This is a genomic window from Hydrogenobacter sp. T-8, assembly GCF_011006175.1.
GTDB lineage: Bacteria > Aquificota > Aquificia > Aquificales > Aquificaceae > Pampinifervens > Pampinifervens florentissimum.
In genome coordinates, this window is sequence record NZ_CP048795.1 from 218,293 (window position 1) to 272,904 (window position 54,612).

Below are 54,612 nucleotides of genomic sequence, written 5' to 3' on the forward strand. Positions count from 1 at the left end.
GTTCAACTTCTTAGAATAGAGCCTTTCCCTTTCCACGATACAACCTCCTCCCTTTTATTATAAGTTAAAAACCCTTCCTCATCTAACTCAAAACCCTCCAAGAACAACAAGGGGGGGCAAAGCCCCCAGTTTTTTATAGAAGCTCTTTTACTTTGGCTACCACTTCGTCGTAGTTTGGCTCTTGGGTTATCTCTGGCACAAGCTGTATGTAGGCTATTTTACCCTGCTTGTCCACCACGAATATAGCCCTTGCGAGAATACCCTTGAGAGCACCCTCGGATATTAGCACGCCATACTTCTCCATGTCTCTGTATCTGAAGTCAGAGGCTACCACCACATTGCCAATATTGAAGCTCTCACAGAACCTCTTTTGAGCAAAGGGAAGGTCCATAGAAATAACGCATACCGCCACGCCTTCCATACCTGCCATAAGCTCGTTGAATTTTTTGGTCTCTGTCTCACATACGGGAGTGTCCAAGGATGGGACAGTTATTATAACCTGCACCTTGTCGCTTGCCCCGCCTACCGTTACTTCTTGAAGGTCCTTTGTGACCACATAAGCCACCGGTGCAGGGTCTCCAACCTTTAGAGCGGGTCCGCAAAGGGCAACAGGATTGCCTTTAAGGTTTACAGTCTGTGCCATGGTTTTACCTCCTTATGGGTTTTGCTATATTTTAAGGGTTGTGGAAGGGCTTTCAGAATGATTTATATCAAGAAGCTCAGATGCTTAGGCTTATAAGCTTATAATTTACTATCATGCAGGCACAAAACCTTGAAGAGCTAAAGAGGCTTGTTCTTAAGGTATTGCCAGAAATTATAAAGGAAGACCCCGTCATAAAGGCTTATATCAAAGACCTACTAAAAGACAGCTTCGCAGAGAAGGATAAGACCGAAGATAGGATAGAAAAGCTCTATGAGGAGCTGGTAAGACTAAGAGAGGATTCCGAGAAGAGGTGGCAGGAGTATTTGGAGGATAGGGAGAGGGTGTGGGCGGAGTTAGAAAGGCAAAGGGAAGAGTCTAACAGAAGATGGGAGCAATACATACAAGAAAGAGATAAAATGTGGGCGGAGCTGGAAAGGAGAAGAGAGGAAGAAAGACAAGAAAGGGAAAGAATGTGGGCAGAGATGGAAAGGAGAAGAGAAGAGGACAAAAAGGAAAAGGAATCAATCTGGGCAGAGTTGGAAAGACAAAGGGAAGAATCTGAAAGAAAGTGGGAGGAGTATAAGAAAGCTCTTGAGGAGCAAAGAGAAATACTTATGCAACATTCCAAGATACTTGAGGAACACAGCAAAGCTATACAGTTTCTTATGGAAGAGGTAAAAAGGCTAAGCAGGAAACATGACTCTACTATTGGTGCTCTCGGAGCTTGCTGGGGGCTACATTCTGAGGAGTCTTTTAGGAATGCTCTCAAGGGTATACTTGAGGAGAGTTTTCCTGTAAAGGTGGAGAGATATATCAACTACGACAAGGAAGGTATAGTTTTTGGAAGACCAGACCAGATAGAGCTTGACCTTATCATTAAAAATGGTGAGATAATTGTGGCGGAGATAAAGTCCTCTATGAGTAAGGCTGATGTGTACGCCTTTTTAAGAAAGTTAGACTTTTACCAATCTAAGGAAGGCGTAAAGGTTAGCAGAGCCATAATAATATCGCCTATGGTAGACCCAAAGGCAAAAGATGTTGCACTAAAAAATGGTATAGAGGTTTATTCTTATGCGGAGGATGTGGAGGGGCTTTAGAGGGTCTATTTTTCACATATAGTTCACGCAAAGAACCTAAGATTGTAAGAATCTATTATACTAAGGAGGGTTAAAATGCTTAGAGTTTTTGCTATTAGTTTGATTTTGTTTGGCTTTTTACATGCTTTGGAATTGGACGGAGTAAAAGTAGAAGTTAGAGGGAATACGCTAAGTGTGGATGGCAGAAGCTATATACTTGGAAAAAACTTGGTAATAGAAAGCCCAACAGGAAACCAGTTAAACATAGATGCATTGAACTATGCAAGGGCTATAAAGATGGAGTTTAACAGAGCAGGTGAAGTTATTTACATAAAAATCTTAGGATGGTGGGATTAGCCATGAGAAAGGTAGCTGTTTTGACAAAGGCTTTGGTTTTCCTAATTATATTGCTGATAGGGCCCTCAAGGTCAGCAAATATGTCTGATTACTGCTATGTACCTCCTTTTGTAGGCACAAGCGTAAAACCCAATGTCCTTATTGTAATGGACTTCTCTGGCTCTATGCAGTTTCCTGCCTATGTGCCTTGCAATTTTGGAGGCTATAATAATTATGTAGCTCAATGTGGTAGTAGCACATACTCCTATAACCCAAATCAAACATATTCGGGATATTTTGACCCTGATAAGTGCTATCAATATTCTTCAAGCTTTTTTCAAGAGGCTAGCTGTAATTGCTCAAACAGAATCGGCTCAAGCAGTTGTATCTCAGGAAACCTTTTAAACTGGATAACTACAACACGAATTGATATCGCTCGTATGGTCTTAACTGGAGGAAGAACTTCTCAGTCCGGAGGAAATACCTTCCTTGAGAGCGAGGGGGCACAATATACTATAAATGAAAACAACCTAAAATGCAGGTTTAAGATAAATGTTAATACCACTACCGATAGGCGGATAACCGTATCAAACTATAACGGCACTTGCCCATTAGGAAATAATACTATATCTAACGCTCGGATCAGGATTAGACCTTCTGATCCGAACTCTATAAGAGGAATTATTCATTCTTTCTGTGATACTTCTGACTTGAATGGTCAGGTCAATGAGAAGTGCCAGCTCATTATGGAATTTATGGTATTTGCAAGTGATGGTAGATATGGAGAGATCAGAACTGGTAAAAATGCAACCCTTGCAAGCCTGATTAGTGCTATAAACAATGAGCAACCCTACTACGGTACACCTACAGGTGAAGCTTTGTGGGAAGCCTATGACTTTTATAAACAAAGCAACGACTATAACTATGAAGCAAATTCAGCTTATATTAATCGCGGAAATGGAAATGTAGATCCTTACTATGACGGTTCTGGAGGAAACAGCTATCCTGTGCCTTGTAGAAAGGGTTTTGTTTTACTGCTTTCAGATGGTGCTTGGAATGGTATTGTGGACCCAGTTGTGCCAGCCCGTATTATGGCAACACAAGACCTCAGAAGCGACCTATCTGGAAAGCAAAATGTTTATACATACGCAGTTTACGCCTTTGGAGATTTAGACCCTGGTACAAGTCTTCAAGGAAGGCAGGCAATGATAACTACCGCTATTTTTGGCGGCTTTGAAGACATTGACTCTAACACTTGGCCTTTCCCATTTACTGGAATTCAATACCCAAATGGAAGTGGAACTTGCTCTTCCCTTGAGTACACTGTAAGAACTAATATTCAAACGACTTCAACTACCTATTGCAACAGTAGAGGTGTGACTTATTCCCTTCCCCAGTGCAATCCTCCAAATAATTGGGACCCCAAGTGTGCGGAGTGGGATACAGTTGGGAATACTCCTAAGGACGGACTACCCTACAACTTCTTTGAAGCTAATGATGCGGAATCTTTGAGAAATGCCTTGCTTTCTGCCTTCTCCGAAATTCTCAAACGTGCCTCCTCTGGTGCCACTGTGGCAACCTTGGCTTCAAGAACTAGTATTTCTTCTGTGGTTCTACAACCTTACTTCTATCCCAGATACATCAGGCAAGATGGGACAGAGATATCATGGATAGGTTTCTTACGCAGTTTCTGGGTGGATACAAAACAAAACCTTAGAGAGGATACTAACACCAACAAAATACTTGAAATGGCTGGTAATGTTTTTGACAAGATATTCCAGTTTGTATTCGACCCAAACGCCAACGAGACAAAGGTAGCCATTCTCAGTGGTAGCGACCCAGACAATGCTTGCAGTATGGAAGCTCTGAGAGGTGTCAATGAGCTAAGACCTCTCTTTGATGCAGGATGCAGGCTTGCTGTCGAAAATCCCAACGATAGAAAGATATACTACAATAAAGACGGTAACTTGGTAGAGTTTACTACAGGAGAGGCAAGTTATGTAAGGAGCATATGGCAGTCTATAGAAAACTCCGTAAATAATGATACAGGAGCAAGTTGTGTTATAAGATATCTCCGCGGGGAGAAGGTATCCTCAGACACAAATTGCAATGCGGTTCTTGGTCTTGTGAATAGGATTAGGGAGTTCGACACTGCATCTTTGGGTGCTTTGTGTCCCACCTACTCAGTCAGCGGGGAAAGGACCTGGAAGCTGGGAGATATAATATATTCCACGCCCTCTCTAGTCTCCGCAGAACCTCTAAACATATACCATCTTAGATACAGCGACAGCACCTATCTTGAATACATAAGGAGAAGCCAATATAGGAACAGAGCATCCTTTAGCTTTATAAGTGCTAATGATGGTATGTTGCATGTCTTTAGGATTGGCTCTATCAAAGAGAGGAAAGTCTGTTCCAACAACCAAAATATGGAGTGCAGCGAAGATTCGGACTGCCCTGGCGGATACTGTATACCCAATCAGAACGCACCAGTTAAACTGATCAACGCACCAAACAACAACAATACAGACCTTATAGCACGCGAGGAGTGGGCTTTTATTCCACGGAACGCACTGCCTTATCTAGTCTGGTATGGAAGAAGTGACTACTGCCACGTGCCAACGGTGGACTATAGAACCATAGTGGTGGATGCCTCCATAGGTGGTGGCTCAAATGAAAGCAAGACTGTAAACAGCTGGAGGACCATATTGGTGGGAACTATGGGATTTGGGGGCAAGGCTATTACAGCAGGAGATTATACATACTCCTCTGCAATCTTTGCCCTTGACCTGACGGGTTGGCTCGATGGCACCAGCGATAGACCAACTCTTCTTTGGGAAAGGCCTATACCAGACAACACACTAACGCTTTCCTTCCCTGCAATAGTCAGGCTTGGTGACCCAGATAAGAACGGCGAGTGGTATGTGGTTGTAGGAACAGGTCCGATGGAAGCTGGCGATAAACAGGCAACATCCGGCTCTGAAAGTTATGCAAGCTCAACAAAACTCTACTTTATAAACCTTAGAAACGGCGATGTGGTGAGGGATATAACCTTATCTCTCCCCTCTGGTGTAATGGCTGCAGTGGGTGATATAATGCCCTTTGATGTGGACAACGACTACAGGGATGACGTGCTTTACTTTGGGCTTTATGGAAGGGGGAACAATGGAAATTCTTGGGGCAACTTTTACAGGCTAACCCTAAGAAGTGGAAGCAGTTACAAGTCTGTGAACTCCCTTAGTGCGTCAGATATATCTACAGCAGTAGACCTGTCTTCCTTTAATACGGGCAGTCATAGACCACCAGTCTTTGGAGCACCTAACGCTACAAAGGATGAGATGGGTGCCTTATGGGTCTTTTTTGGAACAGGAAAGTTCCTGAGCTCCTTAGACAAAACTATACCTTATAACAACTTCCTAATTGGCTTTAAGGATGACTGCTGGAATGGCACATGCTCCAACTCGTATACAAGAGGCAACATGGACAACACAACTGGAAGCACTACATCTGCGGTCGTCTCGGAACTCAAAAACATGTGTATCTGCACAAGTGCGGGATGCAACACAGAGCAGGTGGTTTCAAGCACCAGCTATACTGCACTGCCCCTACCCGTGTCAAGAGGCTGGTATTACCAACTAAGTGGTGAGGCTATATACTCAAGACCAGTTGTCTTTGGAGGAATAGTAGACGCTCTTACCTTTGTCCCACCAGGTGATGTATGCCAAATGGAAGGTAGGTCTAACCTTCTTACCCTCTACTACAAGTCGGGCACTCCCTATCCCAGACCTGCGGTTCTGTCACCTAATGCGGTCTCTGGAAGTAGGACTATAGGCTCCACTGTTCAGGTTCTTGGACACATCCAAGCGGGACAAGGTGTTCCGCCTATAGGTACTCCTTTCCAGATAAGCATGGCACCAGGTCAAAGCGCACAGTATGAAAAATTCGTCCAGCTCTCAAGTGGTCTTATACTTAGGTTCCCTCAGCAGGTAGGAACGGAAGCCCAGGGGAGGTTTATACTGTGGATAGAAAAGTAAGTGGTTACACTATTATGGAACTGTTGGTTATAATTGCCATATTATCCATACTTGCTGGCTTCTTTTTATATCCCATGTTGGTGCAGGTGGCGAGGGAAAGGCTGAGGGCTGGTATGACCCAATTTGCCAGTGACCTTAACCAGGTAAAGCTTAGGTCTATATCTACGGGTAGCATGTGGGGCATAAGGGTATGCGGTGGTAACGGACAGTATAAGGTCTTTATAGACCATGATATGAACTGCAGAGATGTGAACCCAAACTGTACCTCAATCGATACTACAAGGGTTTGTTCCGCCGCGCCCAATGCAACATGTTCCGATGGTGCTGACTGTTTAGCTAGCTGTGATAATAATAGCGGTAGATGTGTTAATGCCCCTGATGTTATCTGTAACACTGCTAATGACTGTCCTCCTAGCACGGGTCCCTGCCTTCAAAGAGAGAGACTGATAAGTTTTCCTACCGGCGTAGCACCGGGAAATGATTTTTACGTGGTCTTTGACCGCAGAGGCTACGTGCTGAACTACTCCTGCGGTTTTGGTGCTGGAACTTTGACGCTAAGAAACTTCCTTGGGGAAGAGAGAAGGGTCATACTAGACAGACTCGGGAGGGTAAGGTATGAATAAGAAGGGTTTTACTCTTATTGAACTTTTGGTTGCCACTATACTCTTGCTGATAATAATGATAGGCTTTTTGAGAGGGCTTCTTTTTTATATTCAGTATTCTATCCAAGAACAGACAAAGGACAGGGCGCTGGAAATCATGGGGGAGATAGCTTCGAAGGTAGAGTCTATGCCTTACTGTCAGGACAATACTCCCACCTGCACGAACCATTTCTTACAAGCCAATGGAGGTTATGTAGCAGATTGGCAGAATGCAACTTGTGATATAGCTGGTCAATGTTCCTTTGACAACAGAGACAGTGACGGCGATGGATTAAGAGACTTTAGAGACCCCTACAACGGCAACAATAATAACTCAAGAGGTAATCCTCTCGGCACAGCGGATTGGCTTAACATAAAGCCAGGAACTTCATCCGTTTGCAAGCGCGACATAAATAGGCCCTGTACCAGAGAAGAAGACTGCCCTGGAGTGGGTCCCTGCGTTAAGCTATGCGCAGATAGAGCTGGCAACCAAATACAAGACTTGATATGCGGGGAGCTTTTTAAAGGTAGATGGATATATGCGGGAGCAACACTCGCTCGAATCGTCAGGTATAATGTGGAGGTGGGAAAAGGGGTGGGGGTAATAGTGTGGTATTTTGAGCCTTCTTCTGGCAATTATAGGGGCTACGCAACTACTGTGATGAGGGAAAGAAAATGAAGAGAGGTTTCACTCTCATTGAACTGCTCGTAGTGATGGCAATAGCTCTCATAGTTGGTGTGGGTGTTTATGTTGCCTATGTGAACCTTATAAGAGAAGCGGTAACTAAGTCTATCATCGCAAAGAACGAACAAGACATAACCGCATTGCTTTACCAGATAAGGAAGGACTTCTCCAGTATAGGCTTTGGTGTGGACAGGAACAGACTTAGAATCGTAGATACCCATGGAACACCTAACGATGGAGTAATTGACTGCAACAGCTTAACAGCCTTTGGAAACTTTAACACTGTATTGGCAAGGTGTAGGGCTAACGACAGGCAAGAGGAACTTTACTTTCTGAGCCTTGCTAGCAGACAGCAGAGGTTTTCTGGATGCTGGTGGAGCACAAACACATTAGGACAACTCATAAACAGAAGCACCACTTACATGCTTGCGGAATGCCCCCAAAACCTTGATGGAATAGGTAACTGCCTTGCCCTTGACCCAAATAAGAATTGTGTAGAAACTGGGTGTTCAGTTCGGCCATGCAACACCTACACTTCTCAGGAGAACAGACTTATCTTTTTTGCAGGGGATGGTAGTTATCCAGGGAATTTTGCAGTTAGATACTACACCTCAGATATCAACCTCCCCAGAGAATGTGCTCCCCAAACCTTTAACCTTCTCAAGGATGTGCAGGGAGATGCCTTGGCTCAACCTGTGGCTTCCTGTGTGGGTGCCTTCAGGGTGAGGTATTTCGACGGCAACAATTACTCGGAAAGTATAAATCTCATCCAGAATCTAAGAGCCATAAGAGTTTGCCTGCTCGTGCAGGTAGGAGGGCGGACTTCTCTGAATATGGAAGTGCCACAGTTTTCTGCGAGCTGTGGTGGAACAATGACAATACCAACGCAAGATTGGAGGTGGTATAGATGGCGAGTAGTAGAGGAAAACATTATTTTGGAAAACATAAGATGAAAAGAGGCGTTGCCCTTATATCTGTTCTAACAACTGCTATAATAGTGGCATTAATAATAGGTGGTCTGTATATACTGCTTACGAGGGTTTTTGAGACCTCCAGGATGTCTGGAGTTTATGCTACCACGAGGGATGCGGCAAGGGGTGGAATAAGCTATACAGTATCTCAGATAACAGGCGGTTCCTTTGATAGTCTCTTGACAGGCGACTGCCCAGATGGAACTGCCTCAAGACCTGGAAACTGCTGTGACCTTAGACTTACTTACAGACTGGTCGGTGTAACTGGAGAATACACCAATACCGTAACCGTATGCCTCACAGGTTATGCACCACAGCCCGGCTTTGAGATAGAGGGCGTTGCCTACACAAGACCTTCCCCGGGTGGGAAAGGATATGTCTATACCATAGTTTCAGAGGCCCTGGGTCCGCAGGGTTCAAGGTCAAGGGTTGAGGCGGTCTATGTAAGATAGTAGAAACTACCTTATTACGCACTTTATACCTGCACCTTCACTATGTGTGTTGTTTGTAATCCTGCAGACTACCATGAAATCTCCAATCCCGTCGAGCTTTCCAGCCACATAATAGTCTTGTGCAACCTGACCACCACTACAAACAAACTGTGAGCCTCTTGGATTGCCATTTTCAATATGCGCGGAATTGTCTGGAGCTGTGCTTAGAACTTTAAAAGATACAGCCCCTCCAGGTGTAGACATCTTGGCATTAGAGGGCTGCAGGTTGTTTGATGTGTCAAAAACAAGACAGTTCTTAAGAGGAGCTGGCTCACTTCCCACTGTATCAATAACAAAACTTACTGGACTTGTCTGCTCCTTTGTTTGTAAACACCAGACAAAAATATCCATAGCACAAGCTCTCACAACCGGTTCAGCATAAGAACTCAACTTTGCCCTTCTCTGATTCTTTGCATAGGAAAACAAACCTATAGATACAAGCACTGATATTATGACAAGAACCATTAAAAGCTCTATAAGGGTAAAAGCTCTTATTTTCATAAATAAATAAAAATGGGGGCAATACACCCCCCATAAGGCTTATTTCACTTGACAACGAACTCCAGTACCAGTAGAATGGGCAGAGTTTGTGATTGTGCAAACTACTATGTAATCACCAATACCATCCATCTTCCCAGCAACGTGTATGGTATTGCCTACCTCTCCCTGCGTGTTACATGTAAATGTGTCTCCCCTTGGGTTTCCATCAGTTATGTCAGTTGGACTACTTGGTTCTGAAGTTAGAACCTTAAAGGAAACTGGACCGCCTGGAGTAGTGAGCTTCACGGTATTAGCCTGTAGTGCACCGTTTGCGTCGTATACAAGGCAGTTTTTGAGGGGAGCATTACCTGTTCCTGTATCTATTGTGTATGAATCTGTCCCGCTTGCTGCTGGCCTTTCTGTACACCAAGCAACTATGTCCATAGCACATGCTCTAACCGCAGGTTCCGCGTAGGAGCTTATCCTCGACTTTCTCTGATACTTCATGTAAGACGGCAGGGCTATTGATGCCAATATGGCTATGATGGCTATAACCACAAGTAGCTCAATGAGGGTGAAACCCTTTGCCTTGTTGAGCTCTACCGCTTGCCTTGTGGCTCTAAGTAGCTTTTTCATGACTACCCTCCTTAAAAGTATTTCCTCTCCCGCCCGGGCTGAGAGGATGGTAATAGTTTACATCTTTAGAATGCAATGTCAAGGGGTTTCACGAAAATTTCACGAACTCCTAAGCCTTATGTTCGCTCTGATATATCAGGATCGCAACTGACAGGGAGAGGAGAAAAAGACCCAAAAGTTTAATAAAAGTAAATCCCGTGTTCATCATATACAAAGCCACCAAAGGTAGAGAGTAAGAAAACATAACCCAATTTTTGTCTTTGGTGTATTTCAAACCCAAGAGGTGAGAAATAGGTGGTGCTCCTTTGGAGTGGAAAAAAGCATGCTGATACAAGTATATGAGAATAAGGCTCATGATTAGCTTAGACCAAACTACAGCCTTTGTGCTGTAAAAGAGCCTGCTTAGTAGGTTAGCAAAATCCTCAGACCATACAGAAAACTTAAGCATATAAAATACAAGGAGATTGTCTAAGAAGAGGGAAAGTAAAACCAAAGATACAGGTCTGGCCCTGCCCGCATCTACAACTATCATCTGACAAACGCTTCCAAGTTCAGCCTTTAGTTTTGAATATTTTTCCTCATCACATTCCACCACAGCCTCGTTTTTGCCTTCGTGAACACTTCTGTAAAGAGGAGTAGGGTTTATATCCAACTCAGACAACTTAAGAGCGATTTCCTCTAAGTTGTTTTCGTTTATGCCTCTTATTAGGAGCTTCATCACTGGCTGATTACGGTTGGAGTTATGAATATAAGAAGTTCCGTATCAAACTTTCTTACCCTCTCCTGTCCGAAGAGATACTTAAGCAAGGGAACTCTTACTACCCCAGGCACGCCCTCGTTAGTTACGCCATCTTGATTGTCTATTATGCCACCTAGCACCACGGTCTGACCATTTTCCACGACTATCTTGGTCTTTACCTCTTTTGTGTTTATGGCAGGTCCTTGTGGAGTTTGAATTCCCACGGTATCGCGTTTTATTTCTATATCCATTAGTATTCTACCATCTGGTGATATTACCGGTGTGACATCAAGCTGGAGAACCACATCCTTGAACTGTATGTTCGGCACTGCGGTGCCACCGGCACCGACTGCAGCAGTTTGATAGGGAACTTGAACGCCCTGTTTTATTGTAGCTTTCTGACCGTTAATAGTAACCACGGTAGGCTTCGCTATACTTTTAGCTTTATCTATCCTTTCAAGGGCTGAAATCCTTAGGTTAAGAGCGTTGAGAACACCCCTCTGATAGGTAAAGGTCAATATACCGCCAGGTGTGGCAGAAAGTCCAGGGATTGGGTTCAATGGTGTGTTTGTGCCTATATTTGAACCAATACCTCCACTCCAAAATTGTGGAACATTAGCTTGTGATAACAAGGCATTCCAGTTTATGCCAAGCTCTCTGAGGGATTCTTCTCTAACCTCTACTATGCGTGCCTCTATGGACACTCTTACGGGGCTTTCGCTTATGTAGTCTTTGAACCTTTCTTGTATAATTTGTAAAACATCTGGATAGTCAGTTATCATAACCGCGTTAAACTCCCTTATAATAGGAGTTGGGGCCTTTTGAGTTTGTTGTTGTGCTTGTGTCTGTTGTTGAGGCTGTAAGTCCTGCCTTTCTACGAGAGCACCTCCACTCAGCACAATACCTGCTTCAGACCTTAGAGGCTCTATCATCTTTATAAACTCATCGGGGCTTATGTATTTTAGGTAGAATATCTTGGTAACTGGTCTTCTTTCAGAAGGTGTGGTGATTAGGAAAGGCTTAAGAGCCTCTGTGTACAGCTCCATCTGCTTGGGACTATCTGTTATGACAAGAGCGGAAAAATCATAAGATTTAGTTATTGATGTGTCTGGTCTAGTGTAAGACTTTATTCGTCTTTCTGCTTCATCTAGCCCTATGCCCCTTAGGTAGAACACCCTAGTAGTCCTCTCTTCTGCTGGGACCAGTGCATCTGCAAGTTTCCTATAATCCTTAAGTATTGGCTCAAGCCTTTTTATGTTTTTTTCCTCGTCCCTGATATATATAGTTTTGAGCGTTTTGTCTATGACTATTTCTGCAGACGGAGTTACTCGTGCCTTTAGGAAGTTTATTATCTCGTTTATCTGTTTATCATCAAGTCCAGCTACGTTTATATTTATCTCTGCGCCTTTCGTAATACGGAAAACCTTTGTATCCGCAGGGACTGCTATGAGACTATACTCTTTTAGAATAATGTTCATAGCTTCTCCTACGGGCACAGGTCTGTATATGGCAACGCTTACTGTCTTTTGAAGGTCTTGAGAAACCGCTGGGTCAAAGATAACATTCATACCAGAAACTTCCGCAAGTGCCTTTAGGACTGCTTCCAATTTAACATTCTCAAACCTCATCTCTCTTACTGTCTGAGAGTAAGAAAAGCCCACAAACAAAAGTATCACAATAAATCCTAATACCTTCCTCATTTTTTACCTCCTTCCCTTTGTTCTTCGGTCTTTTTCATAAACTGTGATGGGTTTCTGTCTACTCTTATGTTTCTTACCGAGCCATCTTTTTCTTCAACCACAATGTAATTTTCTACCTTTCCCTGCCTTTCAATCACTATATAGCCTACCGCACCCTCAAGGTTTTGAAAGGGTTGCTGTGCAAAGACAAAACCAAAACAAGTCAAAAGAAATATCAATCTCTTCATAGCTCCTGTCCCTCCTTCATTAGGATATTTATTACCATTTCCGCCCTCAACTTATTACCTTCACTGCTGAGACTTAGCGACACTGGATAGGATATTATACCCTCTCTTCTCATGCCATCAAGGAATGCTCTCACGGAAGCGTAGTCTCCAAGGAGCGTCATTTTAACCTCGCTTCTTAGAAGAGTTACCCCTTCTTGAGGTTGTTGCCCCGTTTGCTGTTGACCTTTTTGCCCCTGTTGTTGGGTTTGTTGCTGTTGCTGTAATTCCTTTACGACCTTCTTTTCACCTTCTTGGGTTATTGCATAGCTTACCTTTTGAGCCCCAGAAACCTGCAGGTTGAGTATTTTAACTTTTGACCTTTTAGCTATACGCCCTATGTTGGCAATTATTTTACCCACATCTTTTTCTGTTGGTATTTCTCCAACCAAACTAACAAGTTCCGCTTGTTTTGTAAGGTATTCTTCTTCAAGAGCCTTTTCTTCCTTCCTTAGGTTCTCAAGTATTGCTGGATTAAGGCTTGCCCTTATGCGTTGAATATCCGCTTTAGCATTGTTCACTTCTACTTTTAGTTTGCTTACTTCGTCCATAGCTGGAGATAGTAGCATGAGCCAAATATATACGATTAAAACAAGGGGAAGGACAAGAATTAGGACATACCTCTGCCAAGGGGGAAGTGCCTTAAACTGTTCTATGAGTTTTTGCATGGTCTACCTCCCCTCCTGTAGGTTTCTTTCAGAGGAAAGTTTAGCGGAGTAATATTCAAATCCATGAGGGTTTAACTTTCTCTCAAGCTGAGCGAGAGAAGCTCTCTCAGAAGCATTACTTAGTGCCTTCCCATAAGAACTGAGGCTCTCGTAGTCAAAGGAGTTTATTTCAAGCTCTGAAGTTAGCTTCTGTTGATTTATATCTAAAGATTGTCTGTAGGAACTAATCCAAGCAGCTTTGGGCACGTAGGACATGTAAAAGGAAAAGCCTGAGTTAAAAGGCTCGTAGTAAGCCTTTAGCCCGACGATTATGTCCTTACTCTTTTCAACATCCTGAACTTCTTTCTTTATTCTGGCTATTCTCTCTTCTATAGCCCTTTTCTCATCAAGGAATTTTTTTGCCTCTGCTTGAAGCCTTGTCTTCTCTGCGTTTAAATTGCTTATCTCTGCCTTAAGATGCTCTACATCTTGACGAACCTTCCAATAATACCCCAATACCGCCACCACACCAAGCCATAGCAAAAGCCCTGCGTAATATTCTCCCCCAGCTTTGAGTAAGTCCTGCACCTTTAAAGTTTTCAAGGATGATAAATCAAAGGCTATGCCCCTTTTTGCCTCCTCCTTCCTTACCTTTGCAAGGTTTATCTTTATCATCCTTCCATCCCCCTTATACTTAATATGTACGGAATAAAGAAGTTTGGTTTAAGCTCCTCAAGGTCAAGAATCCCAAGTATAGGAAGGTTTTCCATGATTCGCGTAAGCATTTCCTCATCTGCGATTATGGGTCCTGCTACATACATACTGGAAAGGTCGTTCAGAACCACAATGTTTCTAATCTCCGCAAAAAAACTCTCAAGGGACTCCTCATCCCTGCTTTTCAAGAACTCCGAGAAGCTCCAATAGGTCACGTAGTAGCTTATATTGGTGGGTGAATAGGTGGTTAGTATGGAGTAGTTATAGTCAATGTAAAGAATGGAAAAGGGAACAGGGAGCTTGTGATAGAGCCCGTAATTTATTATGGCGACAACCTCGTAGTCAAGAGTATGAAGTTTAAGCCCCACACTTTCCACCATTTTTCTTATGCCTTCAACTGTTTCTTTCCGAGAGAGCACTAGAACCACACCCACCTGTTTCCCCTCAGCTCCTGGCTCCAGTATAAAATAGTCGTAATAGGTTTCTTCTCTCATGGCGGAGAGTTCCCTCTTTATAGACCACTCTATGGCACTCTGGAGGTCCTTCTTGCTCATGGATGCAGGATATTTGTAGAACTTGAGAAGCCCATCGTTGACCGGTATGCAGGCTACGACCCTTTTGCCAGAGAGCCCGTATTTTTGAACTACCTCTCTCAGGACTTTTTCCTTATCCTTCCCCTCAAGGTTTACTTCAATGGGTTCTGAAAGAGGCTTTTTGTCTTTCCCCAGCTCCAGAAGTCTTATAACCTTGTCTGTAAACTGCAGACCCACTATGGTCTTGACACCCTTTAGCAAGGGTGGAAAGGCAAGGCTTATGTTCATGGCACCATCTCCCTCATCCTATTTTCCGCATCCGCAACCACGAGCATGGTCTTAAGCACAGAATCTGGGTTTAGAGATATGCTGTCTATACCCTGCTCCACAAGAAAGACCGCAAACTCTGGAAAGTCAGATGGACCCTGACCGCATATGCCCACCTTTTTACCCTTTTCCTTTGCGGTTTGTATAAGGTGTGCTATGAACCTCTTTACCGCCTCGTTTCTTTCGTCATAAAGGTGTGCTACAAGTCCAGAGTCTCTGTCAAGACCAAGGGTTAGCTGTGTGAGGTCATTGGAACCTATAGAAAAGCCGTCAAATATCTCCGCAAACCTGTCCGCAAGTATTACGTTGCTGGGAAGCTCAGCCATCACATAGACTTCAAGCCCGTTTTCCCCCTTCCTGAGTCCATATTGCTCCATTACCTGTAGCACCCTTTCTCCCTCCTCGGGTGTTCTACAAAATGGTATCATAACCTTTGTATTTGTCAAGCCCATCTTGTTCCGCACCCTTAGTATTGCCTGACACTCAAGCCCAAAGGCGGGTTTATAGACCTCTGAATAATACCTTGATGCGCCCCTCCAGCCCAGCATGGGGTTTTCTTCCTCTGGTTCAAAAAGCTCACCGCCTATTAGCCCTCTGTATTCGTTGGACTTAAAGTCAGAAAACCTAACAATGACCGGGTTCGGATAAAAGGCGGAGGATATTTTAGCAACCCCGTAAGAGAGCTTTTTCACAAAATACTGAGCCTTGTCCTCATAGCCAAAGGTGAGGCTCTCTATGTCCTCTATGAGCTTTTGAAGGTTTATCTGTTTTTTGTCCTTGCCCTTTGCCAGCTTGTCTGAGAGCGGTGGCTTTGCATACCTGTATATGACAGACATGCTCACATTACCCCTGTCATCCAAAAGACCCTGAGCCCTTAGCTCTTGGTATAGTTCCTTTATCTCTGCGTAGTGTAGGAGGGCAAGGGGGTGTATCTTTATGTAGTTGGCTATTATGAACTCTTCTCTGGCAAGTCCCACGCCGTCGTTGGGGATGGAGGAATACTTAAAGGCGGACTCTGGATTGCCCACGTTCATCATTATCTTTGTGTTTGTCCTTGGGAGGTTTTCAAGGTTTATCTCCTCAACCTCAAAAGGGACAAAGCCTTCGTAAACATAACCCACCTCACCCTCCGCACAGGAAAGGGTCACCTCCATGCCTGTTTTGAGTATCTCTGTGGCTTTGTGAGTGCCCACCACCGCAGGTATTCCAAGCTCTCTTGCTACTATGGCTGCGTGTGCGGTTCTGCCTCCCCTGTTGGTTATTATGCCCTTCGCCTTCTTCATTACAGGCTCCCAGTCGGGGTCTGTTATGTCGGTGACCAGTATCTCACCTTCTTGAAACTGCCCCGCATCTTTTAGGTCGTGTATGACCCTTACCTTTCCGTGGGCAATTTTGTCACCCACCGCTATGCCATAAACTATTCTTTTCTTTGCCCTTTCTTCAATAGGCTGGGTGAACTTGTAGACCTTGAGGATGTTTTCTTCTCTTCTTGAGTGCACAGTTTCTGGTCTTGCCTGCACCACAAAGAGCTGATTAAGCACTCCATCCTTCGCCCATTCTATGTCCATGGGCATCCACTTGCCATTTTTTCTGGAGTAGTAATCCTCTATGAGTATGCCCCATCTTGCAAGCTGGAGAATCTCATCGTCAGATAGTGCAAACTGCTTTTGCTCTTGGAGGGATACGTTTACCACCTTGACCCTCTCCTGCCCAGTGCCATATACCATCTTTCTGTCTTTTCTTCCCAGCTTTTTCTCAATTATGGCAGAGTATCCAGCCTGAAGGGTGGGCTTGAAGACCATGTATTCGTCGGGAGTTACCATACCCTGAACCAAAAGCTCACCAAGTCCATAAGAGGCGTTTATCACCACCACATCCTTAAAGCCAGATTCTGTGTCAAGGGTGAACATGACACCAGAGGCACCCATATCGGAGCGAACCATCTTCTGCACGCCAATGGCTATGCCTACCTTGAAGTGGTCAAAGCCAAAGGACTCCCTGTAGGATATAGCTCTGTCGGTAAAGAGGGAGGCAAAGCCGTTTTTAACTGCGGTCAGCACGTTCTCCGCACCCACCACATTGAGGTAAGTCTCTTGCTGTCCTGCAAAGGATGCATGGGGCAGGTCTTCTGCTGTGGCGGAGGATCGCACCGCTACATCCACCGCAAAAGAGCCATACCTCTCTGAGAGTTTTTCATAGTAGTTTTTTATTCCCTCTTCAATCTCCCTTGGGAACTCACCACCCTTTATAAGTTCTCTTATCTGGTGACCCTTCTTTGCAAGGTCTATCACATCCTTTGGGTCAAGCCCACGAAGTATCCTCCTTATCTCCTCCTCAAGTCCGTTATGCTCAATGAATTTGTAGTAAGCCTCAGAGGTTACCACAAAACCGTAGGGGACATTGACGCCAAGGGAAGACAGGTTTCTTATCATCTCACCAAGAGAGGCATTCTTGCCCCCCACGAGGGGTATATCCTCGATGCCCACCTCATCAAGCCACACAAGATACTTCATGCCTTACCTCCTTCTGTTACTATCTTGCTAAAATCCGCAAACCTGTTAAAAAGTTTTTTTATTCTGTAAAGAAGGGAAAGCCTGTTTTTCCTTACCTCTTCTCTGGGGTCCATCACTAAGACCTTATCGAAGAACCTATCTATGGGTTCCTTTAGGACGGATAAATTGAGTAAATCCTGCGTGTCTTCGAGGCTCCTATAGGCTTGCCAAAGGCTTTTTTCCTCTTCCTCTTGGAATAGCCCTTCTTCTACCATATCTTCCCTCCATTCTGAGGGCAGTATCCTTACCACCCTCCTGTAGGCTTCTACTATATGTTTAAATTCTTCCTCCTCTCTGAGGCTGGCAAGGGTTTTTACTATGCTTATAGCCTCATAGGGTCTGAATGGGCTTTTCACTTCAAGAACCGCCCTAACAAGGTCGTAGCCATAGGGGTCAAGGTAGGCTTCAAGCCTTGCTTCAAGAAACTTCTCCATGTCTTTTGTATAGCTTTCAAGCAATGCGGAAAGGTCTATATTCCACCCAAAGTGCTCTAATATGGCAAAAAGCCCTTGAGCAAGCCTTTTCATACCGTAGGGGTCTGAGCTTCCCTTTGGGGCTTCGCCCACTGTGATGAGAGTGTTTAGACTGTCAAGTCTATCCGCTATAGATAGCACCGCAGAGATATCGCTTGAGGGCAATGGGTCAGAGGCTCTTACTGGAAGATAATGTTCATACAAAGCAAGAGCAACTTCCGGGTCTTCACCCTGCTTGAGGGCGTATATGTATCCCATATAACCTTGAAGTTCGTCAAGCTCCCTTACCATCTGCGTAAGAAGGTCTACCTTACAGAGCTGGCTTGCCCTCTCTATCTTTCTCTTCTTATCTTCAGAAAATCCCAGAAGGTCCGCCAGCTTCATGGCAAGTGCTCCAACCCTTCTAACCTTCTCTAACATACTGCCGGCCTTTGGATGGAATAGAACTTCCGACAGCTGAGGGAGAAGCTCCTCCAAAGGTTTTTTGAGGTCTTCTCTGTAGAAAAACAGCGCATCCTCAAGCCTCGCCCTTATCACCTTTTCGTAGCCTCTAACGATTACACTATCTCTTGGATAGTTGTTGCTTATGGCTATAAAGTAGGGCAGGAGCCGGCCCTCTTTTTCTACGCAGAAGAACCTCTGATGATGGGCAAGGACGGTCATTATTACCCTGTCAGGAAGCTCAAGGTATTTTTCCTCAAACTTTCCAACCACCGCAAAGGGAAACTCTACGAGGTTTGCCACCTCCTCTTCCAAACCCTCGGGGTAAAAGGGCTTTCCGCCAAGAGCATAAGCCTCATCCCGAAGAAATGCAAGCACCATGCCGAGCCTTTCTTTATAGTCCGCAATAACATAACTACCCTTAAGAGCCTCAACATAGTCCCCTGCGCTCCTGAGCTCCACTTGACCAGGGGAGAGTATCCTGTGTCCATAGGTTATCCTGTCAGCCCTTAGCTTTCCGAAGGAGAGGGGAAGAACTTGGTCACCGTAAAGGGCACATATCCATCTTATGGGTCTTGAAAACCTGAGGTTTGAAGAGTCCCACCTCATGGTTTTTGGGAAGGGGACAGATTGGAGAAGCTCCTCAAAGGTTTCTGAAAGTTTCTCAAGGGGTGAGACTTCTTTTACCCTCCTTCTTATAGCCACATACAGACCCTCACCCTTTTGAACTTCAATGGCTTCTTCCATGCTTGCCTTGTTTCTTTCAAGAAAGGCAAGAAGTGCCTTAGTGGGCTTTCCTTCCTCATAGGCTACCTTAACTGGTGGACCATAGATGGTTTCTTCCCTCTCAGGGGCAATGTTTTGGAAGTTTTTAACAAAAAAGGCAAGCCTTCTCGGTGTTGCAAAGGTTTGGATGTCTTCTCTCTGCAGTATGTGGTGGAGTTTTTCTTTCAGATGGTCTACCGCGCGCAGTATAGCACCTGCGGGCAGTTCTTCCGTTCCTATTTCTATGAGAAGGTCTTTCATGCTAATCCCCCATGAGAGAAAGAGCTTGTGCCATATTGGCAAAGTAGGTGTTGGGACTTTTTTCTTCTATCTTTTTCAAGACCGCCCTTGCCTCTTCTGTTTTTCCTTCCGCTTTGAGAATCTGAGCCTTTAGCAGGAGAGAACTTGCGTAATTAAAGTCCTCTTCCCTTATGCCCTCCAGTTCTCTAAGAGCATCCTTTTTTTTACCCTCTCTAAAGAGCTCATAAGCGTACCTTTCTCTGTAGAGGGCTAATAGCTTCTTGTCCTTGAGGTTTTTTACTATTTCACCGAGCACCTCATGGGTATTAACCTTGCTTTCCTTTGAATGCTTCGAAATGTAGAGCTTATAGGAGAGAAGAAGAGGTTTCATGGGACTGTTAGGGGCAGAGTTTATAAGCTCCTCCGCCTTTTTGTAGTTGCCTGCTTGCAGAAGTTTTCTTATTTCGTATTCTTTATAAGAAGCCTCCTGAAGTTTACGATTTCTGTAGTTATCCCAAAGGAGAAAGCCTCCAACAAGAATAAGAACGACCGCTATAAGACCACCTACCCTTAACAGAATATCCCTCATCAATAAGATTATACACCCACGGGCTGAGCCCTAAACCTGCTCTTAATATCAAAGACCAGAGCACTTGCCACAAATATGGAGGACAAAGTTCCCACCACAACACCCACTACAAAGGAGAACATTATGTTAGAGAGGGCAGGACCTCCAAACATAAAGAGCATGAGAGAAACCACAAAGGTGGTAAGAGAGGTCATTATGGTTCTTGCGAGGGTCTGGTTTATGGAGATGTCTATCAAGTCTCTAAAGGGTGTTCCCTTCCTTATCCTGAGGTTTTCCCTTATTCGGTCAAAGACCACCACCGTATCAGAGACCGAATAGCCAGCCACGATAAGAAGAGCCGCTACCACATCAAGGTTCACCTCCCTCTGGGTTATAGAATATGCACCCACCACTATAAGCACATCGTGAGCCAGAGCAATTATAGCCCCAAAAGCCCAAAGGGGTTCAAACCTATATCCAAGGTAAAGAAGTATGCCAAAAATGGCAATTAGCATCGCCCATATTGCCTTTTGACGAAGCTCAGAGGTTATTATTCCTCCTATGCTTTCAGACCTTATTAGTTCGTAGTTGGAAAGGGTCTTCAGCTTTTCAAGAGCTGGCTGTGTGGGGTCTCCAAGTCTTAGCTTTACAATAACCGTTCCCTGTGCGGTGTCCTGAACTTGAAAGTGAGAGTATCTTGCTTCTTCAAGAAGTCTTCTTACCTCTCCAACCTTTACAGGCTTTTCAAACTTTACCTCAAGAACACTACCACCAGTAAAGTCAAGCCCAAGATTGAGACCCTTATAAAAAAGAGATAGAAGGCTTAGGATGAGAAGCAAGAGGGATATAACATAGGCATAATACCTGAGGCTCATAAAGGGTATACTTTTCATGTTTATAATTGTAGCATGCTTTACCTTATAGCTCTTTTGGTGCCTCTGCTTTACTTTTTTAACTTGGGAAGTTTTCAGGTCTGGTCTCCCAACGAAGCCTTTTATGCGGACTCTGCGCGCAGAATGCTACAGAGTGGTGATTTCATAACACCATACTATAATGGAGAGTTAAGGCTCAATAAACCACCCATGACCTATTGGCTTGTGGCTATCGGCTATTCCCTCTTTGGTGTCAACGAATTTGGTCTTAGGTTTATGCATTCCCTTCTTGGGCTTGGGACGGGCCTCATAACCCTGCTAATGGCAAGAGAGCTTACTGGAAGCTGGAGGGTCGGGCTTCTGAGCTTTGTGGTGCTTACCCTATCTTTGCAGTTCTTTGCCAATGCCCAATATGCCTCTCCAGAATTGCCCTTTACCTTCTTTATAACCCTTAGCCTTTATCTGTGGCTTTTATACTACAGGAGGGAAAACATAGTTTTCCTGCCTCTCGCTCTTCTTTCTTCCTCTCTTGCCATGCTTGTAAAGGGTCCTGCGGGCTTTGTCCTGCCGGCGGGCGTAGTCTTTTTATACCTTCTTCTAACAGACCCAAAGGAGCTTCTAAAACTTAGGTATTACCTTCTCAGCCTTTTTGCCCTTGCTCTGGGTCTTTGGTGGCACTTCTATCAGCTCCTTACCAAGGGAAGCCTCTTCTGGGAGGTTTTCTACCGAGAAAATCTCAAAAGGGTCTATCATGGCAATGAGCCCTTCTACTTTTACTTAGCAGACCTAAATGTGAGCTTCTTACCCTATTCGCTTATCTTCTTCCCAGCACTTCTTTGGGTAGTCCTAAGGGTCAGAAGAGAATACGCCTTTCCCCTCCTGTGGTTTTCTTTTGTTTATGGGCTCTTTAGTCTTATCGCTCAAAAGATACCCGTTTATGTGCTTCCTGCCTTTCCCGCCCTTGCCATTATTACCTCTGGCTTTTTGGAGTCTCAGGATTGGGAGAAGCTCAAGAAGACTATGTCCTTTACGCTCTCCGCACTGATAGTGCTTGTGCTTCTTATCGGTGTGTTTGTCTTTTCACTAAACACCTTGCTTTTACTTCTGTTGCCTCTCCCCTTTGTGCTTTTCCTCAGGGACTACAGGCTTTCGCCTGCGGTGACTGGTCTCTTAATTGTGGTGTTTCTCAAACTTGGGCTACTGCCAGAGCTGGAGAACAAAAGGCACGTGAGAGAGTTGGGTCATTTTATAAGAGAACTTGACCCTACTGGGGCAAAGCCCACATATGAGGTGGGACACTTCCACCATAGCCTGCCCTTCTATTCGGAGAGAAGGATAATAAGAGATAGCCAGCCCGAAAGGGGGTCTGTGGTAGTTTTCAGGCTCAATTCCTTTGATGGTTGTGAGCCAGTTAGGACCTTCAGGCTTTATACTGGTTCAGAAAGTAGGCTCTTTAAGTTTATCATGGATGCACGCAGGGATAAAAACTTTGCAGATTTTGGCGTATGCCTCTATTGACTAGGTACTTGAATCACGATAAACTCCGCTCTTCTGTTCGTAAACCTTCCTATGGGAGTGGTATTGTCCGCTATGTATCTTTCTTTTCCAAAGCCAGCGATCTCTATCCTGTCCGCAGGTATGCCAGCCTTTATAAGATAATCTCTTACCGCCTGAGCTCTTCTTAGAGCGAGCCTGTCGTTATACGCTTTTGGTCCTATGTTGTCTGTAAAGCCTTCTATCCTTACCCTTACATTGGGGTTCTCCTTAAGGGTCTTTACCACTTCGTTGAGAAGTGGGATGTATTCCCTTTTTATGCTGTGTTTATCAAAGTCAAAGTGCACCCTTGCGGTCACCATGAGGGGCTCTTCCTGAGGTTGAGCTGGCATAGGAGCAGGTGCGGGAGGAGGTGTCACTTGTTCAGCCTTTGCAAGCTCCGGAACAAAGGGCTTTCCCGTATAGCATTCAAGGTTTCCTTCTCTGGCAATATCCACCTTCTGTATAGCATTCTTAAGCTCCATCTGGGCTTTTTCGTAAAAATTCACAACTCTTGTGACGCTGGGTTGGGGTTTTGAAAGCTCATAAGCCATGGCATCGTAGTAAACCTCCCCCCTTGCAAGTTCTACAGGGGCACAGCTCAAGGCTTTGTTTTCCCTTGCATACCTTAGCGCGGAGTTCAGGGAGTTTATGTCAATCCCAAGGGCTTTTTCGTATTCTACCCTTACTTTTGAACCTTCTTCTTCATCGTAGTAGAAAGGCTCCCCATACTCACCATATTCAACCTTTTTAACCTTCTTTATCTCCGCCTGAGTTATGAATTCTATGCTATCAAGAGCCACCTTTTCTGAAGCAGTTTTAGAAAGAGCGTTAAAGCTCTTTACCATAAAGAGCCTTGAGCCTACTTCATCCATTTCGGAAGCCAACAAGTTAGCCACATCCCTGCTCGCCCTTGCCTTCTCAAAGTGGTAGGGGTTCTTCTTGTCCACCTCCCCCCTCTTTGCAAGCTCAATGCTTCTCTGAACTTGATTTATACCTTCAAGAAGTCTCATGTTAGAGAGGTCTTGTGCAAAGAGGAATGTGGAGCTTATTAGTAATAGTAAAATGCTAAGCCTTTTCATGCTTCCCTCCTTTCTCCTTATTCTACAATAAAATTTTACATCATGCGGGCTGTTCTACAAAGGGTCAGGGAGTCAAAGGTTATTGTGGAGGGCGTAGAAGTGGCAAGCATAGGGGAGGGGCTTAATATACTCTTAGGTGTAGGTGTGGGAGATACAGAGGAAGATGTGAAAAAGCTCGTAGAAAAGACAGTGAGCCTTCGTATATTTGAAGATAGCTCTGGAAAGTTTAACCTTTCTATTCTTGATATAAAGGGCTCTGCACTTGTGGTTTCCCAATTTACTCTTTACGCTAACGTAAAAAAAGGTAGGAGACCCAGCTTTGAGCTTACGGAGAAACCAGACAGGGCAAAAGAGCTTTACGAACTTTTTGTAAAAAGGCTCTCGGAGTATGTGCCTACCCAGTGTGGTGTGTTTGGTGCCATGATGGAAGTTCATATAGTCAACTGGGGACCCGTCACCATAATTCTTGATAGTAAAGAACTTTAGAGCTCTATCTCCACAAGCATGCTAAAGGGAACCGCTATGCCACTAAGGAACAGATGTCCGGGTTTTAAGGTGGGGAGAAGCCTCAGCTGGTCTTCGGAGGGATACTCAAAAAACTGAGACACTGCGCTTATATCGTTCTGGGTTATGAGCCTGAAGATTGCCTGAGTGTTTAGTTGTGATAGCACATATTTGCTCAGATTTGCAGGTCTTTGGGATACCGCCACGAGACCTATGCCAAACTTTCTCCCCTCAAGGGCTATCCTCTTGGTCATGTTTATGGCGAAGTTTTCCCTGCCAGCGGGGACATCTGTAGCACCCCTCTCTGGAGCAAAGTTATGAGCTTCTTCGAGCACCACAAGTCTTCTCAGAGTGTTAGACCTTGCCAAAGACAAGATTTCCCTGAGTATCAAACCGGTCAAGTTCAATCGTGTTGTAAGGTTCACCACATCTCTAAGGTCTACTATAACCACATCTTTCGTAGAGCTTAAAGCATCCTCCAGCAGTCTAAAGACCTCTGGTTGATTTTGGAGTGCCTCTTGCCCCATATCTTTTGAGATCATATGAAGCACTTCAACCACATCCCTTCTTAGTCCACCCTTTGAGACATTAAGGAGCATATCCCCAAGCCCCCTTTCATTGTAGGCGGAGGTCTTAAGGTCTGGTTTTAGGAAAGCCCTCAATTGAGTAAGGAAACCCCTCTCTTCCTCACTCCTTTCGTGAAGGGAAAGACCATATTCCCTAAATAGGTCCTTTATATCCTCTATCCAAACAGGAATTAGAGTGTAGGGTATTTTCACATAGTGCACCCTTTCTTCTTTAATCCTCAGCTTTTGCTTGTATTCTCCAAAAAGGTCAAAAATAAGGGTTTTGCATGTTCCAGGTGGTGTGTTTTCCACGAGCCTAACCACAAAGGTGGTTTTCCCAGACCCTGTTGTCCCAAGAACAGCCATGTGCATACCGCTTATCTTCGCAAGGTCTAAGTGGACATACACTCCCTTTCCCACGAGGTTTCCAACCTTTATGGGTAGGTCCATTGTATAGCCAGAAAGGTTTGTTCTCATTACCTTCCGCAGACCCTCGTCCTCCTCTCTGACGCTGAGAAGTTGGTCTCCCGGTAAAAGACCAGAGATTGGCGTGCTAAAGTATCCTTCCTCTTCTTCTATGAGCTCAAGGAGCACTTTGACCTTTCCCATAAGGATAGACTTTCTAAGGAGTGTCTTATAGTAGGCAACGAGCCAGCTCCTGCTTTCAGAAGGCATCTCCACAAAATCCAGCTGACCTGTCTGAGTGTATACCCTTGTGAGCTTACATAGAAGTCTTCCCCTCTCACCCTGAGCCCAGAGGAAAGACTGCTCTGGAAGGTTCTCAAAAAGAAGAACCACCGCCTCTACAGAAGATTCTGCAGACACAACAACCGCTACCGCATCCTTAGATAGCCTTACAGACTCTTTTTTATAATCCTCAAATAGCTCAAGGGTCTTCTTAACCTCCTCCCCCCGTAGGGAAACCATCACTTCCAAATTGCCCTCTTCCTCAAGCCCAGACCTTGTAAGGTTTGCGGAGCCCACGAAGGCTACTTTATCGTCTATGAGTATTAATTTTGCGTGAAGCCTATGGTTTATATATATTTTTGCCCCATACTTTTCCAAAACTCTGAATGTTCCTTCACCTGTTATGCCGAGGTCCTTTAGATCTCCTGCCCTAAGTATAACTTCAAGTTTTACCCCCTTAGGAAGTCCTTCAAGGATCTTTTCCACCATACACTGATCAATCCAAGGCGAGGCTATCTTGAGGCTTTTTTCAGCTTTTGCTATTTCCTCCTTTATGGGCTCAAGAAAATTCTTCATTTTGAAACTCCACCCAATTCCTGAAGACCCTCACAAGTTCAAAGGTTCTGCTTCTGAGTTTGTTAAGGGTTTCCGTGTTCTCCAGTATGAAGTGAGCGTATCTCATCTTCTCTTCAGGTGGCAGTTGGTTTCTCCATCTCCTCTCAAAGTCCTCCAAACTGTAGCCTGCCCTCAAGGCTCTCTCCTTGCAAAGTTCATAAGGTGCATACACAAGCACCGTCGCGTGGTAATTTCTGTACGTGCCTTTCTCTATTAACAGGCTTGCTTCCACAACCACAATGCTATTTGAAGGAAGCCTTCTAAACTCTTCATCAAGCCTTCTGTATAGTTCAGTATGAGTTATACTTTCCAACAGTCTTAGGCTCTGTGGGTCTGAAAAGACTATCTGTGCAAGTGTTTTTCTGTCAATGTTTCCCTCCTTGTCAAGCACCCTATCGCCAAAAGCCTCTAATACCTTTTTGTAAACTTCACCCTTTTCTTCGTAGAAGGACCTTATTATTCTGTCCGCATCAAAGACGTGAAAGCCGGCCTCTTGAAAAAAACTTCCTACGGTGGATTTACCAGAGCCAAGATTTCCTGTTAAGGCTATCTTTAACATTAAGAGATATTTTAAACGGAGGTGCGGTCATGAAAAAGTTTTATATATCCCTTTTGCTTGTAAGCCTTGGCTTTGCCTTAGAGGGAGAGCTTATCTTTAAAAATTCTTGTATGAGATGCCATACAGAAAAGGATAGAAAGCCCCTGAGCTACCTAAAGGAGAAGTACAAGGGTAAGCCTGAGGCAGTTATGGAGCTTACGAAAAGGTGTCCATGGGGTCAGGGGCTGTCGGAAATGGAAGCGGAACTTGTCAGCAAGTGGCTGGCGGGTATAAAATAGAGCCATGGGCTTGGCTGAAAGGTATCCAGTAAGATACACGGTGGAGGACTGGAAGCACTGGCAAGGAGACTGGGAGCTGGTGGAGGGCGTTCCCTACGCTATGGCGTCGCCTAGACCAGTGAACCAAATGCTGCTCAGCCAGCTCTCTTGGCTTTTGATAACAAAGCTGGTAGGGTGTCCTCAGTGTGTAGTCTATTCAGAGCTTGATTGGTATGTTAGCTATGATACAGTTATAAGACCTGATTTAATGGTGCTTTGTGGGGATATTCCTGAGAGAGTAGAAAGACCTCCAGAGCTTGTGGTGGAAATAGTTTCGCCCTCCAGCAGGCATATGGACGAAGGGCTAAAGTTTGAACTGTGTGAAAGGGAAGGTGTGAAATACTTTGTGTTAGTTTACCCCGAAGAGAGAAGTGTTAGGGTCTTTGAGCTTTTGGAGGATAAATACGAAGAAAAGCCTGACAGGAATTTCAAGCTATCAGCCTGTGAAGTTGAAATTGATTTTGCAAAAATATTTGTTTAGGGGGTATGGCATGCTTACGCCTTACGAGACAGCCCTTGACTTGCTCCTTGAAAGAGTGGAAAGACTACCAACGGAAAGGGTGTTGCTGTGGGATGCGGTAAATAGGGTGCTGGCGGAGGATGTGTTTGCAGACAGGGACAGCCCAGCCTTTGATAACTCCGCCATGGACGGCTATGCGGTCGTATCTCAAGACCTTGAGGAAGTTCCAGTAAAGCTAAGGATGGTGGGTGAGGTCTCCGCAGGTGGTGAGTTCTCTGGACGCTTAGAGAGGGGACAAGCCATAAGGATATTCACGGGTGCACCTATTCCAGAGGGTGCAAATGCGGTTGTGCCTGTAGAATATACGAAACTTGAAGGTGAGTATGTGCTCATAGAAAGGTCTTTCAAAGAGGGTGCTAACATAAGGAGAAGGGGAGAAGAAATAAAGGGAGGAGAACTTATTCTCAAGAGAGGCACGAGGATAAGGGGCTATGAGGTAGGTCTGCTTGCCTTTGCCAACAAGGTCTTTGTGGAAGTGTGTCAAAAGCCAAGAGTAGCGGTGCTTTCCACTGGCGACGAGATAAAAGAGCCTGGAGAACCCATAGAAAAGCCATCACAGATAAGGAGCACAAATAATCACCTTCTGTATGCAAGGGCAAGGGAGCTTGGTTGTGAAGTGCACCAGCTGGGGATAATAAGGGATGAGCCAGAGAGTATAAAGAAAGTCCTCCAGAGGGTGGAAGATTACGACGTGTTTATCACCACAGGTGGGGTATCTGCAGGAGAGAAGGATTTTGTCCATAAGTTGGTAAAGGATATGGGTTTTGAGGTGGTCTTCCACAAGCTAAGGATAAAGCCTGCAAAACCTGTGCTTTTTGCCAAAAGGGGAAGGACCCTCTTCTTTGGTCTACCGGGCAATCCCGTATCCTGTGTCATGGCTTTTGATATACTTGTTAAACCAGCCCTTTTGAAAATGCAGGGAGTAGAAGAGCATAGACCCAAGTTTCTAAAGGCAGAGCTTCTTAGGGATTTTTCAAGGAAGGATGCGGAAAGAAGAGAGTTCGTAAGAGCGAAGTATATGGAGAAGGACGGCAGGCTATTTTGTGACTATTCTCCTAAAACTCAGTCTCACATGCTTACCTCATACATGGATGCCAACTGCTACATGGTAGTATACGAAGGGGTGCATGAGCTAAAGGCAGGTCAACAGGTAGATATTGTGCCTTTTGATTGGTGATGGAAAGTGGAGAGCTGTGGAAACTAAGGAAACAAGTGCTTGAAGTTCTTGGGTCTAAGCTAAACATAGATAAGTGTCTTCTTCTCCTGTATGGCTCAACCGCCTTAGGAGAGGACACAGAGCTTTCAGATATAGACCTTGCTTTGGACTGCCTTGAACCCATAGAGGATGGGCTTTTTCTACAGCTTGAGGAAGAGCTAAACCTGTATGTGGACACACCAAAGAGGATTGAGCTTGTAGAGTTAAGGAGATTGTCTGAGGAATTCTTAGAGAGCATACTCACAGGAGCGGTGTTATGGCATGTGGGGAAAGATTACTTAAAAAGTTGGCTCAAACAGAAAGGGCTTTAGGCAAGTTGGAGCAGGTAAAGGACCTCAAAGAAAGGCTTGAGGAAGAGATTCTTTATGAAGTTTGTGTAAAAAGGTTTGAATACACCTTTAAAACCTCGTGGAAAACGGTCAGGCTTTTTCTTTTAGAGCAAAAAGGGCTTGAATGTAATTCTCCTATGGATTGTTTTAAGAGTTTTTACTCCGTTGGAATGTTAGAGAAGGGTTTTGGAAACAATATTCCTCGCGTGGTTAGACTAAGAAATGAAGTGGTTCATATATACGATTTTTCTTTGGCAGAAAAGGCTTATACAAGCATAATGGAGACCGCCCTGCCTCTTCTCAGGGCGGTGGTTAGGAAAATAAGGGAGGAGTGCCAAAAGGAAGATTAGAGCCTTATGACCGTTTTCTTTCTTTCCATATAGCCCTTTCTCAGTCTATAGCCTTCTTCTGGGTATAGTCCATAAAAGAGATTTTGCACGTGGTTGCCTTCCACGAAGAAACACCACCTTTCTAAAAAGCTACCCAATACGAGGCTTGCAAAGGCTATCTTAAAAAAGTTGTAGTTATAGTTTCCAGTAATCCAAGCGTAGACTATAAGGAAAAGTGGCACAATGAAGGTGAGTATGTAGGCAACAGGAAGAACAGAGCCAAGTAGGTCTTTACCTTTTTTGTAATAGAATTCCTCTGTGCAGTAATTGTTTGTGGTTGTGCCTGTGTCAAGGACTCTTATGGGTCTGTTGTGTGGTAGGTTTAGGGCTTCATTTATGGTTGGTCTTGGAATGATAAACTGCCTTATGTTAAAGGCTATCCTAAAGGCAAGCCCAAGGGAAACAAATAGGAATGTGAGGAAAAGATAAGTTGGGATAAACTCGGGTCTGTAAAAATAGGTCAAAGACAAAAAGGCAGAGGAGCCAAGCATAAGATACATGTTGAGATAATAAAGCACCGTGAGAGAGGTATTCCACTCAAGCACAAACTTGTTGCTGGCGTATATCATGGCAGTGGAAAAGGCAGAAAGCCATCCAAGAACAAAGGTAAGGATACCCAAAGAGTGCTGTATAAAGGGGTTTGCATTAAAGTAATAGGCAAGCCCATAAAGAAAAAGGACAAAACCATAGACTCCACTAAAGACCGCCTCACGGGAAAGCCAAGAGGTGTGGAAACGCTTTATAGCCTTCCAGGCTCTCATTTTGTGTCCAAGGTGAAAGCTCGCACCAATTGCACCAAGTCCTATGAGGATGAGGGAGATAACCAGTGAAATAATAACTGCCTGTCTTGGCATTGCGGTGTTTTTACCAAAGAGTATGAGAAACTCCATAAAGTAGGTAAAGGTGAAAAGCCCTATGGAAACACCTGCGGTTAAGAAAAACCATATCAAAGAGATGGGTGGATGCATGCCTTAACCTCCTACATGATGTCTTCTTAAAACCTCTAAGAAGAGAGGATTATCGTGCTTTAGAAGGTGCTCGTCCACATGGACTTTTGTCTCCGTTCTTGGCAAGTAGTGATTACCTGGGTTTGTGCCTGCGTCAGAGAATAGCACAAAGCCATTACGCTCCTTTATGACCCTGTACACTTCGCTGTTTGGGTCTTCTATATCTCCAAAGAACCTTGCCTTTGCAGGGCATGTAAGGACACAGGCAGGTTTTCTGTGCTCTGGTGGAAGGGACTCGTCGTATATTCTGTCTATACAAAGGGTGCATTTTTTCATCACCTTGTCCGCTTCGTCAAATTCTCTACAACCATAGGGACAAGACCAAGAGCAGAGCTTACAACCAATGCAGTCATCATAATTTACAAGCACTATGCCATCCTGCTCTCTCTTGTAGCTTGCACCTGTGGGACAAACTGGGACGCAGGGTGCGTCTTGACAGTGCAGGCAAGACTTAGGAAGGTGAAAGACCTGCGTATTTGGAAACTCGCCCATTTCGTAGGTCATTATTCTGTTATACCAAACACCCTGAGGCTCCTTACCATAAGGGTCAAAGTCAGAAAGAGGTCCAAAGGCTGCCTGTGTGTTCCACTCTTTGCAGTTTGTAGCACAGGCATGACAGCCAACACAGGTGTTAAGGTCTATCACAAGTGCAAACTGTGCCATCTTTATACCTCCTTAAAAACTTCTTCAAGGTCTAAGTCTACATCTAAAACTTTAGAAAATACCTTACCCTTTTCCACAGCCCTTGAAGTTAGCTTAAAACCTTCTTCTGAGTTTGTGTATATTTCAAGGCTTCTTTCCATAGGGTCAACTATCCAATACTCTCTCACTCCTGCCCTTTCGTAAACCTTTTTCTTGACCCTTAGGTCGTAGTATGCAGTGGAAGGCGAGAGTATCTCTACCACCACATCAGGCGGTCCATACACACCCTTGCTAGTTATCCTTGCCTTTGAGCCTTTTAAAACCACCATTATATCTGGCTGGTAGGCGTTTTCTTCGTCAAGATATAAGTCCACTGGAGCGTAGATGACCTCACCTTTGCCTGCATCTTCGATGAGCCTATATAATCTCACAAAGACCCTCTTTGAGCTTCTAAAGTGCTCAAACCCTGGTGCTGGGCTCATAATAAGCTCTCCTTCAACAAGCTGGTATGGACTACCTTCTGGCAATGCCTCGTAGTCTGCTACAGTCTTCTTTTCAAGGGTCTTCATGGCTCTATACCCTCAAAAACCTCTTCAAGCTCAAGCTCCAAAGAAAGCACCTCAGACCTCACCACACCCTTACCCTTTGCCTTGCTTATAAGTTTAAAACCCTCTTCTGTATTGAGATATACCTCAAAAGTTCTCCTAAGAGGGTCCACTATCCAATACTCTCTCACTCCAGACCTCTCATAAACATCCTTTTTTTGCGTCAAGTCATAGTATGCAGTGGAAGGTGAAAGTATCTCCACCACCACATCAGGCGGTCCATAAACGCCTTTTCTGGTTATCTTTGCCTTTGAGCCTTTGAGAATTACCACTATGTCAGGTTGGTAGACGTTCTCTTCATCAATATACACGTCAAGGGGTGCGTATAGCACTCTTCCAATAGCCTTTTGCTTGAGGAAACTATAAAGCCTGTGGCTTATGTTTATAGAAGTCTGCTGGTGCTCAAACCCCGGTGCTGGGCTCATAACAAGCTCTCCTTCAATGAGTTGGTATGGGCTACCTTCTGGCAATACCTCATAATCTGTTACGGTCTTCTTCTCAAGGATCTTCATGGCTCTATACCCTCAAAAACCTCTTCAAGCTCAAGCTCCAAAGAAAGCACCTCAGACCTCACCACACCCTTACCCTTTGCCTTGCTTATGAGTTTAAAACCCTCCTCTGTATTGAGATATACCTCAAAGGTTCTCCTAAGAGGGTCTACAAGCCAATACTCTCTCACTCCAGACCTCTCATAAACATCCTTCTTCTGCGTCAAGTCATAATAAGCGGTAGAGGGTGAGAGTATTTCCACCACCACATCAGGCGGTCCATAAACGCCTTTTCTGGTTATCTTTGCCTTTGAACCCCTGAGAATCACCATTATATCTGGCTGGTAGACGTTCTCTTCGTCAAGATATAGGTCTACTGGGGCGTAAATGACCCTTCCTCTGCCAGCACGATAAACAGCATCCGCAAGCCTTAGTACAAGGTTAAAGGAGCTCCCAAAATGTTCAAACCCTGGTGCTGGGCTCATAATAAGCTCTCCCTCAACAAGCTGGTAGGGACTACCTTCTGGCAATGCTTCATAGTCCGCTAAAGTCTTCTTCTCAAGGGTCTTCATGGCTTATACCTCAGCACTGGCACCCATCTTTCTTTAATGTAGTCAAGTGGCTCTACTTCAAACTGCGGGTAGGTTTCTGGTGTTTGGTCTTCCGCTTTGTAGACCTTTACCTTTGTATCAAACCAAGCAAGGTGTCCTGTTATTGGGTCTCCATAGTAGACTTCCCTTCCTCCTATGCGTATGCTGTGGGGTATAACATGGTTGAGGAGAAAGCCTTCACGCCCTTCGTCAGCTTCTGGCTTTAGACCCCATGCTCCTTTCATTTTGCCTATGGCGTTCCAAGTCCAAACAGAGTTGGGTTCTGTAGTATTGGTGAGAAACACTTGGCATTTTACCTTTCCTATTCTGGACTCAACCCATACCCAGTCAAGGTGCTTTATACCAAGCTTCTCTGCGGTCTTGGGGTTCATATACAGGTAGTTCCTTGTGGATATCTGTCTTAGCCATGCATTTTGAGAGTCCCAAGAGTGATACATCCACTGGGGTCTCTGTGTAAAGGCATAGAGAGGATAGTCTTTATTGGAGACCTCTTCCTCAAAGGGCGGATACCAGAAGGGTAGAGGGTCAAAGTATTTAACAAGTCTTTCTCTGAGTATGGGGTCGTTGGGTGGCTGGTTTTTGCCTTCCCACAATCCTTGACCTGCAAGCCTAAAGGTTTGTAGCGTTTCAAGGTAGAAGTTAAAGACTATCGGAGCTACCTTCTTTATAAAGCCTACGCTTACCGCCCACTCTTGGTAGTCCTTGTTTACATGCCTGTAGAACCTCATATTTTCTGGCAGTTTGTAGTAGAAAAAGCCCTTGTTCTTTATATACATTTCAAGCTGGTTAGGGTTTGGTTCCCCCACAAAGTGTTTGTCTCCGTTTTTGCCTCTCCATCCTGCAAGAGCACCCACACCAGGTCTTATCTGCCAGTTTATAAGAAAGTCCTTAAAGTCCTTATATTTCCTTGAGCCATCTGGATTTACAAAGCCAGGGAGCTTTAACCTTGAGCCAAGCTCCACCATCACATCACCCCAACCTCTCACATCATAGCCGTTTGCCAGAGGGTCTACTATGGGATGTCTTAGAGCATCCACAGGACCATCTACCGCAGAAGGTGGTCTATCAAGCAAAGACAGAGCAAACCATTGCTCAAGGTAAGTGGCATCTGGAAGAACTAAGTCCGAGTATGCAACCTGCTCGCTATAGAAGGCATCTATGGTTATAACCTTAGGGATTATGTAATTACCCGCAGGGTCTGTAGCAGTTAGGGCTTGGATTATGTAGGGTATATTCTGAGAGGAGTTCCATGCCATGTTTGCCATGTAAATCATAAGCACCTCAATGTGGTAAGGATTGCCCTCGTATGCTGCAGGTATAACGTTTTGTATAAGACCGTGAGCGGTTAGAGGAAACCACCAACTGTAGGCATGGTCTATCCTTACAGGGTTGCCCTTTTCGTCCACAAGAAGGTCATCGGGGTTTTGAGGATAACCAAGATGTGGTCCGGGATACACCTCTCCATACTTTATCTCATCAGGTCTGGTAATCTTGTAAGGCTTTGGAAGGTCTTCTATGTGTTTGGGATAGGGTGGCTTATTAAGAAAACCTCCGGGCACATCCACCACACCCAGCATCATCATAAGCAAGAACACAGCCCTTGCACTTTGAAAACCGTTGCTATGAGATGCCACACCTCTCATCATATGGAAGGAAACAGGTCTACCTATAACCTTCTTGTGCTTTCTTCCCCATACATCCGTCCATTCTATGGGTAGTTCTATTGGATGATACAGGGCTATAGTTCCCATTTCCTTGGCTATTCTTTCTATATCCTTTGCAGGTATGCCCGTTATCTTTTCCACCTTTTCTGGGCTATAGTCCTTTACGAGCCTCTCTGCGAATATATCAAAAGCAGGTCTCACCTTATAGCCTTCTGGCGTGGTGAACTCTCCTATAAAGGCAGGGTCAAGGTTATCTGGCACTATCCTGTCCGCAGGCTTAAAGGACTGAGACTTTTTATCATAAACCATAGGCTTGCCTTCTGCATTTCTGTAGAAGAGACCGTCCTTTGAGGTGCCCGGTGCTTGAATTACAAGCCAGCTTGCATTGGTGTATTCTTTTAGAAACTCCCAGTTGACAAGGTTGTATTTAAAAAGCACATGCATTATACCCATAAAGAAAGCACCGTCAGTGCCTGGCTTTATAGGCACCCACTCGTCCGCTATTGCACCATAGCCCCATCTCACTGGGTTTACCACCACAAACTTTCCACCTTTGCGTTTCATTTCTTGAATACCCAGCTTGAAGGGATTAGAAGAGTGGTCTTCTGCCACGCCTATAAGCATAAAGTATTTTGTATTTTCAAAGTCCGCCTCTCCAAACTCCCAGAAAGAGCCACCAATGGAATACAGACCAGAGGCAGCAATATTTACAGAACAAAAACCTCCGTGCGCTGCCCAGTTGACCGTCCCAAGCTGGCTGGCAAACCAGCTGTTTATCTGCTGCATCTGGTCTCTTCCTGTAAAGAAGGCAATCTTATAGGGTCCCTTCTTTCTTGCCTCTTCCAGCCACTGGGTAGCTATCTCAAGTGCTTCTTCCCACTCTATTTCCTTGAACTGCCCAGAGCCTCTTGGACCCACTCTCAGCAGAGGTTTCCTGAGCCTTGCAGGGCTGTATTCTTTCATTATCCCAGATGAACCCTTGGCACAGAGAACACCCTTATTGGTTGGATGAGCGTCATTGCCCTTTATGTATGTCACCTTGTTATTTCTCACATAGACCTCTATGCCACACCTGCAGGCACACATATAGCAAGTGCTGTAGGCTTTCCTGTCGTAAAAGCTACCGCCTATCTCCATGATAGACCTCCTTTAGTAAAAAGATATACGCACGGCAGCTTTAATACCTTTCAGAGTTTTTATATCATTATAAGCCTCACTTATTAACTCTATAAAGCTGGCTTATAGTGAATAGCCTTTTATATCTTCACTTCCTTTACCCACTCCCAGTTCTCTAAAGTCCACTCCACGGTTCTTCTTATTCCCTCCTCAAGGTCTACCTGTGGCTTCCAGCCAAGAAGGCTTTGAGCCTTTTGTATGTCCGCCCATGTGGCTTTCATGTCCGCCTTGTGAAAGTCTTTCAGCTCAAGCACAGCCCTTTTGCCAGTGTATTTCTCTATTAGAGATATTACCTCTGTAAGCGTGTGGGGTTTGTTATTCCCAAGGTTTATAACCTCATAGCCAAGAGGCTTTGTAGCCAAAATAGTCCCCTCTGCGATATCGTCTATGTAGGTAAAGTCCCTGCTTTGAGAACCATCACCAAAGACTTCAAGAGGCTTGCCCTCAAGCACCCATTTTATAAACCTAAAAATACTCATATCTGGTCTGCCTGCAGGACCGTAAACGGTAAAGTAGCGAACAACTGACACATCTATGCCATAAAGGTAGTGGTAAGTGTAACAAAGAACCTCTGCGGACTTTTTTGAAGCAGCGTAGGGAGATATAGGTGTGTTAACAGGCAGGTCTTCTCTAAAGGGCATCTTTTGTCCTGCATAGAGAGAGGATGTAGAAGCCAATACGAACTTATTAATACCAAAGTCTTTGCATAGCTCAAGCAGGTTCAAAGTGCCTATGGTGTTCGTGGTAAAGTAAACATAAGGGTTTTCTATGGAATAACGCACTCCAGCCCTCGCTGCCTCGTTTATTACGCAGTCAAAGGAGTGTTTTTTGAAAACCTCTTTTAGAGACTCCTTGTCTTCTATATCCACGGGGTAGAAGGTGAAATTCTCATACCTTTTGAGAAGTGATAGCCTATACTCCTTTAGCCTTGTGTCATAGTAGTCGTTCATGTTGTCCAGACCTACCACGATGTAGCCTTTTTGTAATAGTTTTTCCGCAGTTTTCCAACCTATAAAGCCTGCACACCCAGTTATTAAAAAGTTCGTCATAGCTTAGAATTTTAGCATGGCTCTTGAAGTGTATGAATTTCTTCTTAAGAAGGGTCTTGAGAGAAGAAGGGCTCAAGAGAAGTTTTTCAATATAGTCCTGTCCGCCATAGAAGAAGGGAATAACTGTGTAAAGATAATACAAGCACCTACAGGGACCGGAAAAACTTATGGCTACCTTATACCTCTCATGGAAAAAGGACAGAAGGCAATAGTTTCCACCGGGACAAAGCTACTTCAGGAACAACTAAGGAGAGATATTGAAAATCTTAGGTCTTATTACTCGTATATATATGGAGAGGATATTAGCTACGTTATTTTGAAGGGCAAAAGCAACTATCTGTGCTTGGATAGGTTCTATGACCTATCATTGGAAAGAAGACCTGCGGAGATTGAATCTCTGTTGGAGAGCGGTTGGGATGGTGATTTTGAGTTTGTAAGTCTTGAGCCAGAGCTTAGGGATACGCTCTGCGTGGATGATGACTATTGCACCTTTCATTACAGACAAACCTGCAAGTATAGGCATGATTGCTTCTACTGGGGAAGGCTAAAAAGGCTTGAAAGGCAGGCGGACATAATTGTGGTAAACCACGCCCTTCTGACCTTAAAGGATTTTGAAAACCCAGAGGAAAGGGTGCTTGTCCTTGATGAAGCCCATGAGCTTGACAAGTGTATAACCAGCAGTCTCACATGGGGGGTGTCTCTTTATACCCTTAGAGTTGATATAATGGGAAAGATTCTTGACTTTCTCAAAGACGCAAGGCTTGAATTAGAGGACTCTTTCATAAAACACTTTGAAGGACTTTTCAAAGAGCAAAAGGAAGAGCTTGCCCTTGAAAGTCTAAAGCCCTATGCGGAAGATTTTGAAACCCATATCCTTAGACCACTTCTCTATTTTCACAAAACCATAAGAGAAAACCTCATATCACAGCTAACAGATTTCATTACAAGGAAAATGTTTGTAAGCATGACCTTAAAAGAGTATATGCTTAAAAGCAATATTCTTGATTGGGAAAGCTATTTGGAATTAAAGGCAAACTATGAGGCACCCAGTGAGGAAGAGGAAAAATGGATAAAGAAAATAAGAAACTACGAGCTTTTAACAAGGAGACTAAACAGGGTCAGAGATTTCTACAAAATTATGAAGGAAGACCCACCTGGAATGGGGTATCTCGTGGGTAGACGCTTCAGCAGAAGGCTTCAGACTTTTAACTATTGGCTTGAGGCTTTCCCCGTTTTTCCTGCAGGTCATGTGGACTGGGCAGGTTACAAGGCTATCATAATTACCTCAGCGACCGTTGACCCAGAAGACCTAAGGCAAACTTTAGGAATAAAGGGTGAATACTACGACCTTGAGCATTCCTTTCCTTACGAGAAGGTTAACTTCCTTGTATACTCCGCAGACCCAAGAAAAAGAGAAGAGTGGGAGCGGTGCCTAAAGAATGCCTATAAATATCTGAGAAGCCTATACGATAAACTTCTGGTGCTTTTAACTAACAAGGAACATGTAAGGCTTTTTGAAAAGGAAAGGGATATAGCCTTTCAGGGAGATGAGCCTTTGTCTGGACTTCTTGAAAAGCTAAGGTCTGGAAGGATAAAGGCTCTTGTGGGGCTCGATAGCCTCTGGTTTGGCGTTGATGTAAAAGGAGAGAAGGGTATACTTATGGCAAAGCTACCCTTTGAAAGCCCAGACGAGCCTATTACCTTTCACAGAATAAGGTTTCTAAAGTCTATGGGACTTGACCCTTTTGAGTATCAAAAAAGAAAGGCTCTCATAAAGTTTAGACAGGGAATAGGTAGGCTAATGAGAAGTAAAGAGGATGGTGGAACTATAGTTTTATGCGATAAGAGAATATACAAGTTTAGAGAATTTTTGGAGGCTGTGGAGGAGCTTGGTATAAGGGTTAAAAATATAAGAACATAAAAATACCTTATGGTTCCGACAAAAAAGTTTTATAGCTTTCTTTGTTATATAGATTATATCTCCTTGCATAAGGAGGTGTTTATATGGACAGAAGAGGTTTTTTTAAGTGGATTTCTTTGTTTACTTCTGTGCCTTTGATAAACAAATTTGCACAAGCATCGCCACAGAAACTTGATATGTCACAGGTCAAAAAAGATGCGGAGATAGGTGTTGTTTATCACTGTGATTTTCCTCAGGAGGATAGGTTTAGAACCATGCTTAGAAATATAGGGAATCATCTTTCTGTTTACGACTTCAATCCTATGAAAATAAAGATTGTGGTAGTAGCCCACGGACCCGGAGTAAAGTTTTTCATGAAGGACCTCTCAGGCACTCCTTGGGAAAAGGAATCTATAAAACTTCAAGAACTTTACGAGGAGGAGAAATCCCTTTCCACATATGGAGTTGAATATCTTATTTGTAATATAACCCTCCAAAGGTTGAGGCTTGATGCTAATAAACTGCACGAATTCACAAAGATAGTTCCCTCTGGCGTTGGGATGATAGGGCATCTTCAGGCAGTTGAGCGGTTTGCCTACATAAAGGTTCAGTAGTTCAGAATCCAAAGGTCATAGGAATATCCATGTTCACATCCTTGACCTCTTTTATTTCTGGGAACTTGTTTTTGAGGGCTCTCTCTATGCCTGCCTTTAGTGTAAGCACAGACATACCACAGCCTGAGCAAGCTCCCACCATTCTCACAAGCACAGTGCCATCTTCTTTTATGTCTACAAGTTCAACATCTCCACCATCAAACCTAAGAGCTGGTCTTATTTCATCAAGAACAGCCTCTACCTCTTCCCAAGTTGGCATTGCCATCTTCTTCCTCCTTTAAAAAGTATGTAGACTATAAAGTATGCAGAGAGAAGAACCCATCAATGAGAAAAATCAATATGTAGTAATAGGTAAGGTGCTTGACACATACGGGCTTAGAGGCGAGCTAAAGGTGCAGACATATTTAGACAAGAAGCATTGGTCAAAGATAAAAAGGGTTTTTCTAAAGCGTAAGGGTGGGGAGTATGTGCCTTTTGTTGTGGAATACTCAAAACCACATGGAAAGGACTATTTAATATTGAGGTTTGAGGGTTTTAAAAGGCTTGAAGAAGTAGAGCCCTTTAGTGGAGCGAAGATTTTTCTGCCTAAGGGTGAGCTTCCAAAGAGGAAAAGGGGAGAATACTACTACTTTGAGCTTGAGGGCTTGGAGGTTTTTACGGAAAGTGGAAGGCATATGGGAAGGGTTTCAGGGGTTGTGGAACAAAAGCCCTATGACCTTTTGGAGATAGACGAAGGGAGGCTCTACATACCCTTTGTGTCCGCACTGGTCAAGGATATAAAGTTGGAGGAAGGAAAGCTAATAGTGAGCGATATCTTGGCAGAACTCTAATGCCTTTTTGCCCAGGTTATGGGTCCAAAGTGCACTTCCATGCCTGCTTGAACTATGGACTCTGAGAGAGAGGGATGAGAATACATGGCTTTTGAAAGAAAGTCCACTCCAAGGTCTGCCTTCATGAGGTGCAATACTTGGTGGAGAAGCTCTCCCGCATGTGGACCAAGTATATGACAACCCAATATCTTTCCATCTTCGCTTGCCACAAGCCTTACAAAGCCTTCGTTTTCTCCGTCATCCATAGCCTTCGGATTGGGAACAAAGGATACCACGCCTACCCTTACCTCATAGCCTTCTTCTTCCGCTTGGTCTTCTGTAAGACCCACACTGGCGATTTCATAGGCGGAGTAAATTATCTTAGGAACTAGCCCTTCGTTTCTAACCATGTCTCTGTCTCCGAGCATGTGGCTTATGGCAACCTTCGCCTCATACATGGACTTGTGAGCGAGCATCAAAGGAGAAGTTATATCTCCACAGGCGTATATGTTGGGGATGTTTGTTTGACAAAACTGGTTTACCTTTACAAAGCCTCTGGAGTCTTTTTCAATACCTAACTGTTCAAGACCTATGCCTTCCGTGTTGGGCTTTCTTCCTACACCAAGCAGGATAAGGTCTGCTTGAACTTCAGAGTCATCGGAAAGAAAAGCCTTCACCTGCGAGCCTGATACCCCCCAGCCTTTGAGCGTGGTTTTGAGCCTTATATCTACACCTATCTTCCTTAGCTTTCTGGCAAGATAGCGAGAGGACTCTTCTGGTATGTCTGGAGTAGGTAAAAGTCTGTCTTTTAGCTCCACCAAGACCACCTCAGAGCCATACATCCTAAATATGTAGGCAAACTCCACGCCCACCGCACCACCACCTAATATAAGGATTCTCCTTGGGAAGTCCTCCAAAGACCATATTTGGTCTGTGTCAAAGATATATCTTCCGTCGGGCACTAGGTTGCCAACAGAGGTTGTAGATGACCCAGTAGCCAAAAGTATATACTTTGCCTTAAGCTCAACCCCTTCGGGCTCAACCACTACAATATTAGCGTCTTTGAGGATGCCTTTGCCATAGAATATGGGAATCTTTAGATGCTCCGCAAACTTTTTAAAGTTTTCTCTTATAGTGAGCACCACCCTGTCCCTTCCCTTTTTGAGTGCTTGCATGTTTAGGTCATAGCCCTTGAGAGATATTCCATACTCTGGAAGCCTTTGAAATTTATCCAACATATAAGCACCATGCCTCATATACTTGGAGGGTATGCACCCTCTGTTTAGACAGTTTCCTCCCACCGTTTCTGGACTTAGCTCCACAAGGGCAACCTTCATACCTCTTCTGTGTGCGTATAGTGCACCCTCATAGCCACCACTACCTGCACCCACAATGACAAGGTCATACATCTCTTTTTTTCCTCCTTTCTTTGTAAACCGTCTGTCTGCATTGCCTTATTATGGCTTTGTATTTGTAGTATACGGAGGGGACTTTTATAGGAAGTCCGTAATACCTCTCAAGCAAGAGCATTATGTCCTCTGTGGTGGTGTATTTGTGGTTTCTTATTATGCTTTTTATGTATTTTACTATGCGCGTTTCCTTCATGTGCTTGAGATATTTTAACAGGCATAGCCTTAAGACTGGATGAGCTTTGTCATTGTATGTAGAGGGGTTCAGAAATAAAGTCTCATGGATATGACTCAAGAGCAGTGGGATTTTGTTAACCTGCTTGTAATAGTGGCGAGGTTTGTTCAGGTTTTTGGCTTCTTCTTTGCCATACTTATGCTTATAAAAGAGTTCCCTCTTGGGTACACCTTTCTCGTTTTTGCCATAAACCTTGTAGGCTTCTTTGTTATACTGACGGGCATTCTTATAAAGATTTTCTCACTGCCAGAAGTGCTCATAGCGGACATAATTATCATCGCCCTAAGCATTGCCATATTTTTGAAAGCCTACAAGGTAAAAAAACTAAAAGAGAAGTTTCCTCCACCTCCTAAGCCCTTCACTCGTTGTCCAGTATGCGGTAGCTTTATAGACCCAAAAGGGAACTATTGCGTGCTTATGGATAGCAAAAGCCTTCTCTACTTTGACATAAGAGAGCATATGGAATCTTTTATAAAAAACCCACAGCTTTATAAAATATCAAAGGAAATAAACTACGACGGTGTAAAGAAGGTTTGTATAAACAAGGAAGAAGGATGGATAGTATGGGGGCAAAGCCCCCGCGAGGTTATTTCACAAAATCCTTGAGGGCTTCATAAGCCTTCATAGCCTTTTCAAACCTTTCGTTTATAACTTCCCAGTTTAGGTTCTGGAGGAAGGCGTCAATGTAAGGAGGTCTCTTGTTCTTTTGGTCCACATAGTAGGCGTGTTCATAGGTGTCAAGAACTATGATAGGGATAAGCCCTGTATAGTTGTAAACATTGTGAGCATCAAGACCGTTTACCACAAGCCTGCCAGAGAATATATCAAGTCCGAGGATAGCCCAACCTCTGAAGGCTATACCTGTTGCCTTTATCTCCTGAATACAGGCATCCCATGAGCCAAAGTCTTCTTCTACCTTCTTTTTGAGGGCTTCTGAAGGCTGTCCCTTTGCACCAAGATGACCAAAATAAAGCTCGTGAAGGACAACGCCCATGTAGTTGAAGGTTTCCTCCACCTTTAGCTCTCTGAACTCGGAATAGTTCTGGTTTGCTTTGCTTCTGTCAGAGAAGTTAAGGTCTGCGAGCTTTTCTTGGATCTCATTGTATTTAGTCACATAGCCCTTATAGTGGGCTTCAAAGTGGGGTTCAATCTGCTCGTTGGAAATGCCATTTAGGTTTGAAGGCTTAAGATGGTTCTTTGGTTCTACCTTATGCACAGGCATAGTTCACCTCCTTAGTGAGTTTTAACCAATTATAATTCTCTCAGGAGCTCCTTTTCTATGAGAAAGCTCAATGTCCATGTTTATGCATGTGCCCACCCATGCCCTTTCTTACAGGCGCTTGGACTTTGACCTCTCCAGACTTTTCAAACTTGAGGGTAAGCTCAACTGTATCGCCTTCTTTGAGAGGCTTCTTGAGGTTTATAAGCATTACGTGAAGACCACCGGGCTTTAGTTCTACTTTCCCACCTGCGGGAATCTCTATAGCTTTCACCCTTCTCATCTTGCCTTCCACGGTTTCATGAAGTTCTGTTATCTCAGAAACATTGTTAGACGCATCCACGAGCTTGTCCGCTTCTTTCCCCTTGTTCTCTATAACCATGTAGGCAGCGGACATCTTAGAGGTAGGAGGAACTTCTCGCACCCATGCGTCCTTTACTTCAATCTTGGGTTGGGCAAGGCTAAGTCCTACCAAGAAAAGGCTTCCAAAAAGAACTTTTCTCATGGCTTTACCTCCTAAGTGAATTTAAAGACAATTTTAAGGTGGTTTTCATGAAAAGTCAATGAAAGCCAGCCCGGCGGGAGTCGAACCCGCAACCTTGGGATCCGTAGTCCCACGCTCTATCCAGTTGAGCTACGGGCCGTTTGGTATATATTATATGCCATAATGCTAAAAGAAACCATAGACCCCTTGTCTTTGCAATACGAAAATACCCGCAGGTATTTTACGGAGTTCATCTCCCAAAGAGAGCATCTGCTTCCTTACCTAAAGCCACAGAAAACCCCTCTGCTACTTATGGACCTTCAGGGTATAAAAAGCAGATATATAGAGGTAAAGTATCACTTTTCTCAGTTTAAGGTTTACTATGCGGTAAAGGCTAACGACCATGTGGACATTCTTAAGACCCTTGCGGAGCTTGGCTCTGGTTTTGAGGTGGCTTCTTCAGAGGAGCTAAAAAAAGTCTTAGAGCTTGGAGTAAAGCCAGAAAGGATAATCTCCAGCAATCCTGTAAAGCCTATGGACTTTATAGCCTATGCCTACGAGAAGGGGATAAACAGGTTCGTAGTGGACTCTTTCACAGAGGTAGAGAAGCTGACAAAGACAGCTCCAAGGTCAAGGGTATACGCAAGGCTTGTGGTTCCCAACGAGGGGAGCGACTGGCCTCTTTCAAAGAAGTTTGGTGTGGATGTGGATACAGCCCTTGACATATTGGAATATGCCCAGAGCAAAGGTCTTATTCCTTACGGTATCACCTTCCATGTGGGGTCTCAGTGCAACAACTTTAGAAACTGGCTCATAGGTATAAAGAAAGCCAGCGAGCTTTGGCAGAAGGCAAAACTCAGAGGTCTGAGACTTCAGATGCTAAACATGGGTGGTGGTTTGCCAGTGAGGTATACCTACGAAGCCCTTAGGATAGAAGATATAGCTTACTATGTAAAGGGGCTACTTCAGAAGTTTATGCCTTCACTTCCCCATGAGCTTCAAATAGAGCCGGGCAGGGGTATAGTGGGAGACCAAGGCATTATGGTTTGTAGGGTTATAGGAAAGGCTAAGAGGGGCGAGGAAAACTGGCTTTACATAGACACGGGAGTCTTCAACGGTCTTGCGGAAGCCCTCGGAGGTATAAGGTATCCCTTCTACCTTGAAAGAGATGGAGAGCTAAAGGAGTGGACAATAGGTGGTGTTTCTTGCGATAGCATGGATGTGGTTGCACGCATGGTGCCACTGCCTGAGCCAGAAGTGGGTGATTATCTTTACATTCTCTCTGCAGGAGCTTACACCACCGTATACGCTGCGGAGTTTAACGGCTTTCCTGAGCCTGAGGTTCTGTGTCTTTGAAGCTCAAAGATACAGTCCCATCTGTATTACTGCTCACATACACCCATGCTCTGATTAAAGGCTTGAAAAATTCAGTAAAGACCTTGTCAAGGGCAGGTGCATTAAGCAAGAGGAGGGCATCTTCAGCAAGCCTAAGTAGGTATTCCGCTTCCTTGGCTGGTATTACCTCTCTGTAACCCATAAAGATTATATGAGGGTTCATATAGAAGGCATCTCTCAAACCCTCCTCAAAGGTATCCACATCAACACCTACCTCCCTCTGAACCACTAGGGATTGCCCGTGTCTAAGTAAGAAGGTCAGAGGAGCTTCCAGGATAAAAATAACTTTGCTGTAGTTATCACATACATTCTGCAGAAGGGAGTATATGAAGGTGTTTACGAGGATATGTTTTTTCCCCTGAAAGAGAAGGACACCAGAGCTGTATAGCCTTATTATCTCCTCCAGCTTGCTAACTGCGTTTCTATCTGGGCAGAGTTTGCTAAGGGGTGGTATGTGGTAAGGAGTTTTTAATATATAGACCACATAGCTACCCCTTTGGGTTATATACTTTACCCTGAACCTACCCACATTTTGAAGACCAAAGGAGAACATGCCCTCTTTTCCAAGTGGTCCAAGTGCAAAGGGTGTGTGGCTTCTAAGGGCTACCAGTGTATCCCTTATATCCTCAGGGGTGAGAAGGGTATCTGAAACTTTTAGAAGTTTCTGCCCCCTCTTCTCTGTTATAAAGGCTTTTGGCACAAGGTATACCTCCCTTATGTCTTCGCTGGCACTCAAATAGTTGATTATATGCGGTGCGTAATTCATTGTAAAATCTCCTTGTTGACAATTCTCATAACCACTCCTTCACTAAGAGAATTATATTATGTCTAAAAGCCAGGAGGAAAAAATGGCGGTAAAGGATATTATGGAAGCCCTCAGAGATGAGATGGTTAACAATTCAAGACTATCTGAGTTAGTTAAAGATATAAAGCTCATAGGAAGGACACTTGAGATAGTATACAGGCTACCTCAAAGGGGGCTTGAAGAGGATATCGTTGAAAAGACCAGAAATGCCCTTGAGAGGGTGCCAGATGTGGAAGATATAAAGGTTAGGTTTGTGGAGGACATTCCCGCACAGCCTGTTATGGGTGCGCCTGCCTTTACTCGCAGGAGGGTTCCTGGCATAAAGCACCTCATAGCGGTGGGAAGCGGAAAAGGTGGCGTGGGTAAGTCTACTGTTTCTGCAAACCTTGCCCTTGCTCTTTCAAAGCTCGGATACAGGGTTGGTCTTTTGGATGCGGACATATATGGACCCAGCATACCCACCATAATGGGCGTCAAGGGCGAGAGGGTGCATGTGGACGAAAACAATAGGATAATACCCATAGAAAAGTATGGAATAAAACTGCTTTCTATAGGTTTTTTGCTCCCCTCCGAGGACACGCCCGTAATATGGCGGGGTCCAATGCTTATGAAAGCCCTTACGCAGTTTCTTTTTGATGTAAACTGGGGTGAACTTGACTACCTTATACTTGACCTACCACCCGGAACAGGAGATGTTCAGCTGACACTTGCACAGAACGTGCATATGGGAGGTGCGGTGGTGGTCACCACCCCTCAGGATGTGGCTCTGGCAGATGTGAAAAAGGCGGTCGCCATGTTCAAAGAGGTTCAGATACCCGTTCTGGGTGTTATAGAAAATATGGCTTACTTTGTATGTCCCGATAGTGGCAAGAAATATTACATCTTTGGAAAGGGTAGGGTGGCAGAGTTTGCCACCGCCTACGGGCTTAAGATACTCGGTTCAATACCCATTGACCCAGAGCTTGCGGAGACCTCTGACCTGGGAGTGCCGGTGGTGGAAAGCCACCCAGACTCAGACACTGCCAGAGCCTTTGTAAGCATAGCAAAGCTCATAAGTGATATAACAGAAAGGAGGTAAGAAATGTTTGTAAAAAAGGCAGGCAAAAGGGTGGTTTATTTGGACCATATAGCCACAACGCCAGTGGCAGAGGAAGTGCTCGAGGCAATGCTCCCATACTTCAGGGAACATTTTGGAAACCCCACATCTCTGCACAGCTTTGGGCAGATCGCAAAGAAAGCCATAAACTCAGCCCGTGAAAAGCTGGCAAGCCTTACTAACGCCAACAGCCCTGAGGAGTTTATCTTCACCTCTGGAGGTATAGAAGCTAACAACTTAGCCATAAAGGGTATAGCGGAAGCTTATGAGAAGAAGGGAAGACATATAATTACCACAGAGATAGAGCACCACTCTATACTGCATCCTCTAAAAAGCCTTGAGAAGAAGGGCTGGGAGGTAACCTACCTAAAGCCAGACAAATACGGACTTATAGACCCACAGCAACTGGCGGATGCGGTCAGACCAGATACGGTTCTTGTGAGCATAGGGCATTCTAACAGAGAGATAGGGACTATACAAAACATAAAGGAGCTTGTAAAATCTGTAAAGGAAAAAAACCCAAAGGTTATCTTCCACACGGACGCATGCCCAACTCTGGGACACTATCCTGTAGACCTAAAGGATTGGGGTGTAGATGCCGCCTCCTTTACCGCACACCTTATGTATGGACCTAAGGGTGTGGGTGCCTTGTGGACAAGAAAGGGTGTAAAGATAAGACCACTAATAGAGGGTGGAACTCAAGAAAGGGGTGTAAGGGCTGGAACGGAAAACGTGCCGGGTATAGTGGGCTTTGGTGCTGCCTGCGAGCTTGCCATGAGAGAACTGCCAGAGAGAATGGAAAGGCTTTCCTCTTACAGAGATAGGGTAAGAAAAGGGCTTGAAGAAAGACTTGAGCTGATAGAGTTTACTGGACATCCCACGCAAAGGCTACCACACCATCTTTCTCTGATAGTCCACCTGATAGAAGGAGAAGCTATGCTCCTTAGGCTTGACCTTATGGGTATAGAGACAGCCTCTGGTTCTGCCTGCGTGTCTTTGGCTCTAAAGCAGTCTCATGTGCTTTTTGCAATAGGTGTTCCCAAAGAAGTAGCCAACGGCTCTATAGTCTTTAGCTTTGGAAGGGATAACACGGATGAGGATGTGGACTATGTGATAGAGGAGTTTCCAAAGACGGTAAAACTTCTCAGAGAGCTATCACCCTTTAACCCAGAAAACTGGGAGCAGTATGTGAAAGGTAAGAAATGAAGATTTTAGTCCATATATGCTGTGCACCTGATGCGGTTTACTTTCTAAAAAGGCTGAGAGAGGATTATCCACAGTCTGAGATAGTGGGCTTTTTCTACGACCCGAATATCCACCCCTATGAAGAGTATAGGCTCAGGCTTTTGGAAACAGAAAGGATATGCAAGGAGCTGGGCATTGAGCTGTATGAGGGCGAATACGACCTGGAGAGTTGGCTTTCTGCGGTAAAAGGCTATGAGGATGAGCCAGAGAGAGGTAAAAGGTGTGCCATATGTTTTGACTACAGGCTCCTCAGAAGTCTCCAGTTTGCCAAAGAGGTGGGTGCCACGCATCTGACCACCACCTTGCTTATGAGCCCCAAGAAGGAGTTTCTTATGCTAAAAGAGAGCGGGCAAAAGGTATCTGAAGGCTCAGGCATTGAGTTTTTGGCTTTGGACTATCGCAAGGGTGGTGGCACTCAGGAGATGTTCAGGCTTTCAAGGGAGTTAGAGCTATACCATCAGGACTACTGCGGATGCATATATGGACTTTTTAAGCAGAAGAAGGGTCCAGTGCAGTGGGATTTGGTCTCCTTTGGCGGCAGAAGACCGGGAAGCAAGGAGGAGCTGAGCTTTATAAAAGGAGCAAGGCTCTTTGCGGAACAGGAGCTTGGACTTTCTTGCAAGGAGTGGGAATTTGGCTTTCTCAATTGGAAGGTTTTGCAAGGAAAACTTGAGGTCAAGGGCCAGACAATCCCATCCTTTGTAAGACCCTACTCTCCCTCTATAAGAGGTCTTCTCAAAGCGGACCCAGTGGAAAAGGTAGGAAGGGTCATATACTACAACAAGGGTGGGCTAAGGGTAATTTTGACAGAAGGCTTGAGAGATGAACCTCTTGAGTTTTTTGATAATCTTTGCAGTCCTACCTTTCTTGTTCCAAAGGAATATGAGGAAAGTCTCTTAAGAAACAGAGTCTCTGCGGAGCTTCAGGCAGAGATAAACCCAGATAAGTCTCTTATTTTGCTTATAGGCAGTTTGGATGCAGAGGACATAGCTTACCTACCTGCGGACACCCTGCAGGATGGCAGAGGCATAAGCATGGAGTGGCTAAGGGAGTTTTTAACAAAGGAGCAAAGGGGAATAGCCCTCGGAAGAAAGGCTTACCTCTTGGCTGGTGCTAGTAGTCTTGGAAAGCCTGGCGCAAGATACTTTGAGGAAAGGACGGGCAGGAAGGTCAGCCCTCTTCTGTGTAGTCAAACTTCTTAGCCTCAAGCCATAAGGCATCCATTTCCTCAAGGGTCATCTGTCTTAGGTCTTTACCCATCTCTTTTGCCCTCTTCTCCATATATCTAAACCTCTTTTCAAACCTGTCGTTTGCCTTTTGAAGGCATAGCTCCGCATCAAGTTTGAGAAGTCTTCCAAGCTCCACCACAGCAGTAAGAAGGTCTCCCAGCTCATGCTCAAGCTCTCCTTTATCTCCAGAGGTCATGGCTTCCCTTAGTTCTTGAAGCTCTTCCATTATCTTTTCTATAACCTGCTCTGGTCTTTCAAAGTCAAAGCCCACAAGGCTTGCCCTATCTTGAAGTTTCTGAGACCTCATAAGTGCAGGAAGGCTCTTAGGAACACCGTCAAGGATGCTTTCTCTATCTTTTAGCTTTCTCTCCTCCCAGTTTTTGAGCACCTCCTCTGGAGTTTCACAGCCAAAGACATGGGGATGACGCTCTATGAGCTTTTTATTAAGCCTTTGGATTACCTCCTCTATGTCAAAAGCAGACCTCTCCTTTGCTATCTGAGAGTGGAAAACCACCTGAAGCAAGAGGTCTCCAAGCTCTTCCTTTAGTTTTTCATCATCTCCAGAATCAATAGCATCAAGAAGCTCATAAGCCTCCTCTATAAGATACTTTTTGAGGCTTTGGTGGGTCTGAGACCTATCCCAGGGACATTTGGAGCGAAGCTCCTCCATAACCTTAAGAAGTCTATCAAAGGTAGACATGGGCTATATTATACTCAATGGTAAGGGACGCCCTTAAACTGCTCTTTCTCATCGTGTCTTACAACTTTATCCTGCACTATGTGTCTAATTTTTTACCTCTTCACATCTTCCCGCATCAGCCAGAGGGTATTCTTATGGTGGCATCCTTTATGTCAGCCCTTTACCTTGCATGGCTTTTTGGATACAGGGAAAGGACGGTTATATGGCTCGCTTATGTTTACCTCTTTCAGGTTATAGGGCTTTCAGTCCTAAGAAAGGACTATGAGGTAATAACCCAGTTTCTTCCTTCCCTCTTGCTTACTGTGTCCCTTATCTGGCTATTTGAGTCTCCCGTGGAAAAAAGGACAAAGAAGCTGGAGGAGGAAAGAAGAAGGCTGGAAGAGGAGCTAAGCAGGAACCAGACAGAGCTAACAAGGCTCTTTGAGCAGATAAACCTCTCAAAAGACCTAACGGAAAGGCTTTCCAAGGAGAAAGAGCTTATAGAGAGAGAGCTTGTAAAACTCAGGGAGGAAGAGCTTGCGGAAAAGGAGGAACTGGAAAGGGAAAGGCAAGTTCTGTTGAAAAAGCTACAGGAAAACCAAAAAAAGCTCATGGAGTACACAGAAAGGCTTGAAAGACTTACAAGAATAAACAGGGAGCTTTTCCAGATGCTTGAAGCCATGCAGGACACAGAACCAAAGGGAGGCAAGGAGGAATTATCAAGGTTAAGGCAAGAAAGAAAAAGGTTATCCAAAGAGCTCATATCCTTACAGGAGCTTCTGGAAGAGCTTTCAAGGGAAAACATGGAGATAAGCCAAAAGTATGAAGGGCTTCTACAAAAGTTTGAGACAGAAAAAAGGGAAAGAGAAAAACTGCAGCTACAGGTGGAAGACCTCCTCAAGCAGGTGGAGAGCAAAAGACAAATATACGAAGACCTACTTTCAACTCTCTTTGAAAACATAGAGTTTGAAGACAGAGCCATAAGGGAGTTTTTAGAGCTTGACAGGGAAACAAAGAGGGAGTTTCTTAGGGAGCTTATGCTTCTCAACATGAAGGACAGGGAAGAAAGGTTTGAGGTAATGAAGGGCTACAAAAACGTGTTTAAACTCAAGCCCATAGGTGGAAGGATATACTTTACCTTTGGCGAAACAAAAAGATGGAAGGTTCTTGGTATGCTTTGGGGTGAGGATGATAAAAGCAAGGACAGATATGCCAGGGAGCTTCTGATAAAATATAGAGATTAAAGGTAATCGAGAAAGGAGGTGATTGATGAACAGTTTGAAAGAGGTCATTGAAAGGCTTTTGAGCTTCAAACCAAACAACTACATGGTTGCCAACCTATACCTTAAGCTCGGCGTGGAAGAAAGGACAGACAGAAAGTATCTAAGGACCTTTAAGGATTTGGTTAAAGCTCAGAAGGAACTTCTAAAGGAGCGAGAATTAGAGAATGATGTTCTTAAGTCTTTGGAAGAGGACTTTAGGAGAATGGAAGACTTTCTTTCAGAGCCAGAAAACCTCAAGGGATGCAGAGGAATAGCTATCTTCTCCTCTTCCCTTAGAGGGCTTTTTGAAGTTGTTAAGCTACCATACACCTACAAAAACAGGCTCATGATTGACCAGGATCCTCTGATAAGAGAAATAGCGGTGATTGACGAGGAGCTTGGCAGAGTAGGTGTGCTCCTTATAGACAGAAAGCATGTAAGGTTCTTTCTTATGGACCTTGAGGGAACGGTAGAGGTATTGGACTTCATGGAGCCTCTTGCTACAAGGGCACACAGGTTTCACTCTGGAGGTAGTATGCTCAAGGGGGCGGAAGGGACTATGAGGTTTTCCATGCCCTCCAGAATAGGTGGTCCAAACATGGTCCAGCACTCTTTTGGTGAATACAGGTTTAACATGAGGATAAAGGAAGAAAAGCATAGGCTCTTCAAGATTGCGAGCGATGCTCTTATGGAGGCTTGGAAAGAGAACAAGTTTGACAAACTGATCATAGGTTCCGACAGAGAGGATATAAGGCAGATAGAAAACCACCTGCACCCATACCTTTTGGAGAGGCTCGTAGGATATATAAATATGAACCCATCCTACGTGGAGGATGTGGAACTTAGGGAAAAGGTCTACCAGCTCCTTATGAGCAAAAGTAGGGAAGAAGAGAAGAGCCTGATAGAGGAACTGCAGGAGTTAGAAGGTAGGGGTCTTGCGGTCAACGGCACTTCAAAGGTTTTGGAGCAGTTATACAACGGAAACGTAAGACTTCTGCTACTTCCTGATGATTTCCAAAAACCGGGATATGTGTGCGAAAAGTCCCACCTGCCTCTTCTTACACCAGAATGTCCCTTGGAGGATAGGGTCTATCCTGTCCCAGATGTGGTGGATGAGGTCATTGAATTTGCCCTTGAGGAGAGGGCAAGGATAAAGGTTGTATCTTCAGAAGAGCTCAAGAGAAGGATAGACGGGCTTGCCTGCTTTATGCGGTTTGCTCTATGAACTATGAAAGGGTGGTAATATTCATAGATGGCTCTAACCTTTTTCATGCCATAAGGTATATGAACATAAAGATAGACTATCAGAAGTTAGTGGACTTTCTAAAGGAAGACAGAAAACTTATAAGAGCATACTTTTATGGGGCTATTCCTCAGGAGAAGGACATAAAGAAGAACAGTCCAGAGTGGGAAAGCTATCTCAGGCAAAGGAGGTTTCTTGAGGAGCTGTCTCTACAAGGCATAAAGGTAAAGCTGGCAAAGTTAAGAAGGCTTCCCTCGGGTGAATACATAGAGAAGGAAGTGGATATAATGCTTGCAACGGACATGCTCAGCATGGCTCACATGAACACCTACGACACCGCAGTGCTGGTAAGTGGAGACAGCGACTTTTCCTACACGGTGGAGGAGGTGCAAAGAATTGGCAAAAGGGTTGAGAACGCCACCTTCAAGAGGACAAGCTCTTATCATCTTAGAAAGGTATGCGATAGGTTTTTGCTTTTGGATGAATATATGGACAGGTTTGTAGTGGAGGAGAAACTGGAGATAACTCAGGAGGAGAGTTTCTGGGAGCGTATAAAAAAGCTATGGAAAAGGTAGTTTGTCTGAAAACAACTCAGAGCGGATGCCTGAAGGGTTTAAGGTGCCTTCAGGAGCTTACAGAGCCCTCTGTGGTCACCGTTGGCAACTTTGACGGTGTTCACAGGGGACATAGACACCTTCTGGAGAGGGTAGCCCTAAGGGCTAAGGATAAGGGGCTAAGGAGCGTAGTGCTTTCCTTCTACCCCCATCCCTTGAAAATCCTAAGCCCAGCACAGGCACCCTGCGAGCTCACCAGCATACAGGAGAGGGCAAGCCTAATTCTTGAGCAGGGTGTGGAACAGATAGTCTTCATAAGGTTTGATAGAAGATTTTCTAAGCTTTCTGCGGAGGAGTTTATAAGGGAAATTCTATGGAGTAGGTTAAAGTGCAGGCATCTCGTGGTTGGCTACGATTGGAGGTTTGGATACAAGCGTGAGGGAGAGATAGAGCTTGCCAAGGAAATGGGGAAAGAGATGGGTTTTGAGGTGGAGGAGATTGAACCTTTCAGGATAAACGGGCATGTGGTAAGTAGCACCCTTATAAGGAGACTACTTCACATGGGAAGGCTTGAGGAGGCTTCCCTTTATCTTGGTAGAAATTACGTCATAAGAAGGAAGGTGGTCAGTGGAGACAGGAGGGGCTCCTCCCTTGGCTTTCCCACCGCTAACCTACAAAACACAGAAAACCTCTGCCTTAAAGAGGGTGTATATGCGGTAAGGGTTGAAGGCAGTTTTATGGGAGTTGCCAACTATGGAGTAAGACCTACTTTTGGAGGCAGTAAAAGGGTCTTGGAGGTTCATATACTTGACTTTGAGGGAAATTTGAGAGGTAAGGAAATAAGTGTGGAGTTTCTCAAGTTCCTTAGAGAAGAGAAAAAGTTCTCCAATCCAGAGGAGCTTAAAAGGCAGATAGAGGAAGATATATCAAGAGCCAGAGGACTCTTCTAAATATCCTACGTATATGATATTGCCATCCTCAGTTAGACCAAAGGCTTTTTCCATCTTGTCTCTAAGACCCTTTTTGTTTTCCAAAAAGTCCTTGAGGGTTTTTGGCTCTCCATGGGCTCTGAGCATGTATTCCTTTACCTCGCCATTTTCAAAGTGAATCCTCACCGGCAGGCAGTAAAACTTGGAATTCTCCCCGTCATGGCACCTATCTATTTCACCTACCACCTCTATGCTTACGCTTTTTGCCACCACCTTCATGAGAATATTTTACCCTATGCCCAGCTCCCTTAGCTTCCTCCAGAGGGTGGTTCTATGCATACCCAACATCCTCGCCGCAAGGCTTCTGTTTCCCCCTACCTGCTCAAGAACCCTCTTTATCCTTTCCTTTTCTTCCTCCCGGTCTCTCTGAAGGGTTTCCGCTTCTATCTGGATATCTTCCACATTTATCAGACTTCCTCTGCAGGTAATAACCGCATGTTCCACTATGTTCTCAAGCTCCCGCACATTGCCAGGAAAGTGATAGGATAAAAGAAGTCTCATGGCTTCGGCGGAAAAGCCCTTAAGCCTCCTTGCGTATTTCCTTGTGTATTTTTCCAAAAGGTGCTTGATAAGAATAGGTATGTCCTCTTTCCTTTCCCTGAGAGGTGGAAGGTGCAGTTTTACCACGCTCAGCCTGTAGTAGAGGTCTTCTCTGAATTCACCGCGCTTTATAAGCTCCTTCAGGTTTTTGTTAGTGGAGGCTATTATGCGAAGGTTCGCTCTTCTTGTCCTTGTATCTCCAAGCCTTTCAAACTCTTTTTCCTGCACCAAGTGAAGAATTTTTGCCTGCAAAGGCAGTGGCATGTCACCTATCTCATCCAAAAAGAGAGTGCCACCTTCCGCCAGCTCCACCTTGCCAGGCTTGTCCTTCACAGCTCCAGTAAAAGCACCTTTTACATAACCAAAAAGTTCAGCTTCGAGCAGGCTTTCAGGGATAGCAGCACAATTTACCTTTACAAAGGGACCGTTTCTTCTAGGAGAAAGGTAATGTATGTATTTAGCAAGTAGGCTTTTACCTGTTCCCGTTTCTCCCTCAATAAGGACGTTCACATCGTAATC

Annotated in this window: 59 protein-coding genes, 1 tRNA gene and 1 pseudogene (2 of these 61 cut by a window edge); 27 read left to right on the forward strand and 34 right to left on the reverse strand. The window is 44.5% G+C overall.

The window, feature by feature from the left end:
• Both G3M65_RS01275 and tpx read right to left on the reverse strand, forming a co-directional pair.
• A protein-coding gene (locus G3M65_RS01275; RefSeq protein ID WP_173832767.1) for a DUF3276 family protein crosses the window boundary here: on the reverse strand, nucleotides 1–36 show its beginning. The gene continues 177 nt to the left of window position 1, outside the view; 36 of the gene's 213 nt are visible here — the first part of the coding sequence; the start codon lies at nucleotides 34–36; its stop codon lies off the left edge, out of view.
• A gap of 97 nt (nucleotides 37–133) precedes the next feature.
• On the reverse strand, nucleotides 134–643 hold the full coding sequence (gene tpx / locus G3M65_RS01280; RefSeq protein WP_173832768.1) for a thiol peroxidase: 510 nt from the start codon (nucleotides 641–643) through the stop codon (nucleotides 134–136).
• A 113-nt stretch (nucleotides 644–756) separates the two neighbouring features.
• Between tpx and G3M65_RS01285 the strand changes: the two genes are divergently transcribed.
• From G3M65_RS01285 to G3M65_RS01315, 8 genes and pseudogenes are all read left to right on the forward strand, one after another.
• Nucleotides 757–1,740, forward strand: a complete 984-nt coding sequence (locus G3M65_RS01285) for a DUF3782 domain-containing protein (RefSeq protein WP_173832769.1) — start codon at nucleotides 757–759, stop codon at nucleotides 1,738–1,740.
• Between the two features lie 75 nt (nucleotides 1,741–1,815).
• Entirely contained in the window at nucleotides 1,816–2,076 is a 261-nt protein-coding gene (locus G3M65_RS01290) for a hypothetical protein (protein WP_173832770.1), read from the forward strand.
• Nucleotides 2,077–2,240: 164 nt separating this feature from the next.
• Nucleotides 2,241–2,585 (forward strand): annotated as a pseudogene (locus tag G3M65_RS10675) (hypothetical protein); the annotation flags it as partial.
• A 216-nt stretch (nucleotides 2,586–2,801) separates the two neighbouring features.
• Entirely contained in the window at nucleotides 2,802–6,089 is a 3,288-nt protein-coding gene (locus G3M65_RS01295) for a pilus assembly protein (protein WP_173832771.1), read from the forward strand.
• A 14-nt stretch (nucleotides 6,090–6,103) separates the two neighbouring features.
• Nucleotides 6,104–6,712: a pilus assembly FimT family protein gene (locus G3M65_RS01300; RefSeq protein ID WP_173832772.1), complete on the forward strand. Its 609-nt coding sequence runs from the start codon at nucleotides 6,104–6,106 to the stop codon at nucleotides 6,710–6,712.
• Nucleotides 6,705–7,409 (forward strand): type IV pilus modification PilV family protein, encoded by a 705-nt coding sequence (locus G3M65_RS01305; RefSeq protein WP_173832773.1) that lies wholly within the window; start codon nucleotides 6,705–6,707, stop codon nucleotides 7,407–7,409. Before G3M65_RS01300 ends, G3M65_RS01305 begins: the two co-directional genes overlap by 8 nt.
• Nucleotides 7,406–8,368, forward strand: coding sequence for a prepilin-type N-terminal cleavage/methylation domain-containing protein (locus tag G3M65_RS01310; RefSeq protein WP_173832774.1), 963 nt, complete (start codon nucleotides 7,406–7,408; stop codon nucleotides 8,366–8,368). Before G3M65_RS01305 ends, G3M65_RS01310 begins: the two co-directional genes overlap by 4 nt.
• Nucleotides 8,323–8,838 (forward strand): hypothetical protein, encoded by a 516-nt coding sequence (locus tag G3M65_RS01315; protein WP_173832775.1) that lies wholly within the window; start codon nucleotides 8,323–8,325, stop codon nucleotides 8,836–8,838. The genes G3M65_RS01310 and G3M65_RS01315 overlap by 46 nt, the downstream gene beginning before the upstream one ends.
• Nucleotides 8,839–8,844: 6 nt before the next feature.
• On the opposite strand, the gene G3M65_RS01320 is transcribed toward G3M65_RS01315, so the two are convergent.
• From G3M65_RS01320 to secF, 12 genes are all read right to left on the reverse strand, one after another.
• Nucleotides 8,845–9,378 (reverse strand): type II secretion system protein, encoded by a 534-nt coding sequence (locus G3M65_RS01320; RefSeq protein WP_173832776.1) that lies wholly within the window; start codon nucleotides 9,376–9,378, stop codon nucleotides 8,845–8,847.
• 39 nt (nucleotides 9,379–9,417) lie between these two features.
• Nucleotides 9,418–9,993, reverse strand: a complete 576-nt coding sequence (locus G3M65_RS10610) for a prepilin-type N-terminal cleavage/methylation domain-containing protein (RefSeq protein ID WP_173832777.1) — start codon at nucleotides 9,991–9,993, stop codon at nucleotides 9,418–9,420.
• 109 nt (nucleotides 9,994–10,102) lie between these two features.
• The gene (locus tag G3M65_RS01330) at nucleotides 10,103–10,711 is read right to left on the reverse strand and encodes a hypothetical protein (protein WP_173832778.1); all 609 of its coding nucleotides are present in this window, start codon (nucleotides 10,709–10,711) and stop codon (nucleotides 10,103–10,105) included.
• A complete protein-coding gene (locus tag G3M65_RS01335; RefSeq protein ID WP_173832779.1) occupies nucleotides 10,711–12,432 on the reverse strand; it encodes a secretin GspD/PilQ domain-containing protein in 1,722 nt (573 codons plus the stop codon). The genes G3M65_RS01330 and G3M65_RS01335 overlap by 1 nt, the downstream gene beginning before the upstream one ends.
• Entirely contained in the window at nucleotides 12,429–12,659 is a 231-nt protein-coding gene (locus G3M65_RS01340) for a hypothetical protein (protein WP_173832780.1), read from the reverse strand. Before G3M65_RS01340 ends, G3M65_RS01335 begins: the two co-directional genes overlap by 4 nt.
• Entirely contained in the window at nucleotides 12,656–13,363 is a 708-nt protein-coding gene (locus G3M65_RS01345) for a hypothetical protein (protein WP_173832781.1), read from the reverse strand. Before G3M65_RS01345 ends, G3M65_RS01340 begins: the two co-directional genes overlap by 4 nt.
• 3 nt (nucleotides 13,364–13,366) lie before the next feature.
• Nucleotides 13,367–14,017, reverse strand: coding sequence for an FtsB/FtsL family cell division protein (locus G3M65_RS01350; protein ID WP_173832782.1), 651 nt, complete (start codon nucleotides 14,015–14,017; stop codon nucleotides 13,367–13,369).
• Nucleotides 14,014–14,877 (reverse strand): type IV pilus biogenesis protein PilM, encoded by an 864-nt coding sequence (gene pilM, locus G3M65_RS01355; protein WP_173832783.1) that lies wholly within the window; start codon nucleotides 14,875–14,877, stop codon nucleotides 14,014–14,016. Before pilM ends, G3M65_RS01350 begins: the two co-directional genes overlap by 4 nt.
• Complete coding sequence (gene ppsA, locus G3M65_RS01360) at nucleotides 14,874–17,429, reverse strand: pyruvate, water dikinase (protein ID WP_173832784.1); 2,556 nt, start codon at nucleotides 17,427–17,429, stop codon at nucleotides 14,874–14,876. The genes pilM and ppsA overlap by 4 nt, the downstream gene beginning before the upstream one ends.
• The gene (gene glyS, locus G3M65_RS01365) at nucleotides 17,426–19,408 is read right to left on the reverse strand and encodes a glycine--tRNA ligase subunit beta (RefSeq protein ID WP_173832785.1); all 1,983 of its coding nucleotides are present in this window, start codon (nucleotides 19,406–19,408) and stop codon (nucleotides 17,426–17,428) included. Before glyS ends, ppsA begins: the two co-directional genes overlap by 4 nt.
• A 1-nt stretch (nucleotide 19,409) precedes the next feature.
• The gene (locus G3M65_RS01370; RefSeq protein WP_173832786.1) at nucleotides 19,410–19,976 is read right to left on the reverse strand and encodes a tetratricopeptide repeat protein; all 567 of its coding nucleotides are present in this window, start codon (nucleotides 19,974–19,976) and stop codon (nucleotides 19,410–19,412) included.
• Between the two features lie 8 nt (nucleotides 19,977–19,984).
• On the reverse strand, nucleotides 19,985–20,848 hold the full coding sequence (gene secF / locus G3M65_RS01375) for a protein translocase subunit SecF (protein WP_173832787.1): 864 nt from the start codon (nucleotides 20,846–20,848) through the stop codon (nucleotides 19,985–19,987).
• Between the two features lie 15 nt (nucleotides 20,849–20,863).
• Here secF and G3M65_RS01380 point away from each other — a divergent pair, with 15 nt between their 5' ends.
• Nucleotides 20,864–22,345, forward strand: a complete 1,482-nt coding sequence (locus G3M65_RS01380; protein ID WP_173832788.1) for an ArnT family glycosyltransferase — start codon at nucleotides 20,864–20,866, stop codon at nucleotides 22,343–22,345.
• Here the strand turns inward: G3M65_RS01380 and G3M65_RS01385 are convergent.
• On the reverse strand, nucleotides 22,339–23,442 hold the full coding sequence (locus G3M65_RS01385; RefSeq protein ID WP_173832789.1) for an OmpA family protein: 1,104 nt from the start codon (nucleotides 23,440–23,442) through the stop codon (nucleotides 22,339–22,341). The genes G3M65_RS01380 and G3M65_RS01385 overlap by 7 nt on opposite strands.
• A gap of 42 nt (nucleotides 23,443–23,484) precedes the next feature.
• Between G3M65_RS01385 and dtd the strand changes: the two genes are divergently transcribed.
• Nucleotides 23,485–23,928, forward strand: a complete 444-nt coding sequence (dtd, locus tag G3M65_RS01390; RefSeq protein ID WP_173832790.1) for a D-aminoacyl-tRNA deacylase — start codon at nucleotides 23,485–23,487, stop codon at nucleotides 23,926–23,928.
• Here dtd and G3M65_RS01395 read toward each other — a convergent pair.
• Complete coding sequence (locus G3M65_RS01395; protein WP_173832791.1) at nucleotides 23,925–25,775, reverse strand: helicase HerA domain-containing protein; 1,851 nt, start codon at nucleotides 25,773–25,775, stop codon at nucleotides 23,925–23,927. The two genes, dtd and G3M65_RS01395, sit on opposite strands and share 4 nt — an antisense overlap.
• Nucleotides 25,759–26,373, reverse strand: a complete 615-nt coding sequence (coaE, locus tag G3M65_RS01400) for a dephospho-CoA kinase (RefSeq protein WP_173832792.1) — start codon at nucleotides 26,371–26,373, stop codon at nucleotides 25,759–25,761. The genes G3M65_RS01395 and coaE overlap by 17 nt, the downstream gene beginning before the upstream one ends.
• Nucleotides 26,374–26,402: 29 nt before the next feature.
• Between coaE and G3M65_RS01405 the strand changes: the two genes are divergently transcribed.
• From G3M65_RS01405 to G3M65_RS01425, 5 genes are read left to right on the forward strand one after another with little or no spacing between them, the layout of a single operon-like run.
• Nucleotides 26,403–26,651, forward strand: a complete 249-nt coding sequence (locus tag G3M65_RS01405; RefSeq protein WP_173832793.1) for a c-type cytochrome — start codon at nucleotides 26,403–26,405, stop codon at nucleotides 26,649–26,651.
• A gap of 4 nt (nucleotides 26,652–26,655) precedes the next feature.
• Nucleotides 26,656–27,171: a Uma2 family endonuclease gene (locus G3M65_RS01410; RefSeq protein ID WP_173832794.1), complete on the forward strand. Its 516-nt coding sequence runs from the start codon at nucleotides 26,656–26,658 to the stop codon at nucleotides 27,169–27,171.
• A gap of 10 nt (nucleotides 27,172–27,181) precedes the next feature.
• Nucleotides 27,182–28,387 (forward strand): molybdopterin molybdotransferase MoeA, encoded by a 1,206-nt coding sequence (locus G3M65_RS01415; protein ID WP_173832795.1) that lies wholly within the window; start codon nucleotides 27,182–27,184, stop codon nucleotides 28,385–28,387.
• A complete protein-coding gene (locus G3M65_RS01420) occupies nucleotides 28,387–28,737 on the forward strand; it encodes a nucleotidyltransferase family protein (protein WP_173832796.1) in 351 nt (116 codons plus the stop codon). Before G3M65_RS01415 ends, G3M65_RS01420 begins: the two co-directional genes overlap by 1 nt.
• A complete protein-coding gene (locus tag G3M65_RS01425; RefSeq protein ID WP_173832797.1) occupies nucleotides 28,683–29,105 on the forward strand; it encodes a nucleotidyltransferase substrate binding protein in 423 nt (140 codons plus the stop codon). The genes G3M65_RS01420 and G3M65_RS01425 overlap by 55 nt, the downstream gene beginning before the upstream one ends.
• On the opposite strand, the gene sreC is transcribed toward G3M65_RS01425, so the two are convergent.
• The 7 genes from sreC to G3M65_RS01460 all read right to left on the reverse strand — a co-directional run bounded on the left by sreC (nucleotide 29,102) and on the right by G3M65_RS01460 (nucleotide 36,386).
• A complete protein-coding gene (gene sreC, locus G3M65_RS01430; protein WP_173832798.1) occupies nucleotides 29,102–30,112 on the reverse strand; it encodes a sulfur reductase subunit SreC in 1,011 nt (336 codons plus the stop codon). The two genes, G3M65_RS01425 and sreC, sit on opposite strands and share 4 nt — an antisense overlap.
• Before the next feature lie 3 nt (nucleotides 30,113–30,115).
• Entirely contained in the window at nucleotides 30,116–30,814 is a 699-nt protein-coding gene (gene sreB / locus G3M65_RS01435) for a sulfur reductase subunit SreB (RefSeq protein ID WP_173832799.1), read from the reverse strand.
• A 2-nt stretch (nucleotides 30,815–30,816) separates the two neighbouring features.
• Nucleotides 30,817–31,362 carry a Uma2 family endonuclease gene (locus tag G3M65_RS01440; protein WP_173832800.1) on the reverse strand — a complete coding sequence of 182 codons (546 nt, stop codon included), beginning with the start codon at nucleotides 31,360–31,362 and terminating at the stop codon, nucleotides 30,817–30,819.
• A complete protein-coding gene (locus G3M65_RS01445) occupies nucleotides 31,359–31,910 on the reverse strand; it encodes a Uma2 family endonuclease (RefSeq protein WP_173832801.1) in 552 nt (183 codons plus the stop codon). The genes G3M65_RS01440 and G3M65_RS01445 overlap by 4 nt, the downstream gene beginning before the upstream one ends.
• Nucleotides 31,907–32,458: a Uma2 family endonuclease gene (locus G3M65_RS01450; protein ID WP_173832802.1), complete on the reverse strand. Its 552-nt coding sequence runs from the start codon at nucleotides 32,456–32,458 to the stop codon at nucleotides 31,907–31,909. The genes G3M65_RS01445 and G3M65_RS01450 overlap by 4 nt, the downstream gene beginning before the upstream one ends.
• Nucleotides 32,455–35,298 (reverse strand): sulfur reductase subunit SreA, encoded by a 2,844-nt coding sequence (gene sreA / locus G3M65_RS01455; protein ID WP_173832803.1) that lies wholly within the window; start codon nucleotides 35,296–35,298, stop codon nucleotides 32,455–32,457. The genes G3M65_RS01450 and sreA overlap by 4 nt, the downstream gene beginning before the upstream one ends.
• 119 nt (nucleotides 35,299–35,417) lie before the next feature.
• A complete protein-coding gene (locus G3M65_RS01460; RefSeq protein WP_173832804.1) occupies nucleotides 35,418–36,386 on the reverse strand; it encodes an SDR family NAD(P)-dependent oxidoreductase in 969 nt (322 codons plus the stop codon).
• A 16-nt stretch (nucleotides 36,387–36,402) separates the two neighbouring features.
• On the opposite strand from G3M65_RS01460, the gene G3M65_RS01465 reads away from it, so the two are divergent.
• Both G3M65_RS01465 and G3M65_RS01470 read left to right on the forward strand, forming a co-directional pair.
• Nucleotides 36,403–38,307 (forward strand): ATP-dependent DNA helicase, encoded by a 1,905-nt coding sequence (locus G3M65_RS01465; protein ID WP_173832805.1) that lies wholly within the window; start codon nucleotides 36,403–36,405, stop codon nucleotides 38,305–38,307.
• Nucleotides 38,308–38,390: 83 nt separating this feature from the next.
• A complete protein-coding gene (locus G3M65_RS01470) occupies nucleotides 38,391–38,900 on the forward strand; it encodes a DsrE family protein (protein ID WP_173832806.1) in 510 nt (169 codons plus the stop codon).
• 1 nt (nucleotide 38,901) lies between these two features.
• Here G3M65_RS01470 and G3M65_RS01475 read toward each other — a convergent pair whose 3' ends face one another.
• Nucleotides 38,902–39,165: a NifU family protein gene (locus G3M65_RS01475; RefSeq protein ID WP_173832807.1), complete on the reverse strand. Its 264-nt coding sequence runs from the start codon at nucleotides 39,163–39,165 to the stop codon at nucleotides 38,902–38,904.
• A 37-nt stretch (nucleotides 39,166–39,202) separates the two neighbouring features.
• Here G3M65_RS01475 and rimM point away from each other — a divergent pair, with 37 nt between their 5' ends.
• Nucleotides 39,203–39,730, forward strand: coding sequence for a ribosome maturation factor RimM (rimM, locus tag G3M65_RS01480; RefSeq protein ID WP_254426286.1), 528 nt, complete (start codon nucleotides 39,203–39,205; stop codon nucleotides 39,728–39,730).
• On the opposite strand, the gene G3M65_RS01485 is transcribed toward rimM, so the two are convergent.
• A complete protein-coding gene (locus G3M65_RS01485; RefSeq protein ID WP_173832808.1) occupies nucleotides 39,727–41,118 on the reverse strand; it encodes a dihydrolipoyl dehydrogenase family protein in 1,392 nt (463 codons plus the stop codon). The two genes, rimM and G3M65_RS01485, sit on opposite strands and share 4 nt — an antisense overlap.
• Nucleotides 41,111–41,314, reverse strand: a complete 204-nt coding sequence (locus G3M65_RS01490) for a hypothetical protein (protein ID WP_173832809.1) — start codon at nucleotides 41,312–41,314, stop codon at nucleotides 41,111–41,113. The genes G3M65_RS01485 and G3M65_RS01490 overlap by 8 nt, the downstream gene beginning before the upstream one ends.
• A 90-nt stretch (nucleotides 41,315–41,404) precedes the next feature.
• Between G3M65_RS01490 and G3M65_RS01495 the strand changes: the two genes are divergently transcribed.
• Entirely contained in the window at nucleotides 41,405–41,959 is a 555-nt protein-coding gene (locus G3M65_RS01495; protein ID WP_173832810.1) for a hypothetical protein, read from the forward strand.
• Here the strand turns inward: G3M65_RS01495 and G3M65_RS01500 are convergent.
• From G3M65_RS01500 to G3M65_RS01510, 3 genes are all read right to left on the reverse strand, one after another.
• Nucleotides 41,940–42,575, reverse strand: a complete 636-nt coding sequence (locus tag G3M65_RS01500) for a superoxide dismutase (protein WP_173832811.1) — start codon at nucleotides 42,573–42,575, stop codon at nucleotides 41,940–41,942. The genes G3M65_RS01495 and G3M65_RS01500 overlap by 20 nt on opposite strands.
• A 67-nt stretch (nucleotides 42,576–42,642) precedes the next feature.
• Nucleotides 42,643–43,077, reverse strand: coding sequence for a copper chaperone PCu(A)C (locus G3M65_RS01505; protein ID WP_173832812.1), 435 nt, complete (start codon nucleotides 43,075–43,077; stop codon nucleotides 42,643–42,645).
• A 65-nt stretch (nucleotides 43,078–43,142) separates the two neighbouring features.
• Nucleotides 43,143–43,216, reverse strand: a tRNA-Arg gene (locus G3M65_RS01510).
• Nucleotides 43,217–43,239: 23 nt separating this feature from the next.
• On the opposite strand from G3M65_RS01510, the gene G3M65_RS01515 reads away from it, so the two are divergent.
• Nucleotides 43,240–44,412 carry a type III PLP-dependent enzyme gene (locus tag G3M65_RS01515; protein ID WP_173832813.1) on the forward strand — a complete coding sequence of 391 codons (1,173 nt, stop codon included), beginning with the start codon at nucleotides 43,240–43,242 and terminating at the stop codon, nucleotides 44,410–44,412.
• Here G3M65_RS01515 and G3M65_RS01520 read toward each other — a convergent pair.
• The gene (locus G3M65_RS01520) at nucleotides 44,375–45,217 is read right to left on the reverse strand and encodes a twitching motility protein (RefSeq protein ID WP_173832814.1); all 843 of its coding nucleotides are present in this window, start codon (nucleotides 45,215–45,217) and stop codon (nucleotides 44,375–44,377) included. The two genes, G3M65_RS01515 and G3M65_RS01520, sit on opposite strands and share 38 nt — an antisense overlap.
• A gap of 82 nt (nucleotides 45,218–45,299) precedes the next feature.
• Here G3M65_RS01520 and G3M65_RS01525 point away from each other — a divergent pair, with 82 nt between their 5' ends.
• From G3M65_RS01525 to G3M65_RS01535, 3 genes are read left to right on the forward strand one after another with little or no spacing between them, the layout of a single operon-like run.
• Nucleotides 45,300–46,334 (forward strand): Mrp/NBP35 family ATP-binding protein, encoded by a 1,035-nt coding sequence (locus tag G3M65_RS01525; protein WP_173832815.1) that lies wholly within the window; start codon nucleotides 45,300–45,302, stop codon nucleotides 46,332–46,334.
• A 3-nt stretch (nucleotides 46,335–46,337) separates the two neighbouring features.
• Nucleotides 46,338–47,558 (forward strand): cysteine desulfurase family protein, encoded by a 1,221-nt coding sequence (locus G3M65_RS01530; RefSeq protein WP_173832816.1) that lies wholly within the window; start codon nucleotides 46,338–46,340, stop codon nucleotides 47,556–47,558.
• Complete coding sequence (locus G3M65_RS01535) at nucleotides 47,555–48,799, forward strand: epoxyqueuosine reductase QueH (RefSeq protein ID WP_173832817.1); 1,245 nt, start codon at nucleotides 47,555–47,557, stop codon at nucleotides 48,797–48,799. The genes G3M65_RS01530 and G3M65_RS01535 overlap by 4 nt, the downstream gene beginning before the upstream one ends.
• Here the strand turns inward: G3M65_RS01535 and mazG are convergent.
• Complete coding sequence (gene mazG / locus G3M65_RS01540) at nucleotides 48,768–49,526, reverse strand: nucleoside triphosphate pyrophosphohydrolase (protein ID WP_173832818.1); 759 nt, start codon at nucleotides 49,524–49,526, stop codon at nucleotides 48,768–48,770. The two genes, G3M65_RS01535 and mazG, sit on opposite strands and share 32 nt — an antisense overlap.
• A 17-nt stretch (nucleotides 49,527–49,543) precedes the next feature.
• Between mazG and G3M65_RS01545 the strand changes: the two genes are divergently transcribed.
• Genes G3M65_RS01545 through G3M65_RS01560 form a run of 4 tightly spaced genes read left to right on the forward strand, consistent with a single transcriptional unit; the run spans nucleotide 49,544 to nucleotide 53,514 of the window.
• Complete coding sequence (locus G3M65_RS01545) at nucleotides 49,544–50,749, forward strand: coiled-coil domain-containing protein (RefSeq protein WP_173832819.1); 1,206 nt, start codon at nucleotides 49,544–49,546, stop codon at nucleotides 50,747–50,749.
• Nucleotides 50,750–50,774: 25 nt separating this feature from the next.
• On the forward strand, nucleotides 50,775–51,992 hold the full coding sequence (locus G3M65_RS01550) for a host attachment family protein (RefSeq protein ID WP_173832820.1): 1,218 nt from the start codon (nucleotides 50,775–50,777) through the stop codon (nucleotides 51,990–51,992).
• Nucleotides 51,989–52,585: a LabA-like NYN domain-containing protein gene (locus G3M65_RS01555; RefSeq protein WP_173832821.1), complete on the forward strand. Its 597-nt coding sequence runs from the start codon at nucleotides 51,989–51,991 to the stop codon at nucleotides 52,583–52,585. Before G3M65_RS01550 ends, G3M65_RS01555 begins: the two co-directional genes overlap by 4 nt.
• Nucleotides 52,573–53,514, forward strand: a complete 942-nt coding sequence (locus G3M65_RS01560; RefSeq protein ID WP_173832822.1) for a bifunctional riboflavin kinase/FAD synthetase — start codon at nucleotides 52,573–52,575, stop codon at nucleotides 53,512–53,514. The genes G3M65_RS01555 and G3M65_RS01560 overlap by 13 nt, the downstream gene beginning before the upstream one ends.
• On the opposite strand, the gene G3M65_RS01565 is transcribed toward G3M65_RS01560, so the two are convergent.
• Together G3M65_RS01565 and G3M65_RS01570 are read right to left on the reverse strand one after the other, a co-directional pair.
• Nucleotides 53,491–53,772: a hypothetical protein gene (locus G3M65_RS01565; protein ID WP_173832823.1), complete on the reverse strand. Its 282-nt coding sequence runs from the start codon at nucleotides 53,770–53,772 to the stop codon at nucleotides 53,491–53,493. The two genes, G3M65_RS01560 and G3M65_RS01565, sit on opposite strands and share 24 nt — an antisense overlap.
• Before the next feature lie 9 nt (nucleotides 53,773–53,781).
• A protein-coding gene (locus G3M65_RS01570; protein WP_173832824.1) for a sigma 54-interacting transcriptional regulator crosses the window boundary here: on the reverse strand, nucleotides 53,782–54,612 show its 3' portion. It continues 735 nt past the right edge of the window; the window shows 831 of its 1,566 coding nt (coding positions 736–1,566); the start codon falls outside the window, past its right edge; it ends in the stop codon at nucleotides 53,782–53,784.

Coding starts and splice junctions, on each gene's coding strand:
- tpx (WP_173832768.1), bottom strand. CDS start 643: ATGGCACAGACTGTAAACCTTAAAGGCAATCCTGTTGCCCTTTGCGGA.
- G3M65_RS01285 (WP_173832769.1), top strand. CDS start 757: ATGCAGGCACAAAACCTTGAAGAGCTAAAGAGGCTTGTTCTTAAGGTA.
- G3M65_RS01290 (WP_173832770.1), top strand. CDS start 1,816: ATGCTTAGAGTTTTTGCTATTAGTTTGATTTTGTTTGGCTTTTTACAT.
- G3M65_RS01295 (WP_173832771.1), top strand. CDS start 2,802: ATGGAATTTATGGTATTTGCAAGTGATGGTAGATATGGAGAGATCAGA.
- G3M65_RS01300 (WP_173832772.1), top strand. CDS start 6,104: ATGGAACTGTTGGTTATAATTGCCATATTATCCATACTTGCTGGCTTC.
- G3M65_RS01305 (WP_173832773.1), top strand. CDS start 6,705: ATGAATAAGAAGGGTTTTACTCTTATTGAACTTTTGGTTGCCACTATA.
- G3M65_RS01310 (WP_173832774.1), top strand. CDS start 7,406: ATGAAGAGAGGTTTCACTCTCATTGAACTGCTCGTAGTGATGGCAATA.
- G3M65_RS01315 (WP_173832775.1), top strand. CDS start 8,323: ATGGCGAGTAGTAGAGGAAAACATTATTTTGGAAAACATAAGATGAAA.
- G3M65_RS01320 (WP_173832776.1), bottom strand. CDS start 9,378: ATGAAAATAAGAGCTTTTACCCTTATAGAGCTTTTAATGGTTCTTGTC.
- G3M65_RS10610 (WP_173832777.1), bottom strand. CDS start 9,993: ATGAAAAAGCTACTTAGAGCCACAAGGCAAGCGGTAGAGCTCAACAAG.
- G3M65_RS01330 (WP_173832778.1), bottom strand. CDS start 10,711: ATGAAGCTCCTAATAAGAGGCATAAACGAAAACAACTTAGAGGAAATC.
- G3M65_RS01335 (WP_173832779.1), bottom strand. CDS start 12,432: ATGAGGAAGGTATTAGGATTTATTGTGATACTTTTGTTTGTGGGCTTT.
- G3M65_RS01340 (WP_173832780.1), bottom strand. CDS start 12,659: ATGAAGAGATTGATATTTCTTTTGACTTGTTTTGGTTTTGTCTTTGCA.
- G3M65_RS01345 (WP_173832781.1), bottom strand. CDS start 13,363: ATGCAAAAACTCATAGAACAGTTTAAGGCACTTCCCCCTTGGCAGAGG.
- G3M65_RS01350 (WP_173832782.1), bottom strand. CDS start 14,017: ATGATAAAGATAAACCTTGCAAAGGTAAGGAAGGAGGAGGCAAAAAGG.
- pilM (WP_173832783.1), bottom strand. CDS start 14,877: ATGAACATAAGCCTTGCCTTTCCACCCTTGCTAAAGGGTGTCAAGACC.
- ppsA (WP_173832784.1), bottom strand. CDS start 17,429: ATGAAGTATCTTGTGTGGCTTGATGAGGTGGGCATCGAGGATATACCC.
- glyS (WP_173832785.1), bottom strand. CDS start 19,408: ATGAAAGACCTTCTCATAGAAATAGGAACGGAAGAACTGCCCGCAGGT.
- G3M65_RS01370 (WP_173832786.1), bottom strand. CDS start 19,976: ATGAGGGATATTCTGTTAAGGGTAGGTGGTCTTATAGCGGTCGTTCTT.
- secF (WP_173832787.1), bottom strand. CDS start 20,848: ATGAAAAGTATACCCTTTATGAGCCTCAGGTATTATGCCTATGTTATA.
- G3M65_RS01380 (WP_173832788.1), top strand. CDS start 20,864: ATGCTTTACCTTATAGCTCTTTTGGTGCCTCTGCTTTACTTTTTTAAC.
- G3M65_RS01385 (WP_173832789.1), bottom strand. CDS start 23,442: ATGAAAAGGCTTAGCATTTTACTATTACTAATAAGCTCCACATTCCTC.
- dtd (WP_173832790.1), top strand. CDS start 23,485: ATGCGGGCTGTTCTACAAAGGGTCAGGGAGTCAAAGGTTATTGTGGAG.
- G3M65_RS01395 (WP_173832791.1), bottom strand. CDS start 25,775: ATGAAGAATTTTCTTGAGCCCATAAAGGAGGAAATAGCAAAAGCTGAA.
- coaE (WP_173832792.1), bottom strand. CDS start 26,373: ATGTTAAAGATAGCCTTAACAGGAAATCTTGGCTCTGGTAAATCCACC.
- G3M65_RS01405 (WP_173832793.1), top strand. CDS start 26,403: ATGAAAAAGTTTTATATATCCCTTTTGCTTGTAAGCCTTGGCTTTGCC.
- G3M65_RS01410 (WP_173832794.1), top strand. CDS start 26,656: ATGGGCTTGGCTGAAAGGTATCCAGTAAGATACACGGTGGAGGACTGG.
- G3M65_RS01415 (WP_173832795.1), top strand. CDS start 27,182: ATGCTTACGCCTTACGAGACAGCCCTTGACTTGCTCCTTGAAAGAGTG.
- G3M65_RS01420 (WP_173832796.1), top strand. CDS start 28,387: ATGGAAAGTGGAGAGCTGTGGAAACTAAGGAAACAAGTGCTTGAAGTT.
- G3M65_RS01425 (WP_173832797.1), top strand. CDS start 28,683: ATGGCATGTGGGGAAAGATTACTTAAAAAGTTGGCTCAAACAGAAAGG.
- sreC (WP_173832798.1), bottom strand. CDS start 30,112: ATGCATCCACCCATCTCTTTGATATGGTTTTTCTTAACCGCAGGTGTT.
- sreB (WP_173832799.1), bottom strand. CDS start 30,814: ATGGCACAGTTTGCACTTGTGATAGACCTTAACACCTGTGTTGGCTGT.
- G3M65_RS01440 (WP_173832800.1), bottom strand. CDS start 31,362: ATGAAGACCCTTGAAAAGAAGACTGTAGCAGACTACGAGGCATTGCCA.
- G3M65_RS01445 (WP_173832801.1), bottom strand. CDS start 31,910: ATGAAGATCCTTGAGAAGAAGACCGTAACAGATTATGAGGTATTGCCA.
- G3M65_RS01450 (WP_173832802.1), bottom strand. CDS start 32,458: ATGAAGACCCTTGAGAAGAAGACTTTAGCGGACTATGAAGCATTGCCA.
- sreA (WP_173832803.1), bottom strand. CDS start 35,298: ATGGAGATAGGCGGTAGCTTTTACGACAGGAAAGCCTACAGCACTTGC.
- G3M65_RS01460 (WP_173832804.1), bottom strand. CDS start 36,386: ATGACGAACTTTTTAATAACTGGGTGTGCAGGCTTTATAGGTTGGAAA.
- G3M65_RS01465 (WP_173832805.1), top strand. CDS start 36,403: ATGGCTCTTGAAGTGTATGAATTTCTTCTTAAGAAGGGTCTTGAGAGA.
- G3M65_RS01470 (WP_173832806.1), top strand. CDS start 38,391: ATGGACAGAAGAGGTTTTTTTAAGTGGATTTCTTTGTTTACTTCTGTG.
- G3M65_RS01475 (WP_173832807.1), bottom strand. CDS start 39,165: ATGGCAATGCCAACTTGGGAAGAGGTAGAGGCTGTTCTTGATGAAATA.
- rimM (WP_254426286.1), top strand. CDS start 39,203: ATGCAGAGAGAAGAACCCATCAATGAGAAAAATCAATATGTAGTAATA.
- G3M65_RS01485 (WP_173832808.1), bottom strand. CDS start 41,118: ATGTATGACCTTGTCATTGTGGGTGCAGGTAGTGGTGGCTATGAGGGT.
- G3M65_RS01490 (WP_173832809.1), bottom strand. CDS start 41,314: ATGAAGGAAACGCGCATAGTAAAATACATAAAAAGCATAATAAGAAAC.
- G3M65_RS01495 (WP_173832810.1), top strand. CDS start 41,405: ATGACTCAAGAGCAGTGGGATTTTGTTAACCTGCTTGTAATAGTGGCG.
- G3M65_RS01500 (WP_173832811.1), bottom strand. CDS start 42,575: ATGCCTGTGCATAAGGTAGAACCAAAGAACCATCTTAAGCCTTCAAAC.
- G3M65_RS01505 (WP_173832812.1), bottom strand. CDS start 43,077: ATGAGAAAAGTTCTTTTTGGAAGCCTTTTCTTGGTAGGACTTAGCCTT.
- G3M65_RS01515 (WP_173832813.1), top strand. CDS start 43,240: ATGCTAAAAGAAACCATAGACCCCTTGTCTTTGCAATACGAAAATACC.
- G3M65_RS01520 (WP_173832814.1), bottom strand. CDS start 45,217: ATGAATTACGCACCGCATATAATCAACTATTTGAGTGCCAGCGAAGAC.
- G3M65_RS01525 (WP_173832815.1), top strand. CDS start 45,300: ATGGCGGTAAAGGATATTATGGAAGCCCTCAGAGATGAGATGGTTAAC.
- G3M65_RS01530 (WP_173832816.1), top strand. CDS start 46,338: ATGTTTGTAAAAAAGGCAGGCAAAAGGGTGGTTTATTTGGACCATATA.
- G3M65_RS01535 (WP_173832817.1), top strand. CDS start 47,555: ATGAAGATTTTAGTCCATATATGCTGTGCACCTGATGCGGTTTACTTT.
- mazG (WP_173832818.1), bottom strand. CDS start 49,526: ATGTCTACCTTTGATAGACTTCTTAAGGTTATGGAGGAGCTTCGCTCC.
- G3M65_RS01545 (WP_173832819.1), top strand. CDS start 49,544: ATGGTAAGGGACGCCCTTAAACTGCTCTTTCTCATCGTGTCTTACAAC.
- G3M65_RS01550 (WP_173832820.1), top strand. CDS start 50,775: ATGAACAGTTTGAAAGAGGTCATTGAAAGGCTTTTGAGCTTCAAACCA.
- G3M65_RS01555 (WP_173832821.1), top strand. CDS start 51,989: ATGAACTATGAAAGGGTGGTAATATTCATAGATGGCTCTAACCTTTTT.
- G3M65_RS01560 (WP_173832822.1), top strand. CDS start 52,573: ATGGAAAAGGTAGTTTGTCTGAAAACAACTCAGAGCGGATGCCTGAAG.
- G3M65_RS01565 (WP_173832823.1), bottom strand. CDS start 53,772: ATGAAGGTGGTGGCAAAAAGCGTAAGCATAGAGGTGGTAGGTGAAATA.